Annotated in this window: 54 protein-coding genes; 28 read left to right on the top strand and 26 right to left on the bottom strand. The window is 31.9% G+C overall.

Translation table 11 applies throughout. The features are described 5' to 3' along the window. Positions 1–104: 104 nt before the first annotated feature. Both ACODH8_RS12850 and ACODH8_RS12845 read right to left on the bottom strand, forming a co-directional pair. Positions 105–2126 carry a pectate lyase-like adhesive domain-containing protein gene (locus ACODH8_RS12850; RefSeq protein ID WP_420517757.1) on the bottom strand — a complete coding sequence of 674 codons (2022 nt, stop codon included), beginning with the start codon at positions 2124–2126 and terminating at the stop codon, positions 105–107. A gap of 376 nt (positions 2127–2502) precedes the next feature. Then, entirely contained in the window at positions 2503–3498 is a 996-nt protein-coding gene (locus ACODH8_RS12845; protein WP_332466670.1) for a YhdH/YhfP family quinone oxidoreductase, read from the bottom strand. A 193-nt stretch (positions 3499–3691) separates the two neighbouring features. Between ACODH8_RS12845 and ACODH8_RS12840 the strand changes: the two genes are divergently transcribed. The 5 genes from ACODH8_RS12840 to ACODH8_RS12820 are packed head-to-tail and all read left to right on the top strand — an operon-like array spanning position 3692 to position 8064. Then, on the top strand, positions 3692–4234 hold the full coding sequence (locus ACODH8_RS12840; RefSeq protein ID WP_332466671.1) for an XRE family transcriptional regulator: 543 nt from the start codon (positions 3692–3694) through the stop codon (positions 4232–4234). Positions 4235–4248: 14 nt separating this feature from the next. After that, on the top strand, positions 4249–5337 hold the full coding sequence (locus tag ACODH8_RS12835; RefSeq protein ID WP_332466672.1) for an ABC transporter ATP-binding protein: 1089 nt from the start codon (positions 4249–4251) through the stop codon (positions 5335–5337). 12 nt (positions 5338–5349) lie between these two features. After that, positions 5350–6159 (top strand): ABC transporter permease, encoded by an 810-nt coding sequence (locus ACODH8_RS12830; RefSeq protein WP_332466673.1) that lies wholly within the window; start codon positions 5350–5352, stop codon positions 6157–6159. Next, a complete protein-coding gene (locus tag ACODH8_RS12825; protein ID WP_332466674.1) occupies positions 6156–6977 on the top strand; it encodes an ABC transporter permease in 822 nt (273 codons plus the stop codon). The genes ACODH8_RS12830 and ACODH8_RS12825 overlap by 4 nt, the downstream gene beginning before the upstream one ends. 13 nt (positions 6978–6990) lie before the next feature. Next, entirely contained in the window at positions 6991–8064 is a 1074-nt protein-coding gene (locus tag ACODH8_RS12820; RefSeq protein WP_332466675.1) for an ABC transporter substrate-binding protein, read from the top strand. 22 nt (positions 8065–8086) lie between these two features. On the opposite strand, the gene ACODH8_RS12815 is transcribed toward ACODH8_RS12820, so the two are convergent. Beyond that, complete coding sequence (locus tag ACODH8_RS12815; RefSeq protein WP_332466676.1) at positions 8087–9178, bottom strand: DUF916 and DUF3324 domain-containing protein; 1092 nt, start codon at positions 9176–9178, stop codon at positions 8087–8089. A gap of 219 nt (positions 9179–9397) precedes the next feature. Here ACODH8_RS12815 and ispE point away from each other — a divergent pair, with 219 nt between their 5' ends. The 6 genes from ispE to ACODH8_RS12785 all read left to right on the top strand — a co-directional run bounded on the left by ispE (position 9398) and on the right by ACODH8_RS12785 (position 15349). After that, on the top strand, positions 9398–10255 hold the full coding sequence (gene ispE / locus ACODH8_RS12810; protein ID WP_332466677.1) for a 4-(cytidine 5'-diphospho)-2-C-methyl-D-erythritol kinase: 858 nt from the start codon (positions 9398–9400) through the stop codon (positions 10253–10255). 128 nt (positions 10256–10383) lie between these two features. Beyond that, complete coding sequence (locus tag ACODH8_RS12805) at positions 10384–11064, top strand: metal ABC transporter ATP-binding protein (RefSeq protein ID WP_332466678.1); 681 nt, start codon at positions 10384–10386, stop codon at positions 11062–11064. Continuing rightward, positions 11037–11858 (top strand): metal ABC transporter permease, encoded by an 822-nt coding sequence (locus ACODH8_RS12800; RefSeq protein WP_332466679.1) that lies wholly within the window; start codon positions 11037–11039, stop codon positions 11856–11858. The genes ACODH8_RS12805 and ACODH8_RS12800 overlap by 28 nt, the downstream gene beginning before the upstream one ends. A 123-nt stretch (positions 11859–11981) precedes the next feature. Next, positions 11982–12809 carry a pur operon repressor gene (gene purR, locus ACODH8_RS12795; protein WP_332466680.1) on the top strand — a complete coding sequence of 276 codons (828 nt, stop codon included), beginning with the start codon at positions 11982–11984 and terminating at the stop codon, positions 12807–12809. Positions 12810–12912: 103 nt separating this feature from the next. Then, positions 12913–14286, top strand: a complete 1374-nt coding sequence (gene glmU, locus ACODH8_RS12790) for a bifunctional UDP-N-acetylglucosamine diphosphorylase/glucosamine-1-phosphate N-acetyltransferase GlmU (protein WP_332466681.1) — start codon at positions 12913–12915, stop codon at positions 14284–14286. A 94-nt stretch (positions 14287–14380) separates the two neighbouring features. Then, complete coding sequence (locus ACODH8_RS12785) at positions 14381–15349, top strand: ribose-phosphate diphosphokinase (protein WP_332466682.1); 969 nt, start codon at positions 14381–14383, stop codon at positions 15347–15349. 16 nt (positions 15350–15365) lie between these two features. Here the strand turns inward: ACODH8_RS12785 and mscL are convergent, their stop codons facing one another. Then, positions 15366–15806: a large conductance mechanosensitive channel protein MscL gene (mscL, locus tag ACODH8_RS12780; RefSeq protein ID WP_332466683.1), complete on the bottom strand. Its 441-nt coding sequence runs from the start codon at positions 15804–15806 to the stop codon at positions 15366–15368. A gap of 269 nt (positions 15807–16075) precedes the next feature. Between mscL and yfmF the strand changes: the two genes are divergently transcribed. The 6 genes from yfmF (at position 16076) to ACODH8_RS12750 (ending at position 21507) form a co-directional block, all read left to right on the top strand. Then, positions 16076–17344: an EF-P 5-aminopentanol modification-associated protein YfmF gene (yfmF, locus tag ACODH8_RS12775; RefSeq protein ID WP_332466684.1), complete on the top strand. Its 1269-nt coding sequence runs from the start codon at positions 16076–16078 to the stop codon at positions 17342–17344. Continuing rightward, on the top strand, positions 17344–18639 hold the full coding sequence (yfmH, locus tag ACODH8_RS12770; protein WP_420517758.1) for an EF-P 5-aminopentanol modification-associated protein YfmH: 1296 nt from the start codon (positions 17344–17346) through the stop codon (positions 18637–18639). The genes yfmF and yfmH overlap by 1 nt, the downstream gene beginning before the upstream one ends. A 2-nt stretch (positions 18640–18641) precedes the next feature. Then, the gene (gene ymfI, locus ACODH8_RS12765; RefSeq protein ID WP_332466686.1) at positions 18642–19367 is read left to right on the top strand and encodes an elongation factor P 5-aminopentanone reductase; all 726 of its coding nucleotides are present in this window, start codon (positions 18642–18644) and stop codon (positions 19365–19367) included. A gap of 17 nt (positions 19368–19384) precedes the next feature. Beyond that, positions 19385–20305, top strand: coding sequence for a helix-turn-helix domain-containing protein (locus ACODH8_RS12760; RefSeq protein WP_332466687.1), 921 nt, complete (start codon positions 19385–19387; stop codon positions 20303–20305). 1 nt (position 20306) lies between these two features. Then, on the top strand, positions 20307–20885 hold the full coding sequence (gene pgsA, locus ACODH8_RS12755) for a CDP-diacylglycerol--glycerol-3-phosphate 3-phosphatidyltransferase (RefSeq protein ID WP_332466688.1): 579 nt from the start codon (positions 20307–20309) through the stop codon (positions 20883–20885). Between the two features lie 88 nt (positions 20886–20973). Further along, positions 20974–21507 (top strand): HdeD family acid-resistance protein, encoded by a 534-nt coding sequence (locus ACODH8_RS12750; protein WP_332466689.1) that lies wholly within the window; start codon positions 20974–20976, stop codon positions 21505–21507. A 42-nt stretch (positions 21508–21549) separates the two neighbouring features. Here the strand turns inward: ACODH8_RS12750 and ACODH8_RS12745 are convergent, their stop codons facing one another. Beyond that, positions 21550–22623 (bottom strand): AI-2E family transporter, encoded by a 1074-nt coding sequence (locus tag ACODH8_RS12745; protein WP_332466690.1) that lies wholly within the window; start codon positions 22621–22623, stop codon positions 21550–21552. 84 nt (positions 22624–22707) lie between these two features. Continuing rightward, positions 22708–23238, bottom strand: a complete 531-nt coding sequence (locus ACODH8_RS12740; protein ID WP_332466691.1) for a hypothetical protein — start codon at positions 23236–23238, stop codon at positions 22708–22710. Positions 23239–23344: 106 nt separating this feature from the next. Here ACODH8_RS12740 and ACODH8_RS12735 point away from each other — a divergent pair, with 106 nt between their 5' ends. Together ACODH8_RS12735 and ACODH8_RS12730 are read left to right on the top strand one after the other, a co-directional pair. Further along, positions 23345–23881, top strand: coding sequence for a dihydrofolate reductase family protein (locus tag ACODH8_RS12735; RefSeq protein WP_332466692.1), 537 nt, complete (start codon positions 23345–23347; stop codon positions 23879–23881). Positions 23882–24162: 281 nt separating this feature from the next. Next, positions 24163–25659, top strand: coding sequence for an ATP-binding cassette domain-containing protein (locus ACODH8_RS12730; RefSeq protein ID WP_332466693.1), 1497 nt, complete (start codon positions 24163–24165; stop codon positions 25657–25659). 45 nt (positions 25660–25704) lie between these two features. Here the strand turns inward: ACODH8_RS12730 and ACODH8_RS12725 are convergent, their stop codons facing one another. The 3 genes from ACODH8_RS12725 to ACODH8_RS12715 form a co-directional block, all read right to left on the bottom strand. Continuing rightward, a complete protein-coding gene (locus tag ACODH8_RS12725; protein ID WP_332466694.1) occupies positions 25705–26658 on the bottom strand; it encodes a LacI family DNA-binding transcriptional regulator in 954 nt (317 codons plus the stop codon). 21 nt (positions 26659–26679) lie between these two features. Then, positions 26680–27480 carry an HAD family hydrolase gene (locus ACODH8_RS12720; RefSeq protein WP_332466695.1) on the bottom strand — a complete coding sequence of 267 codons (801 nt, stop codon included), beginning with the start codon at positions 27478–27480 and terminating at the stop codon, positions 26680–26682. A gap of 62 nt (positions 27481–27542) precedes the next feature. After that, a complete protein-coding gene (locus ACODH8_RS12715; RefSeq protein ID WP_332466696.1) occupies positions 27543–27848 on the bottom strand; it encodes a hypothetical protein in 306 nt (101 codons plus the stop codon). Between the two features lie 106 nt (positions 27849–27954). Between ACODH8_RS12715 and ACODH8_RS12710 the strand changes: the two genes are divergently transcribed. The 3 genes from ACODH8_RS12710 to ACODH8_RS12700 all read left to right on the top strand — a co-directional run bounded on the left by ACODH8_RS12710 (position 27955) and on the right by ACODH8_RS12700 (position 31091). Next, positions 27955–29601 (top strand): MutS-related protein, encoded by a 1647-nt coding sequence (locus tag ACODH8_RS12710; protein ID WP_332466697.1) that lies wholly within the window; start codon positions 27955–27957, stop codon positions 29599–29601. A gap of 80 nt (positions 29602–29681) precedes the next feature. Further along, positions 29682–30233, top strand: coding sequence for a signal peptidase I (gene lepB, locus ACODH8_RS12705; protein WP_332466698.1), 552 nt, complete (start codon positions 29682–29684; stop codon positions 30231–30233). Positions 30234–30335: 102 nt separating this feature from the next. Continuing rightward, positions 30336–31091 (top strand): GNAT family N-acetyltransferase, encoded by a 756-nt coding sequence (locus ACODH8_RS12700; protein WP_332466699.1) that lies wholly within the window; start codon positions 30336–30338, stop codon positions 31089–31091. Positions 31092–31162: 71 nt separating this feature from the next. On the opposite strand, the gene ACODH8_RS12695 is transcribed toward ACODH8_RS12700, so the two are convergent. Together ACODH8_RS12695 and ACODH8_RS12690 are read right to left on the bottom strand one after the other, a co-directional pair. Continuing rightward, positions 31163–31342: a helix-turn-helix domain-containing protein gene (locus ACODH8_RS12695; RefSeq protein ID WP_420503964.1), complete on the bottom strand. Its 180-nt coding sequence runs from the start codon at positions 31340–31342 to the stop codon at positions 31163–31165. Between the two features lie 42 nt (positions 31343–31384). Continuing rightward, entirely contained in the window at positions 31385–31948 is a 564-nt protein-coding gene (locus tag ACODH8_RS12690) for a hypothetical protein (protein WP_332466701.1), read from the bottom strand. Between the two features lie 141 nt (positions 31949–32089). Here ACODH8_RS12690 and ACODH8_RS12685 point away from each other — a divergent pair, with 141 nt between their 5' ends. After that, on the top strand, positions 32090–32620 hold the full coding sequence (locus ACODH8_RS12685; protein ID WP_332466702.1) for a GNAT family N-acetyltransferase: 531 nt from the start codon (positions 32090–32092) through the stop codon (positions 32618–32620). A 44-nt stretch (positions 32621–32664) separates the two neighbouring features. Here ACODH8_RS12685 and ACODH8_RS12680 read toward each other — a convergent pair whose 3' ends face one another. The 3 genes from ACODH8_RS12680 to ACODH8_RS12670 all read right to left on the bottom strand — a co-directional run bounded on the left by ACODH8_RS12680 (position 32665) and on the right by ACODH8_RS12670 (position 35333). Continuing rightward, a complete protein-coding gene (locus tag ACODH8_RS12680; RefSeq protein WP_332466703.1) occupies positions 32665–33537 on the bottom strand; it encodes a GNAT family N-acetyltransferase in 873 nt (290 codons plus the stop codon). 362 nt (positions 33538–33899) lie between these two features. After that, on the bottom strand, positions 33900–34592 hold the full coding sequence (locus ACODH8_RS12675) for a hypothetical protein (protein WP_332466704.1): 693 nt from the start codon (positions 34590–34592) through the stop codon (positions 33900–33902). A gap of 12 nt (positions 34593–34604) precedes the next feature. Further along, positions 34605–35333, bottom strand: a complete 729-nt coding sequence (locus tag ACODH8_RS12670; protein ID WP_332466705.1) for a MerR family transcriptional regulator — start codon at positions 35331–35333, stop codon at positions 34605–34607. Positions 35334–35555: 222 nt separating this feature from the next. On the opposite strand from ACODH8_RS12670, the gene ACODH8_RS12665 reads away from it, so the two are divergent. Continuing rightward, positions 35556–35921: a hypothetical protein gene (locus ACODH8_RS12665; RefSeq protein ID WP_420517756.1), complete on the top strand. Its 366-nt coding sequence runs from the start codon at positions 35556–35558 to the stop codon at positions 35919–35921. Positions 35922–35979: 58 nt separating this feature from the next. Here ACODH8_RS12665 and ACODH8_RS12660 read toward each other — a convergent pair whose 3' ends face one another. The 7 genes from ACODH8_RS12660 to ACODH8_RS12630 form a co-directional block, all read right to left on the bottom strand. After that, positions 35980–37266: a serine hydrolase gene (locus tag ACODH8_RS12660; RefSeq protein ID WP_332466707.1), complete on the bottom strand. Its 1287-nt coding sequence runs from the start codon at positions 37264–37266 to the stop codon at positions 35980–35982. A 200-nt stretch (positions 37267–37466) separates the two neighbouring features. Then, on the bottom strand, positions 37467–38273 hold the full coding sequence (locus ACODH8_RS12655; protein WP_332466708.1) for a phosphatase PAP2 family protein: 807 nt from the start codon (positions 38271–38273) through the stop codon (positions 37467–37469). 4 nt (positions 38274–38277) lie between these two features. Then, positions 38278–39387 carry an alpha/beta hydrolase gene (locus ACODH8_RS12650; protein ID WP_332466709.1) on the bottom strand — a complete coding sequence of 370 codons (1110 nt, stop codon included), beginning with the start codon at positions 39385–39387 and terminating at the stop codon, positions 38278–38280. 55 nt (positions 39388–39442) lie between these two features. After that, on the bottom strand, positions 39443–41191 hold the full coding sequence (locus ACODH8_RS12645) for a glycoside hydrolase family 3 protein (protein ID WP_332466710.1): 1749 nt from the start codon (positions 41189–41191) through the stop codon (positions 39443–39445). Positions 41192–41193: 2 nt separating this feature from the next. Next, on the bottom strand, positions 41194–41700 hold the full coding sequence (locus tag ACODH8_RS12640) for a hypothetical protein (protein ID WP_332466711.1): 507 nt from the start codon (positions 41698–41700) through the stop codon (positions 41194–41196). A gap of 44 nt (positions 41701–41744) precedes the next feature. Beyond that, positions 41745–42650: an AraC family transcriptional regulator gene (locus ACODH8_RS12635; protein ID WP_332466712.1), complete on the bottom strand. Its 906-nt coding sequence runs from the start codon at positions 42648–42650 to the stop codon at positions 41745–41747. A gap of 199 nt (positions 42651–42849) precedes the next feature. Next, entirely contained in the window at positions 42850–43830 is a 981-nt protein-coding gene (locus ACODH8_RS12630; protein WP_332466713.1) for a polyprenyl synthetase family protein, read from the bottom strand. A gap of 134 nt (positions 43831–43964) precedes the next feature. On the opposite strand from ACODH8_RS12630, the gene ACODH8_RS12625 reads away from it, so the two are divergent. The 4 genes from ACODH8_RS12625 to ACODH8_RS12610 all read left to right on the top strand — a co-directional run bounded on the left by ACODH8_RS12625 (position 43965) and on the right by ACODH8_RS12610 (position 46971). Then, complete coding sequence (locus ACODH8_RS12625; protein ID WP_332466714.1) at positions 43965–44873, top strand: prenyltransferase; 909 nt, start codon at positions 43965–43967, stop codon at positions 44871–44873. 90 nt (positions 44874–44963) lie between these two features. Then, the gene (locus ACODH8_RS12620; protein ID WP_332466715.1) at positions 44964–45614 is read left to right on the top strand and encodes a hypothetical protein; all 651 of its coding nucleotides are present in this window, start codon (positions 44964–44966) and stop codon (positions 45612–45614) included. A gap of 19 nt (positions 45615–45633) precedes the next feature. Next, the gene (locus tag ACODH8_RS12615; protein WP_420517755.1) at positions 45634–46119 is read left to right on the top strand and encodes a tetratricopeptide repeat protein; all 486 of its coding nucleotides are present in this window, start codon (positions 45634–45636) and stop codon (positions 46117–46119) included. A 279-nt stretch (positions 46120–46398) separates the two neighbouring features. Beyond that, positions 46399–46971 carry a hypothetical protein gene (locus ACODH8_RS12610; RefSeq protein WP_332466717.1) on the top strand — a complete coding sequence of 191 codons (573 nt, stop codon included), beginning with the start codon at positions 46399–46401 and terminating at the stop codon, positions 46969–46971. Positions 46972–47014: 43 nt separating this feature from the next. On the opposite strand, the gene ACODH8_RS12605 is transcribed toward ACODH8_RS12610, so the two are convergent. From ACODH8_RS12605 to add, 5 genes are all read right to left on the bottom strand, one after another. Further along, entirely contained in the window at positions 47015–47461 is a 447-nt protein-coding gene (locus ACODH8_RS12605; RefSeq protein ID WP_332466718.1) for a hypothetical protein, read from the bottom strand. 1 nt (position 47462) lies between these two features. Beyond that, positions 47463–47759, bottom strand: a complete 297-nt coding sequence (locus tag ACODH8_RS12600; protein WP_332466719.1) for a bacteriocin immunity protein — start codon at positions 47757–47759, stop codon at positions 47463–47465. Positions 47760–48351: 592 nt separating this feature from the next. Further along, positions 48352–49758 (bottom strand): hypothetical protein, encoded by a 1407-nt coding sequence (locus ACODH8_RS12595; protein WP_332466720.1) that lies wholly within the window; start codon positions 49756–49758, stop codon positions 48352–48354. Beyond that, positions 49742–50275: a sigma-70 family RNA polymerase sigma factor gene (locus tag ACODH8_RS12590; protein ID WP_332466721.1), complete on the bottom strand. Its 534-nt coding sequence runs from the start codon at positions 50273–50275 to the stop codon at positions 49742–49744. The genes ACODH8_RS12595 and ACODH8_RS12590 overlap by 17 nt, the downstream gene beginning before the upstream one ends. 207 nt (positions 50276–50482) lie before the next feature. Next, positions 50483–51499, bottom strand: a complete 1017-nt coding sequence (gene add / locus ACODH8_RS12585; RefSeq protein WP_332466722.1) for an adenosine deaminase — start codon at positions 51497–51499, stop codon at positions 50483–50485. Positions 51500–51943: the final 444 nt, after the last annotated feature.

Here is a 51943-nt window from a genome sequence, read left to right as displayed (position 1 = left end):
AGTCACTTTAACCATAGCAGAAAGGGGTTCTTTTTTCATCACTTAACGGGTGAAGATGAAAAAGTAATTGTAAGCTGCCGTGAGGCAGTTTCACATGGTTTTAATTAAAAGTATGAATTATTCAGGTCATATGTATCCCCATTAACTTTTGTAACTTTCACTTTAACTGTTGCTTCATCTGTCCAGGCATCTCTTTGATCCACAACACCTTCTGGGACAGATACATGTCCAAAAATATATCTATCAGCATTAGTTGGAATTCTTAATTCATCTACAATTGGTTTTGCATTATTTCCACTTATCCGTGATAAATCTCTAATTCTTGTAGGAGCTTTTGTTAAAAAGCTTTTAACATCTGGATCAGTAGTAAATGTTTGCCCAAGTTTATCTGGTAATAACTTCACAGTGAATGTATCTCCTAAAGTTCCCATATATCCACCACTTGCTCCAAAGTTAACCAAAGTCCAGGCTTTATCTGGATTACCATCTATTCGACTTGCTGTATTCCAAATACTCGTATCTGAATTAATTGAATGTAAAGTTGAATTAGCTGTCCCCATCACAGCACGTTTATTAGTTTGAGTAAAATCATAATAAAGCATGTTATCAAATTCTAAAATTGAACCTGCCGCTAAACCAAACGCTGCTCCCGTCCCACCAGCAGTTACTTGAAACTCAGTTCCTGGTCCTGCTACAATATGTGCTCTACTTCCTGACATACCACCTGAACGCTTAGATTTCATAACCACCCTAGAATTTTCATCAAGTAAATTGAACTGAGCATCATTTCCATCAAAATCAATAATTGTTTCATTTGAATCTGACTCTATATAATATTGAGAACCTTCTGTCACATTAATTTTATTTCCAGTTTGATACATTCTTACCGCACCCGCTCTATTGGCAGTTGCTGGATTACCATTAGCATCAATGTCTTTTTTGATAATATTCAATTGTGATTGACCTTTAATATTAAAGGTCATGTCACCTTCCCAACGAAAACGCATAGCTGCCCCTAAGGTATATCCATTATCAGAATCTTGTTCGACTTCCAATTTAGATTGATTATCGACATCAAAAATCCCAAACTGACTTTGCATTAATATTCCTACAGACCATCTTGAATGAACATTTAAGTATGACTTATTATCTACTTTAAAATGAGCATTAGTTCCTTTTACAGCCACTACTCCACCCATATCTGTTCTTCTTTTAGTTTCACCGTAGATGTAGGCTTCACTTGCCATTGAGTCATCACTTGGATTGTCAGGATTTCCTTCAACGTATAATTTAAAATAATTACCTTCTGAAGCAATAATCGGCACGGTAATATTATTTCCAATAAAAGTAGAACCTTTTTGGACATAGAAACCAGGCCCCTCTTCTAAATTCGTCGCATTATTATATTTTGTATAAAAGAATAAATCTCTCGTATCTACTGTTAATTTAGTTTGATTGGTTACTCTAACAGCATACGCTTCAATCAATCGACTCATGTCTGTTCCAATAGATGCCATCCCCGCTGTACTAGTAGCACTTGATGTTCCGTAGTCATTATCAAAAATAGTCTCCAAACCATCAAATATAACTTCTATCGTCGGCCCGTATACAAAGCGTTTTGTATTTCCTTTATTATAAGAAAATCCAGAAATTTTTATTTTCCAATTAAAAGCAGCATCATCAGATTTAATCATAGATGCATTGGGTGCGTTAGCATTAGAGACAGATTCACTACCTTTAAATTCAATGTCTTCTAATTCTAAAATTGATTTTTCAGTTGGATTGGTTGCTAATGTAATTCCTGGTGCTACACGAGCTGCTGTATTACCAAAATCAATATATGGTTTGCTTCCATCTTTAGTTATCCCTTTAATCTTTAAGCTTCTATCCAAAGTCCCTGCAGTTGCACTTGCTACAGATGCTGATGGTGATGGATTTGCAAATGATTCAATGACATTGATTTGTGTAATATCGGGATTGGCTATAGCCTCAGTAAATTCTGACCAATTTGAAACATCTACTTCGGAAGCTTGAACAATTCGCTCTGTACATACAAATGTTATTACTAACATCACTAAAGTTAGAACGCTTTTATAATTTATTCTATACTTTGTTTTATATCGCACTTTTCTCCTCCCCCTAATTAAGTTGTTTAATAAACTTTTTAATTTTTTTAGTTTTTAATATAGTAGAAATACACATTAATAATTATTTATTTGATAGTTTCCATATTAATAACTTTTTCTTAACAACTTTGTGACTACATAAAAAGTATAGAACAGTATTAATTGTCTTTTTTTTATTCTTTTTTTAATTTTTTAAAATTTTTAAAAAATGAACATGTTTTTTTAACTCACCTTTTAAAGATACAGTGTTGATATCAACACTTTGAAGCTTCCAAACGTTCTTTAATGTCCCCTTTAAAAAACAAACAAATAAACCACCTATAAATAAAAAAGCTTCAGGTTTTAACCTGAAGCTCGCTCTAGTTCTATTTAATTTTTAAAGTTTAATCAACGTTCTACCTGAATGAGTTCCTTCTAATATAGAAGAAACAACTTCATTGATGTCATCTAGTGATACTTCAACGGCACCAATTTTTTCTAATAAACTCTTATCTAACTCTTCTCCCACTCGATTCCAAATGGCTTCTTTTCTTTCATTAGGCAATTGAACTGAATCAACTCCTAATAGTTTGATCCCTCTTAAAATAAATGGTAACACTGTTGTAGATAGCTTAATTCCACTAGCATTTCCACATAAAGTGATTGCTCCGCCGTAATTAATTTGAGGTAAAATAGCTGATACAACGTCCCCACCAACTGTATCTAAAACAAAATCATACTCTTGCTTTTGTAATGGTTTGATTTTTTCTGGCATAAATTCATCTAAACTAATCACTTTCGTAGCGCCTAAACTTAATAGGAACTCCTCATTCTTTTTACGTGATAAAGCAGTAATATTTTTATAGCCTAAACTTTTCAGCATAGCAATTCCAATACTTCCAACTCCACCTGTTGCTCCAGTTACAAGAATTCGTGCTTCTTTATCTGATAAACCATTTCTTTCTAACTCATTAATTGATTCAATAGCAGTTACACCAGCTGTTCCAATAATAGCTGCTTCTTTTGGTGTTACGGTTTTAGGTAAAAGAATTGGCCAATCATTAGGAACTCTTACGATTTCACTAAACCCACCAGTATGACTAACACCTAGTCCTTTTCCAGTGATCACAACTGTGTCTCCCACTTTTAAATGAGTTGCTGTTGTCTCCACTACCTCACCAATCGCATCAATTCCTGGAATCATCGGATAACTTCTGATAACGCCACCATTTTTTATTGTTGCTAAGGCATCCTTGTAGTTAACACCTGAATAATTCGTTCTAATTATCGTTTCTCCATCTGATAAATCTGCTAATTGCCACATTTTTACACTTGCTTTAATTTCTTCATTTACTTCTTCTACAACCAAAGCTTTAAAATTTTCGACTGTCATGAAATGCCCTCTTTTCTTTTAATTTTATCATCTATTTAAGTATACCTTATTTTCCATTATTTCTTTGATTAAAATCATTGAATTCTCTTAATCTTTCTTGTATAATTCCGTTGTTAGTAAACTTCTTGTTTAGTATTTTTAAACTTTTGTGCTTTGAAGTTTAGTAAATGTAAACTATGAAACGAGGATATCTATGAATATTGGAAGTAAAATCAAAAATTTGCGTGTTCAAAAGAATCTTACCCAAGAAGAACTTGGAGAACGAACTGACTTAAGTAAAGGATACATCTCTCAACTTGAAAGAAATTTAAGTTCCCCCTCAATGGAAACTTTCTTTTCTATTTTAGAAGTGTTAGGTGTCACACCGAAAGCTTTTTTCGATGAAAAGGAACAAGTTCAACAAGTTGTCTACACCAGTGAGGAACATACTATTTATTATGAAGAAGAAAAAGGATACGAGATCAATTGGTTAGTACCAGATTCTAATGAAAAAGAAATGGAACCAATTATTCTTTCTTTAGATAAAAATGGAGAGTATAAAGAATTTGAACCTTCTATGTCTGATACATTTGGCTTTGTGCTAGAGGGAAGGATATGTGTTGAAATAGGGGCAGATAAGTACTACGCTAATAGTGGAGAAACTATTTACTATCAAGCTTTGAAGAAACATCAAATAAAAAATGACTACGAAGGAACAAGTCGTTTAATTTTAGTAGCAACAAATTCATATTTATAAAAGGGGTGGCTTTAGTGAGTAATACAATTATTCGTTTTGATAATGTGGTAAAAGAATTTGACGACACTGTCGTTTTAAAAGAGGTAAGTTTTGAAATTGAACAAGGTAAATTTTACACCTTGTTAGGACCTTCTGGTTGTGGAAAAACGACCATATTAAGATTAATTGCAGGTTTTTCAGAACCAACATCTGGAGATATTTATTTTGATGGCAAAAAGATTAACCAAGTTCCGGCAAACAAAAGAAAAGTAAACACTGTTTTTCAGGACTATGCTCTCTTCCCTCATATGAATGTCTTTAATAACGTTGCTTTTGGTTTGAAAATCAAAAAAATGAATAAAGACGAAATTGAACGTAAGGTAAAAGATGCTTTACGTATGGTTCAGCTATCAGGTTTTGAAGAAAGACAAATCGGTGAAATGTCTGGTGGACAAAGACAACGCGTTGCAATTGCTCGCGCCTTAGTTAATGAACCGGATATCTTATTACTTGATGAGCCTTTATCTGCTTTAGACTTAAAATTAAGAACTGCTATGCAATCAGAATTACGTGAATTACAAAAACGTCTTGGTATTACTTTTATTTTTGTAACTCACGATCAAGAAGAAGCTTTAGCAATGAGTGACGAAATTTTCGTCTTAAATCAAGGTAATATCGAACAAAGTGGAACACCTCGAGATATTTATGATGAGCCAATCAACCGTTTTGTAGCTGATTTTATTGGGGAAAGTAATATTGTTGATGGTGTCATGTTAGAAGATAACTTAGTTGAATTTGTTGGTAAATCATTTGAGTGTGTTGATGGTGGTATGCGTAAAAATGAACCTATCGAAATTATGATTCGTCCTGAAGATTTAAGTATTGTTCCTGTTTCAAAAGGTAAGCTTATTGCAACTGTGGATTCTTTATTATTTAGAGGAGTTCATTATGAAATCTTTTGTATTGATAAAGAAGGTAACGAATGGACTGTTCACTCAACTCGTCGCGCTGAAGAGGGCCAAGAAGTTGGTATTTACTTTGAACCTGAAGATATTCATGTTATGCGTTTTGGTGAATCCGAAGAAGACTTCGATGCTCGTCTTGAAAGCTATGACGAAGAGTAAGGGGGCTTAGATATGACTGTAAATAAAAGATTATATACTATACCTTACATTTTTTGGTTATTGCTTTTTGTTATCGCACCAGTGTTATTAATTGTTTATCAATCATTCTTTGATACAAATGGGGCTTTCACACTAGCTAACTATCAACAATACTTAACATCTGGTACTTATTTAAAGATGACATTCAACTCAGTTTTCTATGCTTTCTTAATTACTTTTTTTACGTTGTTAATTAGTTATCCAACGGCTTATCTATTAACAAAAACAAAACATAAACAGTTATGGTTAATGCTTATTATTTTACCAACTTGGATTAACCTACTATTAAAAGCTTATGCATTCATTGGCATATTTAGTGTTAATGGTACCATTAATCATTTTTTAGAAATGATTGGTATTGGTAATCAACAAATTCTCTTTACAGATTTTAGTTTTATTTTTGTTGCAACTTATATTGAGATACCATTTATGATTATGCCGATTTTCAATGCACTTGAAGAAATCAATCCATCTCTTATTTCAGCAAGTCGTGATTTAGGGGCAAATGGGGTTGAGACTTTTAGACGTGTTATTTTCCCGTTGTCTTTAAATGGGGTTAAAAGTGGCGTTCAAGCGGTATTTATTCCTTCTTTAAGTTTATTCATGTTAACGCGTTTAATTGGAGGAAACCGTGTTATTACACTAGGTACAGCCATTGAACAACACTTCTTAGTCACTCAAAATTGGGGAATGGGTTCTACTATTGGCGTTATCTTAATTATTACTATGTTCTTTATTATGTACTTAACCAGAGAAAAGAAAAAAGGAGGTAAAACCAAATGACAACTAAAAAATTCAAATGGTCAAACCTTTACCTAATTTTTATTTTCATCTTACTTTATGTGCCAATTTTCTATTTGATTTTCTATTCATTCAATGCTGGTGGTAATATGACTAGCTTCACAGGTTTTACGTTAGAACATTATCAAACTGTTTTTGAAGATGCTCGTCTAATTGGAATTGTGATTAATACTTTCCTATTGGCATTCTTATCAGCTTTAATTGCCACAATTATTGGTACTTTCGGAGCGATGGGGATTCATTTTACTAAGCAACGTGGTATTCGAAATACTGTATTAAGTCTAAACAATGTCCTGATGGTTTCACCTGACGTTATCATCGGAGCTAGCTTTTTAATTCTGTTTACCTTTTTAGGAACATGGTTTGGGTTTAAATTAGGTTTTATCTCTGTTCTTTTATCACATATTGCCTTTAGTATCCCGATTGTTGTGTTAATGGTTTTACCTAAAATTCAAGAGATGAATCATTCTTTAATTGATGCAGCTAGAGACCTTGGTGCAAGTAACTTACAAGTGTTAAGACAAGTTATCTTGCCTTACATCACACCTGGAATTATTGCAGGGTATTTCATGGCTTTTACTTATTCACTTGATGATTTTGCTGTGACTTTCTTTGTAACGGGTAACGGCTTTAGTACACTATCAGTGGAAATCTATTCACGTGCAAGACAAGGAATTAGTTTAGAAATCAATGCTTTAAGTACCCTACTATTCCTATTTTCTATGGTTCTTGTGATTGGTTATTACTTTATCAGCAAAGATTCAACTAATAAAAAACACCGTAAAAAAGTGACACAATAGAAAGGAGATTATGATGAAAAAATTAAATTCTTTAATCATTGGCATCATCGCTCTTATTCTAGGTTTAACGGTTGTTGCTTTCAATCTTGAAAAAAGCTCTGGAAAAGCAGGCGCTAAAGTCATAACTATTTATAATTGGGGGGATTACATTGACCCAGCCCTCCTTAAAAAATTTGAAAAAGAGTATGGTTACAAAGTTATTTATGAAACATTCGATTCCAATGAAGCTATGATTACTAAAATCGAACAAGGTGGAACGGCGTATGATATCGCTATTCCCAGTGAGTATATGATTCAAAAAATGATGAAACAAGACCTACTATTAAAACTAGACCATAATAAAATAAAGGGATTAGAAAACATTGATTCTCAATTTTTAGACATTGACTTTGATCCAGGTAATCAATATTCCATTCCATATTTTTGGGGTACTTTAGGTATTATCTATAATGATAAGTTTGTAGATGAAAAAAACATGCAACATTGGGACGATTTATGGGCTCCTGAGTTAAAAAATAATGTTATGTTAATTGATGGCGCTCGTGAAGTTATTGGATTAACTTTAAACAGTGACGGTCATTCCTTAAACAGTAAAAATGATGATGAACTAGCTGCTGTTTCTAAAAAATTAACTGGTTTAACAAAAAATGTCAAAGCCATTGTGGCTGATGAAATCAAAATGTATATGATTAATGAGGAAAGTGCTGCTGCAGTGACTTTTTCTGGAGAAGCAAGTGAGATGTTAGATAATAACGAACATCTTCATTACGTCATTCCTGAAGAAGGTTCGAATCTTTGGTTTGATAATATCGTTATTCCTAAAACAGCTAAAAATATTGATGGAGCTTATGATTTTATCAACTTTATGTTAGAACCTGAAAATGCTGCTGCTAACGCTGAATATATTGGGTACTCAACACCAAATAAAAAAGCTAAAGCTATTCTGCCAAAAGAAATCACCGAAGATGAGCAGTTTTATCCAAATGAGGAAACGATGGCTAACTTAGAAGTTTATGAAGACTTAGGTTCAAAATATTTAGAAGTCTATAATGACCGCTTTTTAGAATTTAAAATGTATCGCAAATAAAAAGAACAGAGTGATTTTTTAATCACTTTGTTCTTTTCTTTTTAGATGATCTTTTTCTGCCCTTTTTATGAGACTTGCCTTTTTTACGCTTGCTCGTTTTCTTTTTCTTTTTTCGTTGACTCACTAAACTAGCAACTAAAGCCAGTAACAATAATAAGCCTCCCAAACCAATTACATAAAGATAGGTTTTATCTTCTTCTTCCAAACCAACAGCCGTTTTATTAAATTTTTTTGCTTCTTTTTTATCAATTTTAAAGTCTTTTGCTAGCTCCCATTTCTGACCGCTTCTTTTAGATTCAGCCACTAATTTATATGTATACTCACCTTCGTTGAATTTTTGGTTTTTTAAGCTAGTTTCAAGTTCAAAACTAGAATTAGGTGCCATACGATAGTTATCAACTTTACTTTGATACAACGTTTCAGTATTACCTTTTTTGGTTACTTTTGCTTCATAACTAATTTCTTCAATAAACTGCGCTTCCTTATTTTGAATGTTGGCTTTTATCATATTTTTTCCATTTACTTGACTAGGAAATACTTCTAATAACTCTAATTCCCCTAAAACCTCTTTATCTGATTCAGTAACATTTAAAGCAACCGTATAAACAACACTGTTGTCTTTTTCTTCTTTCTCATTTGCTTTTCCTAAAACTTCAGTTGATCTTACAGCACCTGCTACCACACCGTCAAACCCTTCATCAGGTGTTTTGATATTAATTTTAACGACTTCTTTAGCATTTCCTTTAACAACTACTTTATCTTGCACTGTCGCTATGTCTGTTAGAGCTAGCTTTAATGTTTCATTGCGTTCGTTTTTAGAGTCTAAATTTTCATACGCTATTAATCCAAAATTATCTGTCTTAGCATTCGTTAATTCAAGTTGTATCTCTTTATCTTCCTTAGATGAGTTAGTTAATTCCAATTCAACGGTCTGTTCTTCTTTCGGCTTCATTTTTAAATCGTAATGCATGACATCTTTATTTTTTTGATTTTTTGGTAGTATTGCCCTAACTGTAACACTCGACTTTTCTTCGGAGAAAACTGTCACTGGAAAAATTAAACACATAACACTTATAGCTATCAAAATTCCTAATATGGATTTCTTTTTTTTCATAAAATTATCCTCCCTCTATCTATAAAAACGTCTTCATTTCAAATTGTTTCTTTTATTATAGCTTATTTCTTAGTTATACTCGCTCTTTTCCTAACAAATTTTATACGACAATAAAAATAAGAATGAGCAATCTTATAAAAATACACATTCAACAATTTAAAAACTCTATTTTTTCATGTATAATCAAAGAAATAACACTTTAGCAAGGAGACGACGCCCATGGAAATCATCGAACGAGCCCCTGCGAAAATCAATTTAGGTCTAGATGTATTATATAAAAGAGAAGATGGCTACCATGAGCTTGAAATGATAATGGCCAGTATTGACTTAGCTGATCGCTTAAGTTTCAAAAAAATACCAGACAATAAAATTGTAATCGAAACAAATAGTGGTTTTTTACCGACTGACCGTAAAAATAATATTTTTCAAGCTGTTGAAGCTATGCAAAAAAAGTATGATTTTAACGAAGGTGTTCATGTGACACTTCAAAAGAATATTCCAGTTGCTGCAGGTCTTGGTGGCGGTAGTAGTGATGCTGCAGCTACATTTAGAGGGATTAATCGCTTATTTAATTTAAATGCTAGCATCGAAGATATGACAAAATTAGCTATTCCAATAGGAACCGATATTCCATTTTGTCTAAAAGGTGAAACAGCACTTGTAACTGGTCTTGGTGAAATTGTAATGCCTCTGAATAGACCCATGCCACAATGTTGGGTTGTTTTAGTCAAGCCAAAGATTAGTGTCTCTACACCTCGTGTTTTTTCAAAAATTGATGTTGAGACTTTACCACATCCCGATATATCTTCTTTAAAAAAGAGTATAGAACAAAATGATTACGCTGAAATGACTAAATACTTAGGTAACTCGCTAGAAGCGTACACCACTACAAAATTTCCGATTGTACAAATGATTAAGGACAAAATGATTGATTTTGGAGCTGATGCTGCTGTTATGAGTGGTAGTGGTCCAACTGTCCTTGCTCTTTGTGAGAAACACTCAAGAGCACTTCATATTGCGAACTCACTAAAAGGTTTTTGCCAAGAAGTCTATGTTGTTAGAACTTTAAATCGTTAAAAAAGAACTTCCCACAAAATCGGAAGTTCTTTTTCTTGCCTTCTTTTATATATCATGTTATTCTTCTACTTGTCCAAAACGTAACGATTACATTTTATATAAAAATAACTCAAGAAAGGATTCTTAAAATGAATTACATAAATGTTAAAAACTTGAGTTTCTATTACGGAGAAGAACCAGTCCTTCAAGATATATCCTATCATGTTGATCCTGGTGAATTCGTTATATTAACTGGAGAAAACGGTGCGGCTAAATCCACCCTTATCCGAAATACTTTAGGTTTATTAAAACCTGCTAAAGGCGAAGTAACTATTGCAACGCACAATACAGATGGTTCACCTTTAAAAATTGGCTATAGCCCTCAACAAATCGCTTCATTCAATGCTGGCTTTCCAAGTACTGTCTTAGAGTTAGTTCAGTCTGGCCGATTTACTAATGGCAAGTGGTTTAAACGCTTATCAAAAACAGATCATGAACACGTTGAAAAAGCGCTGAAATCCGTTAGTATGTGGGAAATGCGACACAAACGAGTAGGTGAATTGTCAGGTGGGCAAAAACAACGTATTTGTCTTGCTAGAATTTTTGCTTCTGATCCTGATTTATTCATCTTAGATGAACCCACTACTGGAATGGATGAAAAATCTCGTCGTGATTTTTATAAATTATTACGTCATGCTTCTCACGTTCATAACAAAGCTATTTTAATGATTACTCACGATCACGAAGATATTAAAGAATATATGGATCGTCATATTCAACTTGTTAGAAAGGAGGACACTGAATGGAGATGTTTTCATATGAATTCATGATAAGAGCTTTAATAGCTGCTTCTTTTATGGCTGTTATAGCACCTCTTCTTGGCGTTTTCTTAGTCTTAAGAAGACAATCTTTATTAGCAGATACTTTATCTCATGTTTCTTTAGCCGGTATTGCGCTAGGATTTTTTATTAATATGAATCCAACTATAACAACTCTGGTGGTTGTTATTATATCTGCTGTTGCTCTTGAGTACATCAGAAAGCTTTACAGCTCATATTCTGAAGTCTCTACAGCCGTTTTAATGTCTGGTGGACTAGCTGTTGCCCTTGTTTTAATGAATCTTAACAAAGGCGAAAACAGTATGAATATTCAGCAATATTTATTTGGTTCTATTATTACAATCAATTGGGCACAAGTAAAAGTCTTAGGGGTATTAATGGTAGCTATCGTTATTTTATTTGCCTTTTTAAGAAGACCTATGTATGTGTTAACCTTTGACGAAGATACTGCTCATGTTGATGGGCTGCCTGTTAATCTATTATCGACTTTATTTAATGTTATGACTGGTGTTGCCATTACACTTATGATTCCTATTGCTGGTGCTCTACTTGTTTCAGCGATTATGATTTTACCAGGAACCATTTCTATGAAAATCGGGCGTACCTTTAATCAAGTTATTTTTATTAGTATTATAGTTGGCTTTATTGGAATGATTTCTGGATTAATAGGTTCTTATCAATTAGACACCCCACCTGGAGCAACTATTACACTTATATTTATTTTCTTATTTATAATAGTTAATTTAATTGAATCTGTTAAAAAAAGAAGAAAAAGAAAGGGATAAACTTTCTTTTTCTTCTTTTATTTGCGAACATTTTTATTTTTTTTTCAAAAATACTTTGTTTTTAACCTAAAACATACTATAATAGTCTGTATTACTTTAATTATTAAAAAGGAGTTATAACGTATGAAGATAAAAAGAAGTGAACGTTTAATTGATATGACTGCTTATATTTTAAATAACCCCCACAAGCTCACTCCTTTAACTTATTTTGTGAATCGCTATGAATCAGCTAAATCATCTATTAGTGAAGACTTAACTATTATTAAAAAAACTTTTAAAGATCGAGGTTTCGGAACTCTTGAAACCATGGCTGGTGCTGCTGGTGGCGTAATTTTCACACCTGAAATTCCATTTGAATCAGCAAGATTAATGGTTAACGAGTTATGTGAGCGTTTATCTGAACAGGATCGTTTATTACCTGGTGGCTATGTTTACCTATCAGATTTATTAGGTGACCCTCAGCTATTAAAACAAATTGGTCAAATTATTTCTTCCCAATATGTGGGAAAAGAAATTGATGCTGTCATGACAGTTGCCACAAAAGGTGTGCCAATTGCTCAAGCTGTCTCTTACTACCTTAACGTACCATTTGTAATTGTTCGTCGCGACTCAAAAATTACAGAAGGTTCAACAGTTAGTGTTAATTACGTGTCAGGAAGTTCTGAACGAATTGAAAAAATGGAATTATCTAAACGTAGCTTAAAACGTGGTTCTCGTGTTTTAGTTGTGGATGATTTCATGAAAGGTGGCGGAACAGTTAATGGTATGAAAGCTTTGATTGAAGAATTTGAGGCTGAATTAGTCGGCGTAACTGTTTTTGCTGAATCAACTTTTAGTGGTCGTCGCATGATTGACGATTATACATCTTTACTTTGTGTTAAAGATGTTGATACGAGAACAAAAAATATCACTGTAGTTCCTGGAAACTATTTTGAACCCGAACAACCATAAATTGGTATAGTCTTATAAACAATGGAAAGAGCTTGATACAATAGCTCTTTTTTTGTTACAATGAATCGAAACCTCAGACACCTTTAAGGAGTGGAAATAGATAATGAAAAATCGTTACGCAATTATTTTAGCCGCAGGTAAAGGCTCACGTATGAAATCATCTTTATATAAAGTACTTCATCCAGTAGCAGGAAAACCTATGGTGGAACATGTCATCGAACAAGTTGAAGCAATCAATGTTAATGACATTGTGACAATTGTTGGCTTTGGTGCAGAAATGGTCAAAGAACAATTAGGTGAGCGTTCAAAGTATGCCCTTCAAACAGAACAACTTGGTACAGGACACGCTGTTTTAGCAACTTCTGATTTATTACAAGATAAAACAGGTACTACTTTAGTTATTTGTGGAGATACTCCCCTTCTAACTGCTGACACCCTTTCTGAACTAATGAATCATCACGAAGAAACAGGAGCTAAAGCAACTATTTTATCAGCTATTGCTCATGACGCTTCTGGTTACGGCCGAATCGTTAGAAATGAATCTGGCTTAGTTGAAAAAATTGTTGAACACAAAGATGCTTCTGAAACAGAACTTACAATCAAAGAATTTAACACTGGTACTTATTGTTTTGATAATAAATTTTTATTTGAATCATTAAAACAAGTGGGGAATGATAATGCACAAGGTGAATACTATTTACCTGATGTTATCAGTATTTTAAAACAACAAGGTGAAATTGTAACTGCTTATGTAATGGATTCAGAAGAAGAATCAATGGGAATTAATGACCGTGTTGCTTTAGCTAAAGCTAGCCAACTAATGACTGCACGTATTAACGAACAACACATGCGCAATGGGGTAACTTTTGTTGATCCTAGCACAACTTACATCGAAAGTGATGTTGTCATTGGACAAGATACAACTATTGAACCTGGAGTTGTTTTACGTGGAAAAACAACTATTGGCGATAATTGTTTTATTAGTGCTAATTCTGACATTAGAGACAGTCAAATTGGTAACAATGTTATTATCAAGTCTTCTACTTTAAATCAGGCTATCGTAAAAGATGGAGCAGATGTTGGACCTTACGCTCATTTAAGACCAAATGCTGAAATTTTAGAAAATGCTCATATTGGTAACTTTGTTGAAATTAAAAAAGCCATCATTGGAGAAGGTTCAAAAGTTGGACATTTAACTTATGTGGGAGATGCAACGTTAGGAAAAGATATTAATGTTGGTTGTGGTACTGTTTTTGTTAATTATGATGGAAAAAATAAATTCCATACAATTATTGAAGATCATGCCTTTATCGGCAGCGGTACCAATTTAGTGGGACCTGTAACTATCGGGCGTAACTCAGCTGTTGCTGCCGGCTCTACCATTACGAAAGATGTCCCTGAAGATGCCTTAGGGATTGCTCGCGGGCGACAATCAAATTTAGAGGGTTATGCTAAAAAAATGCCATATAACGAATAAAATAAGCTCAAATCACTTGATTTATTCGGTAAAAATGACTAGTATTTAGTTGGAAGTATAATCACAAGTTCAAAACTAGAAAGCGGAGGTCCTCATGTCTAATCATTACTTTGATCCAAGACTAAAAATCTTTTCATTAAACTCAAACAAACCACTTGCACAAAAAATTGCAGATGCTGTTGGAGTAGAATTAGGAAAGTCTGAAGTAAAACAATTCAGCGACGGTGAAATCCAAATCAATATCGAGCAAAGTATTCGTGGTGGTCACGTTTACTTGATCCAATCAACAAGTAACCCTGTTAACGACCACTTAATGGAATTATTAATTATGATTGACGCGTTAAAACGTGCTAGTGCGAAAACAATTAACGTTGTTATCCCTTATTACGGATACGCTCGTCAAGATCGTAAAGCTCGTTCACGTGAGCCGATTACATCAAAATTAGTAGCAGATATGCTTGAAAAAGCTGGCGCTACTCGTATTTTAGCTCTTGATCTTCATGCAGCTCAAATTCAAGGATTCTTTGATATTCCTGTTGACCATTTAATGGCTGCACCTTTATTAGCTGATTACTTTATGGATCATGGCTACGAAGGAGACGATGTTGTTGTTGTTTCTCCAGATCACGGTGGTGTAACACGTGCTCGTAAATTAGCTGAAATCTTAAAATCACCGATTGCTATTATTGACAAACGCCGTCCAAAAGCAAACGTTGCTGAAGTAATGAACATTATTGGGGAAGTTAAAGGTAAAAAATGTGTCTTAATCGATGACATGATTGATACTGCTGGTACGATTACATTAGCAGCTGAAGCTCTTAAAGAAAAAGGAGCTACAGAAGTTGTTGCTTGTTGTACTCACCCAGTTTTATCAGGACCTGCAATTGAGCGTATTGATAACTCTTCAATTGAAAAATTAATCATCACAGACTCTATCCTTTTACCTGAAGATAAACATTCAGACAAAATCGAGATTGTTAGTGTTGGCGAATTAATGGGAGATGCTATTAAACGTATCCACGAAAACAAACCAGTTAGTCCTCTTTTTGAGTCTAAAAAATAATAAAAAAACCATCTGATTACTCGTCAGATGGTTTTTTATTTTGCTCAACTAATAATTGGCGAATATCTTTTAGAATCTCTTCTTGTGTTTCTGGTAACTCAATGACTGGTTCTTCTTCTACTTCTTCCCCTTTTTTAGGAACAATTCTATTAGCGTTATTAACAGCTTTAATAATCATAAATAAAACAAATGCGGTAATCAAGAAAGTAATAACTGCTGAAATAACTAAACCATAATTAAAAACGACTCCATTAAGACTAAAAGACAAATTCTTTGTCACATCATCTACATCTGTTGAGCCAGGGAAAATAAAACTAATAACTAAACCAATTAACGGTGTAATCAAATTGGTTGTAAGTGATGTCACAATTGCTGTAAAAGCCCCTCCGATAATAACCCCGACTGCTAGATCAAGAACGTTACCTCGCATAATAAAATCCTTAAATTCTTTTAACATAAAATCAACCCCTTTTTAATAATACTTTTATTATACATAACTATTTAAAAAAGTTCCTATTTAGACTCTCTTTATACCTTTAAACATCCTTTAATTGAATAATTTTTAAAAATTTCCTTCTCTATTCATTAATTCTTTCTTAAACTTGATTTTTTTATCTGAAATTCTAGCGTTTTCCTATCAAATCGACTCAATTTTTGGTACTCTAAGGGGTGTATCTTATTTAAAAATAAAAGATACCTATCTGATCAACAAAGGAGATTAGATTTATGAAATATGAATTAAATCAAAATGTAAACTTACATGTTATTCCAACTAATAAATATAAAACGGTCCGAATTTTAGTTCGTTTTTCTGCACCGTTATCAACTGAAACTAATAGCAAACGAGCTCTTTTAGCTAGTCTAATGGAAACTAATACTTTAAATTACCCTGACCAAACAAGTTTAAGTAAAAAACTCTCTGACCTTTATGGGGCCAGTTTTGGTATAGGTGTTAGCCGAAATGGAAATGAACATTACTTTACTCTAGGGATGAATATTATTAATGACCAACTGGTTCCAAATGGTATTTCTGTTTTAGATGAAGCTGTTTCATTTTTAAAAGATGTCATTTTTGAACCTCACATTATTGACGGAGTCTTTGAAAAAGAGACATTTGAAAGGGAAAAAGAAAATTTAATTGAGTACATTCACTCAATTTTTGATGACAAACAAACACATGCTTCACTTTCACTACAGAACCTATTTTTCTCTCGCTCAAATAGCCAAAAAACACCAAGTTTTGGTACGGTTGAAGCGATTGAGAGAGAATCTGCACTCTCTATTGCCAACTACTATGGACAAATGATTGCCCAAGATAAAATTGATATTATGGTAATTGGTGATGTGGCAGAAGGCTATGTTGCTAGATGTTTTAATGATTTTGGTTTTAAGGATCGTTCTTACCAACAAGAATCTTTGTTTTACACACAACCATTACAAAATGTTATCCAACAAAAAACAGAACAATTACCAGTTGTTCAATCTAAATTAAACTTAGCCTATCATTGTGATATTTATTATTACGATGAGCTTTATTTTGCCCTAATGATTTTTAATGGCTTATTCGGTGGCTTTCCTCACTCTAAGCTCTTTTTAAATGTTAGAGAAAAGCATAGCCTAGCTTATTACGCTAGTAGCTCTATCGAACCTTTCAGAGGTTTATTGACTGTGCAAACAGGAATTGATGGCAAAAATAGAGAAAAAGTCTTACGTCTTGTTAATGAACAATTAAAAGAACTAGCAACAGGAAAAGTTGCTGAAGAAGACTTAGAACAAACAAAAATTATGTTAATCAATCAATTTTTATTAAGTTTAGATAATCAGCGTTCAGTTTTAGAACAAACATTCCTTAAAATAAAAGCCCCTCAAGCTGATATTTCTCAAGAAGAATGGATTAATCGCATTAACGCTGTCACAATTGATGATATTAAATCTGTTGCTAAACGCGTTAAATTACAAGCTGTCTACTTTATGGAAGGAGAAAAAGAGCAATGATGAAAAAAATTTTTTACCCTTCGATTAATGAGACAATTTATACTGGGGTTTTAGATAATGGACTAGAGATTACACTCTTACCTAAACCGGATTTTCATAAAACTTATGGCCTGTTTACAACTAATTACGGCTCTATTGATAATGAATTTATTCCCTTAGGACAAGATGAATTTACACAAGTTCCTGATGGTATCGCTCATTTTCTAGAGCATAAACTCTTTGAAAAAGAGGATGAAGATGTTTTCCAACGTTTTGGTAAACAAGGAGCTTCTAGTAACGCTTTTACTAGTTTTACGCGTACAAGTTACCTCTTCTCTTCAACAGACAATACCTTAAAAAATATTGAAACTTTAATTGATTTTGTTCAAGATCCCTATTTTACAGAGGAATCTGTTAATAAAGAAAAAGGAATTATTGCTCAAGAAATTAGAATGTATCAAGATGACCCAAATTGGCGTCTGTTTTTTGGTATTTTAAATAATTTATATCCTAAGCACCCTCTCCACATTGATATTGCTGGTACCGAAGAAAGTATTGATAAAATTACGGCCGAAGATCTATATCTTTGCTACAACACTTTCTATCACCCAAGTAATATGAACTTATTTATTGTGGGAAAAATGGAACCTGAAACATTAATGACTTTTATTAAAAATAACCAAGATAGCAAAAAGTTTGTCCAAAGTCAGCCGATTGAGCGTAGGTTCCCTGTTGAATCAACTAAAGATATTATCAAAGAAAGTAGTATCGAGCTATCTATTAATCGACCGAAAGCTATTATTGGCCTTAAAGGCTTAGATACGATTCCAGAAGACGGCTTCGAGTGTTTGAAATATCAAACAAGTATTCAGCTATTATTACAACTTCTTTTCGGGGATACCTCTGAAAGTTATTTAGAGATGTATAATGACGGTTTAATCGATGATTCATTTTCATATGACTTCACCCTAGACCGAAGTTTCCATTTTGCTGATTTCAGTTCAGATACTAACGAACCTGAAAGATTTGCTAATCAAATGATTAACTTAATCTTAAAATCAAAAGATAGTCCTGAACTAACTGAAAAGAACTTAAATTTAGCTAAACGAAAAATGATGGGTAAACATTTACAATCACTTGATTCGTTGGAGTATATTGCTAATCAATTCAGTAGTATGAAATTTGGGGATACAACACTCTTTGACTTGGCTGAAGTCATTGATAGTATTGAATTAAAAGACTTACTTGCTGTTCATGAGGCTTTCATTCGACCAGAAGGACTTAGTCGCTTTTTTATCTACCCTAAAAAACGATGACTATGAAATTTATTCTGATAACAGGTGCTAGTGGCGATATTGGTACAGCTTGTGCGATTAAATTAGCAGAAGCTGGCTACTCTTTGTATTGTCACTATTATCAAAACGAAAGTAAAATAACTTCACTAGTCAATCAATTAATAAATGATTTTCCAAATCAAGAATTTTTAGCCATACAAGCTGATTTATCTCAAGAAGAAGGGGTTGATACTGTCTTCACCTCTCTTTTTCAACTAGATGGCATTATTTTTGCTCATGGAGATACTCTATATGATTTGTTTACTGACCACTCTTCTCAAGAACTAGATAATATGTGGCATACACATTTAAAATCACCTATGAGAATTTGTCAAAAGTGCCAATCGAAACTTAGTCACTGTCAAAGTGGCCGAATCATTTTTATCAGCTCAATCTATGGATTAGTCGGAAGCTCTATGGAAGTGTTATATAGTACTTTAAAAGGAGGGCAAATTGCATTTGCTAATGCCTTATCTAAAGAAGTTGCTTCTTTAGGAATTACTGTAAACACCATTGCTCCAGGAGCTGTTAATACACGTATGAATCAAGATTGGACTGAACCTGAAAAAAACGAACTACTTGAAAGCATCCCTTTAAATAGAATGGCTGACCCAGCAGAAATAGCTAGTTTGGCATGCTTTTTACTAAGCAGTGAAGCAAGCTACATAACTGGCGTTACTTTACCTGTAACAGGTGGATGGAAAATTTAGAAAGAAGGAGCAATACATTGGAAACCATTGGGGAAAAACTGAAAAATGCCCGTATTGAACGAGGATTAACAATTGGTGATTTACAAAAAATAACCAAAATACAACGACGTTACTTAGAAGCCATTGAAGAAAATGACTTTGATGCTATGCCTAGTGACTATTACAAAAGAACTTTTATTAGACAATTTGCTGAAGCGGTCGGATTAAACCCTAGACCCTTATTAAGACGCCTTGATGGTAAGCCTGAAGAAGAAGATTTATCTAGTACAACGGCTCTTAGTATTCCTGTTAAAGGCTCTCGTAAATCAAAGTACAATGAAACAAACACTAAAAAATCGATGATTGCTGCATACGTTCCTGTTGTCTTATTAGTTTTATTAGTTGGAGCAATTATTGGAACTATTATTTGGGCTATTATGTTGGATGCCGAAAAAGGCCCTATCGTTCCTACTCCGAATAAAACAACTGTCATAGGCTCTCAAGAAAGTCAAACAAAAACCTCTGACACAAATGTCAAAGAAACGGAATCAACTGATAAAGAAGAAGACAAGAAAAAAGAAAAAACAAAAGATAATATTACTCTAGTATCTGATGATGGTGAGTTTGTTAGTTTTAAAGTAGCTGATTGGGAAAAACCAATGAAGATTGCCTTCAAAGGCTTAGACAACGCTGCCTGGATTGGCTTACAAACAACTGACACCCAAGAATTATTTTACCAATACACGATTCAACCTCAAGAAGAATTAGAAACATTCATTCCTGATGAATTAGAGAGTTTTAGTATTGTTGTTGGCGCTTCTAAAAATGTTACCATCTCAATTAACGGAGAAGAAATTAAATTTAACGAAAAAACTCCCGTTGAAGGCAAAAAAATGATAACATTAGAAAAAGGAACTGTTGATACTAAAACAATCGAAGAGAAAGAGGAAGAAAATTAAAATGAATTTACCAAATCAATTAACCGTGTTACGTATTTTTATGATTCCTATCTTCATGATTGTTGCCCTAGTACCTTTAAACTGGGGAACAATTGATGTTGTAGGAACTAGCTTAGAGGTTAGTCAATTAGTCGCTGCTATTATTTTTGCTATTGCTAGTATTACTGACTGGTTAGATGGAAAAATTGCTAGAAAACATAATCTTGTTACTAATTTCGGGAAATTTGCCGATCCTTTAGCGGATAAAATGCTTGTTATGACTGCCTTTATTGTGCTTGTTGAGCAAGGAAAAGCTGCTGCTTGGATTGTTGCCATTATCGTTTGTCGTGAACTTGCTGTAACTGGTTTACGTTTATTATTAGTGGAAGATGGAGAAGTAATGGCTGCTGCTTGGCCTGGTAAAATAAAAACAGCCACACAAATGGTTGCTATTATTTTATTACTAATCAACAATATTCCTTTTGCAGGAATGAATTTCCCATTAGATCAAATCATGTTATACACATGCTTAATCTTCACTATTTACTCTGGTGTTGATTATTTTGCAAAAAATAAACATGTTTTTAAAGGTTCTATGTAAAAATCAAGAGTTCGCTCTTGATTTTTTCTTTATTTAAGATTAAATTTAGATAAAGATACATACTTTATTTTCGGAAGGAATGATTTATATGACATCTGTTTTTAAATCTATACAAAAGTATGCCGTACTCAGAAGTATCGCATTTATTTTACTTGGTGTTTACGTAATGCTAAAACCATCAGAAGCAACTGATCTTGTTTTATACGCTATTATTGCTTATAACGTTTTAATGGGGATTATCAATTTAATTAGTGGTATCAGACATAAAGTCAATGGCTACAACCCAACTATTGGAATTGCTGTTTTTTATTTTATCGCAGCGTTACTGATATTCCTTTTAACAAAACCTTTATTCCATATGATTGTTATCCTAGTGGGGATTGCTTTCATTATTAACGGTTCAATGCGTATTATTCAATCATTTGATTTAAAACAATATGTAAATGTTAATTGGTTACCATTGTTAATCTACGGTGTCTTTTTAATTGGTACGGGTATTTTCTTAGTACTAAATTCTTCTTCAACGACGCTGTTCTTCTTTAGAACGTTTGGTATTTTATTAGCTATTTCTGGTATTTCAGAACTTATTTCTTACATTCGATTAAAAAATATTCATGAATAAAAAAATAACCTATTGTATCGAGTAGATACAATAGGTTATTTTTTATTCTTCTTTTTTCTCTTTAGGACCAACAATACCTGGTATTGCCGGTATACTAGGCTTTTTATGCTCTACTCTGACTTCTAATAAATCTAGTAGGAATACGAATACTGGAATCCCAATAACAAGTCCCCAAATACCAAAGAATTTCTCTGAGAACATCAAGATAATGAATACATAAAATACAGGTAAATCTGTTTTACTGCTCATTAACTTAGGATTTAAGGCATATGACTCAATAGCATGAATCACAGTAATCATAATTAAAACGTACACAACATCTTGTACGCCACCTATTGTATAAGCAATTAGACTAAGCGGGACACAAGATATAATTACGCCTGCTACTGGAATTAAACTTAAAATAAATATCATTAAAGCTAAACTTAATAATTGTTCTTGTGGAAACTTCATTAGAAACAGTCCAATAGTTGTTAAACTTGTATTGACTAAAGCGATAATAAACTGTGCTTCAATAACAACTCCAAACGTATTAACAAATTTTTTCCCTAAGTAACCTACATCTCTACTATAAATGCCAATTTTACTATTATAAAATGCTCTCGCAAAATTTGTTACCCACTCTTGCTCGATAATAAAGAAAAAACTTAACAAGAATGATAAGAAGAATGTCAGCCCCATAGAACCAATACTTGTAATAGTGCTAAATAATACTTTAGCTCCTGTTGTTAGTTGTTGTTTGACATCATTGAAATTAATATTAGTCATTAACCATTCAAACAAACTATTATCTGTATTTAATTTCTGATAAAAGGCAAATACTTCCTCAATCATTTTGATAGTTTGAATAAACATTTTCGGTACATATACTGTGATTGCAAAATACAAGAAGATTAAAATAATTAAATACACTGCTAGGGTGACGATTTTTTTAGGTATTTTGGTTACTTTATTAATCCCCTCTACCCCTCTAATAATTAAATAAGTCATTATAAAGGTTAATAAAATTAAACTCAGTATATTTCGAATTAAATAAAGAATAAGACATACTGAAATTAATACTAGTGTTCGACGAATAGCATCATTCGCTTTTAATTTACCCCACAACTCTATCATAACGCCACACAACCTCTCAAATTCCGCTTACAAAAACGGGATGATAATCATATTCTACGATAAAAATTAATTAAAAGATAGTTTTTACCAAAAATCCTCCCCTAAACTTCCAGAGACCAATTGTTCATAATAATCATCTAACTTTTCTGGTGTTATTGATGTATTTTGTCTTTTGTTCCAATTATCAATAGTCATAATTGTTTCAACTAAAAAATCTGCTAACAATGTTTTAGGCAACTTGTTATTTGCTGTCACTTCTAGTTCATTTAATATATCTGCTGTCATTTGTTTAACCAAAAATGCTGTTGCTGCTTCATTGAATACTTCATCATTTAACTGCTTAGAAAATAACTCTCTACCTTTAGAGTACTCATAAAACTCTGTTGCAGTTTGAAAAGGTATTGTCATTCTTGATTTCTTTTCTGTGTCAAAATAGTCTTTCCAAAGAATTCCTAATCCATATTCTAGCAAGTCGTATTTATCTTTAAAATGGCGATAAAAAGTTGAACGATGAAATTCTCCTTTTTTACAAATATCTTTTATCCGAATATCTTTAAAAAAGCTATTTGTTTCATTTAATAATTCATACAAAGCACTCCATATATCAGGTTTCATTTATTTTTATCCCTACCTTTCCCAAATGAGACATTTTGAATTTTTGTCTCTTAACAAGAGTATTTCTTTATTATACACTGATTATATAAACAAGGAGGACTAACTTATGACTCGTAAAATTATTTTATTTATCGCTACAAGTTTGGACGGCTTTATTGCCGACACACAAGGAAATATTGATTGGCTTTATGAGAATTCAATAGATTCAGATAAAGACACAGCTTATGACGATTTTTACACTTCTGTTGATACCGTTATCATGGGTCGCACCACGTATGATCAAGTAACTACTAGCCTATCTCCAGATTATTACCCTTATGCTGATAGTCAAAGCTACATTATGACAACACAAGGAAACAAAACAATTGAAAATATTACTTTTACAAATGAAAATTTGATAGAGTTGGTGACTACTCTTAAAAAACAAGACGGAAAAAATGTGTTCATTGTTGGTGGTGCTAGTATTGTTAAACCTCTTATGGAAAACAACTTAATTGATGGATATCAGTTAGCTATCATCCCTACAGTTCTTGGGTCTGGAATCCCTCTTTTCACAACAAAAAAACAACTTAAACTAAAAGCAACATCAGCTAAAGTTGTTAATAATATTGTTTATCATACTTATGAAAAAATTGACAATTAAAATTGATAGGTTTATACTTCATTTATTAAACTAACTGTAAAGGGGGACACCGAATTGAACACTGCTTTATTTAATAGACTAATTCTAATAAATAAACGGTGAGTTCGTGTACCCTATTTTTGTATAAATTTCGTTTTATTTTTTGATAAAACGACGTTATTTCGCACTCCTGTATCTTTATAGGAGTGCTTTTTTTGTTGCTAAAAATCGAAAGGAGGTTGGCTTAATTGTTAGAAGAAGACGTTGAACCTACCTAAAAATTTATGAAAAGGTGATATAAAATGATGAAATTAACAAATATTTCTTTAATGGAAGAAAAAACAGGCCGTTATTTAGTTGAGAATCTATCTCTGACTATCAATGACACCACTAAATTAGCGATTATTGGTGAGGAAGGTAACGGTAAATCAAGTCTGTTACAAGTCATTCGAAATAAGCAAGAATTGATTCCCTATCTGCATGTTTCTGGGGATATCAAGAGCTCCTATCAATCTATTGGTTATCTCAATCAATCTCTCGTTGAAGAGCAAGAAGATTTAATCGTTGCAGATTTATTTGAAAACGTTGAATGGGATGAGATACTAACTAACGCTATGGCTGCCTTTCAAATAGATAATTTATATAGTGAACAACTTTATAAGGAGCTTTCAGGTGGCGAACAATTAAAATATCAAATTTTAGCGACTCTTGCTAAAAATCCAGACCTGTTATTATTAGATGAGCCGACTAATAATTTAGATATTGCCGGTATTCAGTGGTTAGAGGATTTTTTATTAAACTTATCTATTCCTGTTATCTTTGTTTCTCATGATGAAGCTTTTATTCAAAAAATAGCCAACACACTTTTACATTTAGAATTAACTAAAAGAAACCAAGTACCACTTCATACTATCTCATTTGATGACTTTTTTACCTACCGAGAAAAGAGAATCAAAGGTATCAACACGCATAATCAATTAGTCAAAAATGAAAATAGAGCACTGAAAAAACAAGAGGATAAACTTCAACAAGTTTGGAATAAAGCAGAACATCAGCACACACAAGTTGCCCGAGCTGATCCTAGATTACAAAAGAAAATAAAAGCTCTGAAACAACAAAAAGAAAAATTAGTGCAACAAAAAGAACAAGTGATGGATTTAAGAACAATTGATGAAGAACCAACTTTTTTCTTTGCACCTGTTAATTCACCTAAGAAAAGACAATTAATTGTTGATTTGGAACTAGATGAATTACGCAATGATAAAGGACTATTAGCTGAAAATATTCATCTACCACTTTTTACAGAAGATAAAATTATTATTACTGGTGAAAATGGTATTGGAAAATCTACACTTTTAACTAAACTATATCCTATGCTAAATGATAAAGTTAATTATCACGTTGGTTATATGCCACAAAAATACGAAGAAGTTATGGACACCACATTGGATGTTATCACTTTACTTAACACAACTAAAGACAATCAAGAGCAACGCATTAGAACCTTGTTAGCTAACCTTAACTTTACTCGTGAAGAAATGATTCATCCTATGAATGAACTAAGTGGCGGACAACAGGCAAAAGTTTTACTGGTTAAATTGATGTTAGAAGAAAATGATATTTTAGTCTTAGATGAGCCAACACGTAATCTTAGCCCTTTAACGAACCAAGTCTTCTACGACGCTCTAAGTCACTACCAAGGGACTATTATCGCTATTTCTCATGATCGTAAATTCATTGATTCTCTCACTAACAAACAAGTTTATGAATTAACTAAAAATGGCTTATTTGAAAAATAATAAAAAATGAGAGGTCGACTAGTCTGTCGATCTCTCATTCTATGTTTAACTTACTTGCTCCCTTAAAATAAATCGCGATGGGACACTTACTTGTTCAATACCATTTTCTTTTAAAACTAATTCAAATGCTTTTTTACCAATTTCTAAAAACTGATAATCAATTGTAGATATTGACATTAACTGACTACTTAATTGATTTTCTTGGCCTACTAAGTAAGGCATTTTTAACTGATAATCTAAATAGAATTGTCTAGCTCCTGCAACAATATCGTCTCCATTTGAAAAAATGACTTCAATTGCTACACCCTCTTCATGCCATTCCTTAGCTTTTTGATAACCATCTTTATAAGTTGCGACACCTGTTTTCACTCTATTACTTTCTGGTTCTTGATTAAAAATAGTTCGATAGGCACCTAGTGTTTCTTTACTTGTCGCGCTAATCTTTTCTTCTCGACTTAGAAAAAAACCTATCTGTTTATACTTATTGTCTCTCAACCACTTCAATGAACTGTTTAACGCGATACTTCTTTCTGAGTATACTGCTGAAATATTTACGCCATAAGGTTTTTCGCAACAGACAATCGGACCATATTTTTGATACTTAGCAAGCGTTTCTAAAGGTAAACCATGAGAGGTAAAAATTAAGCCATCAAAAGCACGACTTCTTAATTGCTCCAAATAACCTCTCTCTCTTTTCTCTTCGTATGCAGAGGGTAAGATGACAAGATGATAATCGGTTAAAAATGACGCATTGATTGCTCCTGTTAAAATATCTGTAAAAAACGGGTGCTTCGTATGCGGTAATACAATTCCTATGTTAAGAGTTTTTCCTCGACTTAAATCTCGAGCAATATCACTGGGAACATAGTCTAATTCTTTAATCGCTCTTCTGATTGCCTCTTCTGCTTCTTTTGACACATGATTTTTTTGATTAAGAACACGGGAAACAGTAGAAGCTGAGTAACCACTCATTCGAGCGATATCATGTATTGTTGGCATCTTTTTCACCTCCATCTTTCCTTAAAAAAAAGTGTTCATTCCATAACTAACACCATTTTCAGTATTCCTTTTAGTGACGTACTTACCATGAGCTTTGACTTCATCGGATGCATTTTCCATTACCACTGGATGCCCTACTTTTTTTAGCATCGGGATATCATTGTGACCATCTCCAAAAGCAGCAACTTCTTCTTTTTTCAACTGATAATGATCTAAAATAAAATCTATGCCTCTTGACTTCTGAGCCTCACAGTCGGTAATTTCCAATGTAAACTTGCTAGATTGGACAATTGATAACTCTTTAATCTCTAAAGAATTAAGAAATTCTGCTACTCTAATCATTTCAATTTCATCAAAAATCCAAAGCATGATTTTAAAAATTTTGACTGGTTTTCTTTTAAAAAATTCATTTCTATCTACTAATTGAGGCGTTTGACTTCCAATACTTGCTTCTATTTTTATTCCTTCATCTAAGGAACATGTGTACCAATTCGCATCATCATAAAAACTAAACCCTAAATGAGGGTAATAAGTTTGAATTAACATAATCATTTTTTCAGCCAAATCCCACTGAAGATAGTGTTCTGATACAATCTCGTGACCATCTTTTTTGGGTAAATAAATGAGGCCACCATTAAATGCGACTTGAGGTGACTCTAATCCTAATTTTGATACAATAGGAGCCATGTCTTTTGGTGTTCTTGCAGAAACTAAAGTAAAAGGAATACCTTTATCTTTTATAGTTTGCTCTGTTTCTTGTGTAATTTGACCAGATTCATTTAATAATGTGCCATCTAAATCTGAAAATATATGTTTAATCATTTAAAAATCGCTCCTAGTATTTTTCTTAACTATAGCGACTAAAACCGGTTTTAGGTCAAGAATTATTTATCTGCTACGTACTTCTGCAATACTTCTCTTTCATCTGAACTTAATAAGCTAAAATCTGTCATTAATTCTGCGAGTCTTTCTTCTGTAATCCCTGTCAATTCTGTACCAGAAGTTGAGTATCTTTCTTCTGCTGCAATGAGTAATAAAATATCATCTAATTCATCCAGTGTTAAACTATCTGCTACACTTGCTTCCAAATTAACAATTTCTATAACACTCTCACGACTTAACATTTTTCCTAATCCTGCTGCGATTTGTTTAATTTGCCTTAGTATCCAATCTTTTTCTTCATAACTCATTCAAATCAACTCCTTTTATATAAGTATAGAACAATCCTCTTATTCTGACAAACAGACTCTATTTGTCTATGATACAATTAAAAAAAAGACTTAGGAGGAGGATTTTATGAGTGAACAATTAATGATGAGTTTATTCATTTTAGGTATCATTCTATTTATTATCGTAACTGACTACATAAATAGGTTAAAATTAAAACAACAAATTAAAGCCGATTGGGGAAATCTTCCTCGGTCTCTACCAAAAGATTCAGAAGATAGTTTGTTCAAAGCCTATCAGCTGAATCAAAAAAAGAAACAAATAGTTATCGATCAAACAACATGGAATGATTTGGATTTATTTTTATGCTTTAAGCGTATGAACCTAACTTATTCTAGTATTGGTTCCGAAGCTCTTTACAACACTTTACGACAATATAACTTAAATAATGATGACCTAGATAAATTGGAATCTCTCATTTCATTTTTTGAGACCCATCCTAAAGAAAGAGAGCAAACCTCTTTTTTATTTGCTAGAATTGGGAAAAAAGATTTTAACTATGCTCAAATTTATTTAAGTGAACAAACAACAAAACCTTTAGATAATCATTTTTTATATATTTTTTTAGGTGTCCTACCTATTATTAGTTTTTTTAGTGCTTTCTTTATTGGAGCTCCTGGCTTGATTGTTGCTATTATAGGTCTGTGCATTAATACCATCCTTTACTTAGTAAAAAAAGGACAACTTGAAATTGAACTGAACGCTATGAATTATCTTGTTCAAAGCCTTTCTTTAAGTAATCTATTAAGCAAAAAAGAAACACCTTTAAAAAATGATTTTTATGCACACGTGAAGCATTTTAAATCCGCTTTAATATTAGGTTTTGCTTTTCGCGTCAAAAGCGGGAGTGAATCTGAACTCTTTATTGAGATGTTAAGTGCTGCCTTTTTACTTCCTTTTATTTCCTTTGGGATTTTATCAAAAAGAATTACATCCTATAATAAAGAAGCAAATATTCTTTGGGATTTAATGGGACAACTAGAAGTTGCCATTGCGGTTCTAAATTTTAGAACCGTTTATCAAGACAATTGGTGCCATCCTAATTTTTCTGACTCTGGCATAACAGCGACTGCTGTCATTCATCCTTTACTTAATGAGCCTGTTCCAAATCCTATTAATTGGCATAAAAGTACTTTAATTACTGGTTCAAACGCCTCTGGAAAATCTACCTATGTTAGGTCTGTAGCAATTAATGCTCTTTTTGCTCAAACAATTAATACAACGTTAGCAACTTCTTTCGATCTTAGACGAGGACAGATTATCTCCTCTATGGGTGTTCAAGATAGCGTTATTGATGGGGATAGTTATTTTATCGCAGAATTAAAATCCTTATATCGTTTAATTGAAATCGTTCAAAAAGATATTTTTTGTTACTCTTTCATTGATGAGATTTTAAAAGGAACTAATACGATTGAACGAATTGCAGCTTCTTCTAGCGTTATTCGTTGGTTAACAAAACAAAATCAATTAGCTTTTATTGCCACTCATGATATTGAACTTCCACAAATTCTTCAAAAAGAGTGTGATAATATCCACTTTGCAGAATTTGTTACGAAAGAAGATGGTGTCACATTTGATTATTTATTAAAATCAGGTGTGGCAACTTCACGAAATGCGATTAATTTAATAGATAGCATGGGCTTTCCTGATTCCATTATTCAAGAAGCATTTAGTGAAGCTACCTTTTTTGATCAAAATAAAAAATGGAATATTTAGTGACTATTTTATGAAAATTAGCACCCTTTTCGCTAATTTTCATCTTTTTATGCTACTATATGTGACAGAAGGTGATAAAAATGAAAGCAATATTTAAAGATTTAGTTTGGTTTGCAACTGTTTTAATTTTACTAGTGGGTGTGAGAATTTTCGTTGCTTCACCTATTAAAGTTCAAGGTGAATCCATGATGCCAACCCTAGTAGATGGAGAAAAAGCGATTGCTTATAAATTAGGCGATGTTAAGCGTTTCGATGTTGTGCCTTTAGTAGCACCCGATGATCCGTCGCTTAATTATGTTAAACGCGTAATCGGATTACCTGGTGACACAGTTAGTTACAAATCTGATCAGCTTTATATTAACGGTGAACCTTTACCAGAAGAGTATTTAACAGAATATAAAAATGAATGGCATGCAGCAGGAAACAACGCTCCCTTAACACCTGATTTTACATTGGGTGAGTTAACAGGTCATGAAACGGTTCCTGAAAACACTTATTTTGTATTAGGTGATAATCGCCAAGTTTCTAAAGACAGTCGGTATCCAGAAGTTGGTTTTATTCCAAAAGATAATATTATTGGAAAAGCGAAAGTAACCATTTGGCCACCTAGTGAGTGGGGAATAATAGAATAAAAAATAGATGTCGCTGAATCTAGCGGCATCTATTTTTTTGTTTCTAATACTGTTTAGTAAATAAACAATGTTATACTTAATACAATGTGAAAGGAGATTATTATGACAAACAAGATGACATTTGATTCTTTATTTTCCTTAGGTCATATCATTAAAGAGGATGACTTGTTTCAACACAATCATTTTTCAGATTTTCTAGACTTATACGACGCAAATTTTATCCAATTTAAAAAGATGCCTTCCTTAGCTGAATTTATAGCTATTGAAAACTATTTAACAGTGTTTCATCAAAATAACGGACAAGAACATTTAAAATTTAGATTCCCTGAAAACTGCTCTTTCTCTGAAGAGTTGAAAGATTATATTGGCAATAATAATTATACCTCTGATATATTAGAACTTTTCATTCTTGAAAAGGATAACTTTCCGAAATTACCTCCTAATCATTTAATTGAAGTAAAAGTTGTTTCTTCAGATACTCTTGATGACTTGCTTAAATTGAGATACGACGTCAACAAAGAATATGGTACTGATTATGCTAAACGAAAAAATAACTTGATTGTTGAGCAATTAAAAGATGAGAAATTAACTTTTTTAATTGCTTACTATGAGAATCAGCCTGCTGGTTGTCTCAATCTAATAGAAACAAGTAGCACTCTAGAAATTGATGATTTATTTGTTGACCCAACCTTTAGAAATAAAAAAATAGCTAGCTATTTACAACAAAAAACTATTCAATTATCTAACGAAAAATCTATTATTCTACTTGCTGATGCTAATGACACACCTAGAAATATGTACCTTAAACAGGGTTATCAGTTACAAGGAGAACGATACGATATTTTTAAAATGTTATAAAAAACCATTAGATACTCAATTACTTTTGTCAGTAATTCTGTATTTAATGGTTTTTTTGATAAATAAATTGATTAATCCTCTTCATACTCTAAAATATCTCCTGGCTGACACTCTAAAACCTTACAAATTGCTTCTAAAGTAGAAAAGCGAATAGCTGCTGCTTTGCCTGTTTTTAGTTTAGATAAATTAACATTTGTTATGCCAACTTCATCTGCCAATTCCTTTAAAGATATTTTTCGATCTGCCATCATTCTGTCCAATCGAACGACGATTGCCACATCATTTCCTCCTTGTTATACCACATCATTTGTGAATTTTTGTAAGGTGTTTCCATATCTAATAACTTCTGCGATATAAATCAAAATTAAACCAATCAGTGATTGAGACGTAAAAGTTAATAAGGTAAATGTATAACCACCTGTCATCATAATACTTGCTGACACGTAATAAACTAATGGAGATAAAATATCTGACACAATTAATACCAAACCAACTTTTCTTAATATATTGTAAAATCTTTTTGAGAATGGCTGATTACTTATTTTTAATATGGAAAACAGAATACCACCTTGCCAAAAAGCATAGGCTTGAGCACTTCTTAAAACAATTCCTGAGAGACATAAAGCTAAATATTTAGTTTGCTCATCCAAATTGCCTTTGTTAAAAGAAAAAATTTCTAAACCTTCCACTCTTGTTCCAGTCATTTCAAGTAGACTAGTAGATATATTCATTTTCCCAAGCATACTCAAAATACTTCCTACTAACAATGCCACTAACCCCAGCCCTAAACAAATACTTGTGACTTTAAACAAACTTTCTAAAAACCGAGATAATTTTCTAAAATTTTTAATTGACATTTTTATCAACTCCTTGACTATATCATACGCCTACTTTAATCATAAAACAACAATTAATTATCGAATAACGATAATTAATTATCTTTAATCACTCCTAAAAAATATATGTTATACTATTAAAAATAATAAGGAGGACTTCACATGGATGACTTAATATTAATAAAACCTACTATAGAATTAGAACAAGCACTTTTAATTTATCAATCTGAATTTTTTGACTCTCCAAATGGGATTGCTGGCTCTAGTTCCCTTGCTGATTTCAAAGATATCTCTGAATGGATACATCATTTATTTTTATATGAAAATAAAGAAACAATGCCAAATAAATCTTTTGTTCCAGGCCATCAATATGTGTTGCTACGAACAACCGATAATAAAATAGTCGGTTTAAGCCATCTTAGAACGGAATTAAACGATTACTTATTTAACTATGCTGGGCATATTGGCTATTCAATCGCTCCTTCTGAAAGACAAAAAGGGTATGGTAAATTTATTTTAAAACAAACTCTTCCTCTTACTAAAGAGTTTGAAATAGATAAAGTTCTTGTGACATGTGACGATGACAACATTGGCTCAGCCAAAATCATTGAAGCTAATTTTGGGATTTTAGAAAATAAACAAATTGACCCAACTACTAACAAATTAGTTCGTCGATATTGGATAACCCCATAACAACAAAAAGTAGAGGCCAATAAAAAATGACCTCTACTTTTTTGTTATGCATGATTAAAGAAGGGTAATTTAACACTTTCTAATACTTCAGAATCAATCCCTAAAGTAAATAACGCATCCTCATCACAAGGTGCTACCTCATAAAACAATCCTTCCTTTTCTTTCAAATCAAAATGGTAACAAATATCAGTAATGTTTTCTAAAGGTAAATAATCTAAAATAGCTTTTATAGAAATCGATTTGTTAGTCAGTACATCAAACAAATCTAATCTGTTTTCTTCTATTTCAAAACACAAATAGACATTTAATTCTTTAATATAATAAAATTCATCTGAAAAAACTGTTCCATAATAAAATAATTTTAAATTCGTATCATCCAATAAATATGATTGTAAGTAAGATTTATCAGCACTTTTAATAATCGCTTTGACTTTATCTTGAACCTCAGAGAAAGTTACTTTAGTCAGTCCTAACTTTTGAGTTCTCTTTTTAGTTAGTTTTTGTTTTATTAATAATTCATCTACTCGTTTAAAACCAAATTTAGGATAAAAATCCAATACTGTTTCATTAGCAAATAAATAGATAAAATCAACCTTATTTTGATAGTCAATTAAAATTCTTTCTACAAGTTGTCTGGATAGTCCTTTTCCTTGATAGTCAGGCGCAGTCATAACTGTTCCTATCTGAATCGTTTGATACGTTTTTTCGTTAATTACCAGCTCACTTTTGGTAATAGATGCATTTGCAAGCACTTTTTCATCATCTAATAAGGCATAAGCAATATAGTTATCTCCCCAAAAACCTGCTTGATACCACTCTTCAAAATTAATACCAAAGGTTAATTCTGCTAACTCATTAAAACTTTTTCGCCATATTTTATTTTCTTTAATATTATTGGTTAATTGATAGTCTTTCATTAAATTTCCTCCTTGATAAATATATATTTTTTTATGACATTAATTGATTCTTTAGATGCATCACCTCCTAAAACAGAAAAAACAAGGTTAGATTGCTCTAACCTTGCTAAATAAAAACAGACCCTAAAAAAGGATCTGCGATATTTATTGGATTTATCTGCTCTCTTTATCGCTAAAAGCGTCACTAAATAGCCTTCAGTTAGTTAACTGAAAAAAATTAGATTCACTTTTCTATTAAATTGGTTAAGTTATTAACCAGCGATAATAAGTTTAAGCATGGATAAATTCTCCGTTCTGTTTGGAAGTCAGCCCTATTCTAGCATAGCAACAACTAATATACTAGAGAGTGATACTGGCTTATCTTATTCCAATATTAAATCCATTGTAAATAAGTTATAACTTACTTGATTATTTTTTGTTTTCTTCATCGGATAAACCACGTCTTGATAATAAAACTCATAGTCTTTTTCTTGATTTAAAAATATGTCTGTATGCCATTTTTGAAAGGATTCTTCTAAATCTTTTAAGAAAAAATCTTTTGTTTCTCGGTAACTATTTAAAGAGACATGAGCTACAAAAAAATCGGCTTCATATCTTGTATGGAAGCTACTTCTTATTTCTTCTGAAGTTGGCAAAATACTTTCAAAAAATAATTCTTTTTCTTTGTATTTTCCAATCGAAACAAGATAATCTCGTTCTTCCTCATTAAGCAAATGGCTCACCAACTCACTAAATAAACTATCTTTTGGCTTAGTACTCATATCTATATCTAGTGTGACTTCAATCAAGGTATCTACTAAAAAAGATATCCCTTGATCAACGGCCTCATCTGCTATTTTTTTAGTTATTTCTTTGATTGTTTTTTTCTTTAACGGATAACTAGCAGATATAGATTCGAGATTAGATAATTCTTTTAGTTCCTTAGCAATAAAAAATTCTCTTACTAAAGTCATCACATTATCAGTATGTAATCCTTTCTCCTTAAGACCTGTGGGGATTTGAATATAATCCTCACCCACTCGTTTTAAAATATTATATTCCCCTGTGTATTCCATATACTTTCTCTCCTATAAAGCAATTTCAAATGTAAAAAAAGATTTATCTCTATAGCCAAGGGAGCGATAAATATTCTCATAACATATGATTTCTTTTTCAGAGCTTACCTCAAATAAAGGGTCTGCCAATAAGCTTTCTATTTCATTTTCAAGCTGGTTCTCTGTTGCTATCTCCACATCTTTACAGGCATAGGTACCATGCTTTAACACCTTGTCATGATCTGATTTAGTTCCTAAAACATATATTTTTTCTTGTCCTATGGGAGAAACAAGAAAATAAAATAATTCTAAATGTGAAAAACCTAATTCTTTAGCAGTTAATAAATCAATGCTATTTTCTGTTAATAAATTGGTTGGTACTTCTTTCAAGTACCGTATCTTTTTATCTTCAAAAAACATCTCTGTTGATTCTTTTTTATCATTCGCCAACAAGATATGATCTACGGTTTCTTCAATTTTTTTTAATTCAAGAATTTGATTAGCTATTTCTTGTTTAGCTTCTTTTAGGGAAGTTAAAATCCCATCTTTTTTCAATGTTTCTTTTATTTCCTCAATTGAAAGCCCTATTTTCCTCAAAAAAACTATCTGATATAACTTATACACATCTTTTTCTGTAAATTGTTGATAACCATTTTCTTCATTAACAATTGGAGTTAACAACTCTTCGTTAATATAATGCCTAATGGTTCCCTTAGGTATATCAAATAACTTTGCTAATTGACCTGTTGATAACAATTCCATCTCAATCAACTCCTTATTATCTCACTATAAACCATGTAGTAACTACACAGTCAATTGGAAGTATATTATTAATTAAGTATAGAATAAACTCTAATTAACTACTAATTTTTTAAAATAAGATAACAAAATCAGACTACAGACGGAGGTATAGAATGAGGAAACATGTGACACTATAATTAAGATAATTGTCGGTCAGTCATTAATTATAAGGAGGTATTTATTATGAAAGTTGTTAGTCGTAGAAAAAAAATCTATTTTTTCCTAGTTGTTGTTTTAGTGGTCAATTTAGTTATTTTGTCATCTAGCATTCCTTCTCTTCCTTGGTATTTTAGCAATAACTTATCCACAACTGGATTGTTTGTCACTACACCATTATTAGCTTTACTCACTCTCTTTTTAATCAGAAGAGATTTAACTAATTCTGATAATCAGTTAAAGCTTGCGATTCCTACGACAGCTTTAATCATAAATATCTTCAACTTATTATTGGCTACATCTGATTTAAAAACAGATATCAGTTTATTAGGAACTGCTATCCTTATTATTGTCACTATTTCTGTTAGTTACCCTCGAACACTCAGTTATTAAATAATTAACCATAATGAAAAAGAATGAGACTTGCTTATAAAAAGCAAATCTCATTCTTTTAATTTGTCGTAGATTGAAAATTAACTACCTGTTGATATAATTTTTTAGTTAAATCGACATTTCTTTTATCTTTCGTATAAACATCACTCAAAAAGATAACTCCTTCACTAGCATCTTTATTAACAACTAATGTCGGTTCATTACCTCTAAACACACCGTGTCCATAATAATTAGTATCTTGATCATATAAACCAGCCTTATATGTATATGAAACAGAAGCTGGATTTCTAGTAAATACTTTTTTTATAATATCTTTTGGTACTAGTTTTTCATCAAATAGCCCTTGTAAAAGAATAACTAAATCACCTGTTGAAATATACATATTCCCTGTTCCTAATTCATTAATCAAACTAGATTCTGAATAGAATAACGGTGTTGGATCCACATTACCATAATCATCCATTTTATATGATGGAATCATTGTTAATGGCGGATTATAAACATCATAAAAACCTGTATGTTCTAGTTCAAGTGGTGTTTTTATCGTTTTTTCAAAGTACTCTTCATAACTAACACCTGATAGTTTCTCAATAATAGCTCCTAACAAGAAGAAGTTAACATCAGAGTACTTCCATTTTTCTAATGGCTCATAGGTTACATTATTTACGACATATTCAATACTTTGTTCTTTAGACATTGTTCCTGATAATTTTTCGCTTAAAAATAATCCAGAAGTCATTGATAACATTTGATCAATCGTTATATTTTCACTATTTGGAATATTTGGATAATAAGTCGATAACTTAGTATCTAGATCGATTTTTCCATCTTCTATTAAATTCATTAACATAATACTAGTTATTAATTTTTGAACTGACGCTATCATATAAGTACTTTCCAATGAATTAGAACTATATTCCAATGCTTTTCCATAGTTATTATGAAGAACGACTTTATTGTCTTTTATAGCAAGAATTGTTCCTGAAACACCGTACTGACTAATCGTTCCTTCTAATTCTTGTTGCAGTCCTTGGTATTTAGCATCCACTTTTGTAAATTCCATGGGGTTGGTTCTATATTTTATAGAGGAATCTTCTTCACTTGTTGATGTAGTTGTTTCTTCTTTACTAGAACTTTGAGTCGTGATTGTTGGTTCTGGTTTTAAAGGTTGGTTATTTTTACCAAATTGGGCAATCATAGGCAGTTCAAATTGCTTTTGTAATAAAGGATACCAATAGTAGATATTAAAACTGATACCACCACCAATTAGGATACCAATAAAAAACATCAACGCCGTTTTTCTTTTTTGGCTACGTAATTTTTTTCTAAAATAATTAACTGTCACTTTCGAGGGTTCTATGTGAGTCCACCTTCTTTTCCTAAAATTCTAAATAATTTTACCATAGAAATTTGAATAAAGTTAGTTTTTTCTCCTTCTTTATTTAGTTCTCATTTAAATAAACACACTATATATTCCAGCAATAAATATAGCTTCTTACTTCTTAGTATATAAAAAAGAGAGTAGCTTTACTCAGCTACTCTCTTTCACAATGATATTAATTCATTTTTTAAGTACACAGATTGTAAATAATAGAATAAACCTAACGTGATACTACTACCAATTAAAACATCTGTTGAAAAATGAGCCCCCATAATAATTCGGCTCAACATGACACAAACTATCCACCCATAGGCAGCTACAACAAGTAGTCGTCTATATGGTTTTAACTTTTCAATCCACAAAGGAAGTAACGTGATCCAAATCACTGTAGCGCTATTGGCTGAATGACCTGATGGAAACGACATAAACTCATTATCTGATGTAAAAGTTTGCATCAAATACCATGGTGTGAACTGGTCACTTGGATCCGCCATTGAACGATATCGTTGTCTTCCCCACACCATTTTTAATACAGTGATAATGAGAATTGGTAACAGTGATAAACAAATACCAATTTTGGCTATTTTACGGACTAATTGTTCTTGTTCAGGCTTCACCAAACTTGCTAAGAAATAAAATATTCCGATATAAACAATCATTAATATTATCATCATAATAGTTGATAAATCTAAATACATTTTATTTAACATAGCTGCCATTAAACCATTAAATACACCCAAAATTGCAAATAATATTTTCATCGGTACTTTTCTAGTTTGTTGCGTTCTGAAAAGAACACTAGCACTAAATAAACCAATAAAAGATAATACCAACTCACCAAATGACTCAAAGAACCATCCAAATGTGCTTTCAGGATTATATAAAGCTTCTGAAATTTGTAAATCAAAGACAGTCAATACAACTAACAATATGGTAAATACACCTAAAAATAGTTTGACTTCCTTTCTCATCTTTCTACACTCTGTTCTTTCTCATAAATTCGCCAATATCTGCTACACAATCTTCAGCTTGAGGATAATTTCCAATATGATCTAGGTAAGCATGTCCTAATCCATTGTAGTGTGTAAAGGTTGTCTCCACACCTAAATCATTTAATTTTTTCGCATAAGCTAAACTTTCAATTGTTAAAAAATCATGCTCACCTGAAGAAATAAACGTAACTGGTGAATCTTTTGATACATCCATATAAGGCGTTAAATATTTAGTCATTGGGTCTGCTTTGTCTCCCAATAAATCCGTTAACGAAGTCGTAGCTGAGCTGAACATTTCAAACCCTGGACGAATGTATTTGTCATGTGGTGGATAAATAGCAATATCATCCATTGTAAATTCAGTGTATTTGTCTTTAATCCCACCCATATTAACTGTTGGATAGAATAATAATTGACCACGAACTAAGTTTAGTTGATCTTCTAATGAGCGATTACTACAATACAGAGTCAGGTTTCCACCAGCACTATCTCCACCAACAAAAATATTTTTAGCGTCGCCTCCAAAACTCTCAGCTTCTTTTGCTATCCATTTTAAAACCGTATAGCAATCCTCATGCCCCGTTGGATACGGATTTTCTGGTGCTAAGCGATAATCTACTCCAACTGCAATCATATTAGTTGTTGTCACAAAAAGTTGCAAAGCATCTGCTACAACATCTGTACTACCTGCAAAGAACCCTCCTCCGTGAATGAAATAAAGAATAGGTGCATTAGGCATAGTTACATCTGATTTAAAAATACTCACTGGAATATCAAAGCCATCAGCTGCTTTCACTGTTCTATTGTCTCTTGTAAACCCTTTTGTAACAATCGGGGTACTATCAACGTTGTTAAAAATTTTTCTTAACCGTTGTACTGATTTAGGACTTGCATCCATTTTCATCATGCTTTTTGGCATAAACTTCATCAATAAAGCCATTTTTTTACTTGATTTGAGTAATCTTGGGTCAACAGCACCCTTATCATCACAATCAGGAATTGGTTTTACGATAATCTCAACGTCACGTCGCATTTCTGTGTATTGCTTATCTTTAATCGCTTTTACTAATTTTTCATCATACTGTCTACTCATCTTTACTCGCTCTTTTCTGATTTTAGTTTATAATTTTATAACAATTCTGCAGGAATTAAAATGTTAACTCTTCACGACCGCAGAATGGGTCAACTGGAGAAACGCCTTTAAAGTCACTACGTCCTAACATTTTATCTACAGTTGCTTTTATCACTGTTTCACTTGATGTGTAACTATTAATAACTGTTGAAACCATTGGCACATCTAGTAAGTGATACGGATTTCCGAAGCTGACAAATGCTGTTGGAACATCTTTTACAAACCACGGAATATCATTACCTAAGGCATCAAATGCTAGACGAATCGTTACTTCATTACTTGAAGCCCCAATATTTCCTACAATTAAAGCAGCATCAAATTGCTTACTAAACTCTGAAGTTGGTTGTTGCATATCTGCTAGGGAAGCCATCATCTCTTCACTAATGTCCCCTGCCATCATTTTAGCTGCATCAATATTTCCTAAACGATTTCTTAAAGTCACTTCAAATCCTTCTTTTTCTAAAGCTTCTTTAAGCGACTTAGTAAAGTCACTTTCAGCAACAATACTTCTCTCAATCACATTTAAGTATAATCTCTTATGCGTGGTTGGATTTAGAGGCAACATATTTTGGGTATCTTTCACTAAAGTAACAGCAGCATCGGCACATTCACTTGTCCAAGCTTTATGTTCTTCATTAGCTAAAGCTTTTGGTAATGATTCCACTGATGGAACTAATGTGTTATTGGCTTGTTTTTCTGGTAAGTTTAACGAAGCTTTTGTTGCTAAGATACGTGTAACAGCTTCATTTAAACGCTCTTCTGTAATAACACCTTCTTGATAACCTTTTAGCATATACTCAAAGTCTTCAGCTACACTCTTATTAAATAAGAACATGTCACATCCATTAGCAATTGCTGCTGGTACGGCATCTTTACGACTCATAAAACTTGTAAAACCAACCATTAACGTTGCATCTGTCACAATTAAGCCATTAAAGTCTAATTCTTCTCTTAATAAATTATTTAATAAAACTGGTGATAAACTACCTGGTGTGTATTGTTCTTCTCTTGTTGCATCTGGTTTGAGAGCTTTCACCATCTCTGGTTGTGCAATGTGGCCTACCATAACTGTTTGAGCATCTTCTTTAATTAGCTCTTGATACACACGACCATAAGTTTCACGCCACTCAGAAGCAGATAGACTATTGATACTTGTTAATAGATGTTGGTCTCTCTCATCCACGCCATCTCCTGGGAAATGCTTGATACTAACTGCTAGTCCTTCTTCAGCAGCACCTCTTAAATACCCTTTACTCATATTAATTACCTTATCTACATCGCTACCAAATGTTCTTAGGTTTGTAATGGGGTTTCTAAAGTTCATATCAATATCTACAATTGGTGCAAAAGACCAGTTAATCCCAACTGCTGCTCCTTGAGCACAACTTACTTTTCCTAATCGATAACCAAATTCTGCGTCATTTGTTGCAGCAACTCCCATTGGCATACCAAAATTAATCCCTTCAGCTACTGCTCCTTGACCGCCTGACTCAAGGTTAGCTGCGATTAACAGTGGAATTTTAGAATTATCTTGTAAATAACGATGGGTTGTCATTAACGATTCACCACTTGTTGGTCTAAACATAATGCCGCCAATTTGAATGTTTTTTGTTAAGTAGTCTAACGCTGCTTTTTCATCAGACATGCCAATCGTACAGAATAGCTGTCCTATTTTTTCTTCAAGTGTCATATTATTTAGTGTATTTGTCACCCAATCAATCCCTGTTTGATCTAAGTTAAATGGTGCTTTTTTTAAATTTATCATCGTTAATTACTCTCCTTCATTAAAATAGTTTGTTTATCTTGGTAATCATCCATTGTTAATTCAATAACGATATAACCTACAATCCCAGACATGATAATAGCTGTTATTACTTTAACGCTAAAACCAATATAGTGATTAATAGTGTTAACACCAAGACTTTGTGGTAATACAATAAAAAATAAATAGGAAAAAACAACAGTAAATATTGTTAATATAGCGCTTCGTAAACCATTGTGATGGGGAAATAGTCGATTAAAAATACTTTTTTGGCGATGAGACACATCCACACTCGATTTATTAATTGATTTTGGAATATTTATAAATCCAGCCGCAGGACAAGCAATCGCTAGAATAATTAGACCAATCATTAAGTCTGTAGAAATCGTCTCAAATGTCACAGCACCTGTGTGCTTACGAAAGTTAACAATATAGAATAGGCCATTAATGATAATATTAATAATAATAAAATCGGTCATTAATTTTTTAAATTTAAATTTACTCGTTGTCATCTTACATTCACCTTTCTGCTTTCACTTTAAAAGCAGCATTGACCTTACATTAACTGGTCGTTATGATCCATTATCCGAATATTATATTTTTTTCGATACTGAATCGGTGTATCATGATAAACCTGTTTAAAATGACGTATCAATGCTTTAGAGCTTGGAAATCCATGTCTTTGACTAATTAATTCAAGAGTATTATTGCCTTTAATAATTTCTGGAAACGCTCGGTAAAGGCGATAATCAGTTAAATAAGTTAAAAAAGTACGTCCAAAATTATCTTTAAATAAGCGAGAAAAATGTTCTCTTGAGAAATTAAAATGAGATGAAACATCTTCTAGACTCAATTTTTCATTGTAATGAGCATGAATATAATCAAGAATCTCCTGATTTAGCTGATTCGAAATAGCTATATTAATTTCTTCCTCACTATCTACTAAATGATGCGTACACAGAATATGGAATAGTGCTAACAGTTCTGATTGAATTCTTAAATAAGAAAATGGTTCCTTTGATTGATGATCAGCTAAAATCGATAAAAATATCTTTTCTAATTTAGGATAAGTTGTTTTAGTTTTTTCTAAATCAAAAACTAAACTATCAATACCTGGTAAATAATTTTTGACGAAATCATAGGAAATAATAAAACAGATAATATCAAAACCAGGGCTGAACTCGCCCTTCAATTCATGGATTTCTCCTGAATTGACAATAAAAAAGGTTCCATCTTGATAATTTTTAGTTTCTTGATTTTTCCTCAATGACAAATTACCTTTCACTACAAAAGTTACTTCTAACTCTTTATGCCAATGCATGGGAACAAAACTAACAGAAGATTCAGCCGTTATCATTTCTTTAATTTGTGAATAAATTAATGGGTTATTTTCTGAAAAATGTAACACTCTCATAGGTAAATCACGATCCATTTGTACAAATTCAAACGTTGTTTTTTCCATCTCTTATAACACTCGCTTCCTAATTTTTCTTCTTTATTCTATCTTACCCCTTTCTTGTTTATATATCTTGCTTTTATTATAAAATTAAACCGCTTACAAATGGTGTTGATAATTATCTCGATAATGGTCAAATATTGATATAAAGAAAAACAGACCCATTTCAATGAATGAGTCTGTTTCATTAAGCTATTAAAGATAATTAATTATTTCGATTTAATAAGGTTGATGTGACATCAAATAGAATATCTCTTTCCTGGCTAGCAGGAAGTTTTTTGATTCCTGATAAAGCACGATCCGTAAATCGTTCTGCGATAGCTTCTGCTTTTTCAATTCCTCTATATTGTGTAATCAGCTGTTGTACTTCTTTAATATCATCATTTGTCAGTTCTGTTTTCTTCTCTAAATAAGGAAGAAATTCATTTTGGTTACCTTCCATTGCCAAAATAAGTGGTAAGGTATAGTAACCATTTTTCATATCTTCAAAAACAGGTTTTTGCATGTCCGATTCTGTTGCTTTATAGTCAAGAACATCATCCATGATTTGAAAAGCCATTCCAATATTGTAACCAATTCTTTTAGCTGCTAATTGCGTTGTTTTAGAACAACCAGCAAAATGCGCACCTTCATAACAAGAAAACTCAAATAACTGAGCCGTTTTTCCTTTTATATGTTGGAAATATTGTTTCATCGTAATGTTCGTATTGTATCTTAAATTCATTTGGTCTAATTCACCAACTAAAATACGTTTCATACTATTAGCATTCATCTCAATCGTTCTAAAACTTTTTGTAGAAGTTGCTAATAAATGGAAATACACAGTAAATAAAAAATCTCCTGTATAAACAGCAATATCTTGACCATACATAGCTTGGATTGATGGCATACCTCTTCTCATAGGAGAATCATCAATGATGTCATCATGAATCAATGTAGCTACATGTAATATTTCCAAAGAAGCTGCCATACGGTGAGCTCTTTTTGTTTCAATCTCTTCACCTAATCTTGAGAACAACAAAAAATAAGCAGGACGTAATAATTTACCGCCAGCTTCAAAGAACAACTGCAATGCTTGAGTGATATCTTTATTTCTAATTTTCACGGATTTTTCCATGACTTTTTTTGTTTCTAATAATTCTTTTTGGATAGTGGGATATTTTTCCCAAAGTGGATGTAATGCCATTATTGGCCTCCTAGACAAATAATCATAGCTTCAATTTAGCTTATTAAGCGTGGACTGTCAATTTTAAATCATTGAAAATTCCTACTATAACAGTATAATAAACACTGAAAGAAAAGTGAAGGGAAGAATAGTAAGTGACTTTTAAAATTTTTGCTGAATTAGTTGAGTTAAAAGCTAAAACAGCCAGTATATTCCCATTTCTTATGGGATTTCTTTACTCATGGTATCATTACAACCAAATTTATTGGGGAAATATGCTCATCTTTTTTATTTCAATGGTTCTTTTTAACATGGCTGTTGATATTATGGATAACTACATGGATTATCATAATGCCACAGATGTTCATGATTACAAACATGAAACAAATATTATCGGCAGAGAAAATTTATCCTTATCTCTAGTTCGAAATATGATGTGGGCTTTTATTATTATTTCTGCTCTTATGGGAATTTACCTTGCTTCTCAAACCAGCTGGGTTATTCTTTGGTTAGGAATGTTTAGCTACGCTATGGGGATTTTTTACTCAGCAGGCCCTAAACCTTTATCAAGTCTTCCAGTTGGAGAAGTAACATCTGGTGTCACGATGGGGGTTATTATTCCTTTAATTTGTGTTTATTTAAATATTTATGACATTGTTCCTTTTGACTGGCATTTAATTGGTAGTGTCACAATGATGTCTCTACCTGCTGCTTTTTCGATTGCCAACTTAATGTTAGCTAATAATACCTGTGACGTTGAGGAAGATATTTTAAACAATCGTCATACCTTAGTTTCTTATATTGGTAAAAAAAGAGCTGTTAAACTATTTCAATTTTTAGTTATCGCTACTTTTGTAGCTGCAACAGTTAGTGTCATTTTAAAAATTGTGCCACTAACACTCCTATTATTATGGTTAATTTTTCCAAAAATCTGGCAAAACACAAAAGCTTATAGTAAAGAACAAATTAAACTTAAAACATTTCCACTAGCTATTAAAAATTTAGCCATGGTTGTTTCTGTTCAAGTGGTTTTATTCTTTATTGGTGTATTATTCCATTTATAATTTTTAAGTCTATTTTCTGATTAGAAAATAGACTTTTTTTATACAATTTAGGTATAATAAGAGTTAACATCATAAAGGAGGTTGATTCTTATGACAAGTACTTACTGGCATCAATCTGAAACTCTTATTAATGATATTTTACCAATTATTTTTTTAATTTCAGGTTTCTTACTGTTTATTTTAGTAGGTGTCTGGTTATCACATTCAAATAAAAAAGTTGGGATAGGTATTCTGACTATTATTGGTTTAAATCTGTTTATTTTTTCTGCTACAATGATTTATTCTAAAGATTTCAGAAAATTAACCTCACATATTACTAGTAAAAACAGAGATTACGAGGTAACTACTTTAAATAAAACTAATTTCTCTAATCAAGGTATGAGTGGCTATTCAATAGAAGATGTTGAGACAACCTCTAAACTCCCCTTCTATACAAAAGAAAATTCCATTGATACTAGTAATTGGCAGTATCTAGGGAAGGATGAACATCTCTATTTTCTTGAAAAGGAAAGTATTATTTATAATGTTCCCATCAACAAAGAAATAGTCATTTTTAAACCTAATCTAGAGAAAGAAGTTATTATTAATGAGTCTTATGCTACAATTAATGATAAATCTTTTGTAACGCTAGGATTCAAGCAACAAGTTGGTCCTGCCATTACTCACATTGAAATTACAGACAAATTAAAAGATCAAACCTTTAACAATCACAATCTAACAGTAAAATTAATTCAATACTAATGAAAGAGGTAAGTTTATTTTGAAAAATAAAATCGCTGAAGCAATTGTTTTAAGAAAAAAAGATAAATTAATCGAATCTAATCAATTATTACTTCAATTGTATAAAGATTATCCTGAAGACTCTTATCTAAATTATCAAATTGCTTGGAGTTTCGATACTTTAGGTGAGGAAAGCGCTGCTGTTCCTTATTACGAAAAAGCAATTGCTGGAAATTTAACATCAAAAGATTTACAAAATGCTTATTTAGGTTTAGGTAGCACACTAAGAACATTAGGTCGTTATAAAGATTCTGAGATTATTTTAAGAAAAGGCATGAGTCTTTTCCCAGAAAATAATGGATTAAAATCATTTTATGCGATGACCTTATATAATCTTAATCAACATCAACAAGCAATGGAGGTTTTATTAACTCTCTTAGCTACGACAAGTAGTGACCGTCATATTAATGACTATAAAAAAGCTATTCTTTTTTATGCTGATAAATTAGATGATGTTTGGTCTTAATAATTCCTTATAAAAAACTTCTTAATTTAATACAATTTCGCCATACTTTTTACATAACTAGTTGTTATTATCTATGTATACCAACAAAACAACCCTAACAAAAAACTTTTTCATTTTATTTACTCCTCCAAAGTAGATAGAACAACTCCTTTTTAACGACTAGCTGATGACTAGTCGTTTTTTTTTATGACGAAAATGTAAGAGCTATCAATTATTAGCGTAAGCTGTGAATGCTATACTAAGTATATAAATCAAATACAGTTAAAAAGGAAGATAGATATGTTAACTATTACTCAAAAATTCATGTTACTTGGTATGAAACAAAACAAATATTTCGGAACAAATAGCCACATTAGGCTTGCTCTTGTAACAGCTAGCCTAATGGACTTAGAATTAAATAAAATTATAGAAATCAAAGATAATAAGGTTTCAGTTATTCATGAATTACCATCAGGATTAGATTACTTAATGACTCTATATCAATTTATTGCTAAGAAAGATAGTATGAAACTAACTCATATTTCTCAAGCTTTTACTTTTAAAAACAAAGATTTCAAACAATTAAAAAAAGACGTTGAGAACTCTTTAACTGATAAATGCTCACTAAAAGAATCCGTCATTGAAGAAATGAGAGATGAATTTTTATCAGATTCAATACGTGATGAAACGATTATCTTAGCTGTGTTATTGCATAAAACAAGACAACTTAAAATGTATTTTTCAAAACATGAAGTGTCATCCATCAAAGACACCATTAAACAACTAAAAAAAGAAAACAGTAATAAAATACTCACTCAAATGATAAACAACATCGATGCTTTAAATGTTGTGATTGTTTCTAGTGTGATGTAAAAAAAGGTGCCATGGTAGGCATCTTTTTTATTATGATAATTATTTAAATCAATCCTTTAAATTTTGTATCTAAAAGAGACTCAAAGTGAGTAACTGAAAAATCTATCTCGCCTATTACTTCACTTTCAATATAAAAATAATATTTATTGCCGTATTCAAAACTGAGACAATATTCTTTAAAAGGAGTTAACTTTTCAATTTCAAACTGTCGAAGTTCTTTAAAAGGGATAAAAGCTATTTGGTTTGCTTGATCCTTTGCTAAATAATCATATAGCACTAACTCTTTATCAGTCACAATTAATAAATACGGTTTTCTACTAAAGTAAGTCCACATTGACGCTCTGCTACCTCTTAATTGTAATGTTGGACGCCAGCTCTTCTCAGCCATAAAGTAATTAGAATCTGGCTTTACACCAATACTTCTCAAAAATACTTCAATACCATAAATCGATTCCATATCCCTTATATCTGCTTGATTTCTGTCAAACATGTTACGAACCATATCTAATGTTAGCTAAAGAAATCAGTTCTTTTAGTAATCTTGTTTGATTATCAGATAGTACAATTCCATCTTCTCTCATTGCTTTAGATATTGCTAAATTCATTTGGCTCATCACTAGTGGTCTAGAAATACCATTTTGTGATATATCAGCCTTATAGTTTAGTAACACGTTCTGTAATAACTGACTATTTGGTGTACTTTCTAACTCCTTTAACAGTTCAGTGATAAGCTCAATGGAAACAATCTTTCGTTCTTTCCCACCTGTAAACCATTTTAATTCTCCCATAACACTTACTCCTTTTTATAACTATATATTTAGTTTCTTATTTTTCTTTAAGTAACCTAAAATAAATAGTGTCACTTTAATCCTTTTTATTATTTATCTAATAAACGTTGTTAATTAGCCTAATTACTCAGAAAATTTCATTTCTTTTGTGCTGATTCTAGTCTGTACACTAATACCTATGTTCTTGTCTATAAGTATCTGGACAGGATACACACTAAGTGACTAGACTGAATCTACTATATCGATTTCTTGGAATCTCTATATACTTATTTTTTTATTCTATATTATTTTTAAATACAATTAAAAATAATTGGTAGGATCGAGCAGCTCAAATAAAAAATAAGACCATGTATCTTTAATATTAGATTCAAACTTCTCTTTTCGCACAAGATATTTGTATGAAGCGACTATTGTCGCTGTTACTAAACCTAAAATAAAATATGTTGGAATTAATAATAAAATAATTTTTAACAAAGTTGGTAATATCCATTCTCCTTAAATAACTTTTTTTATTATCATATCATGAAAAGGCATTTCATAATAACATCAGTTAAATTAAATAAAGCTCTCAGAAATTCTGAGAGCTTTATCCTTATTGTCTAATATCAATCCACTTCGCTTCTGAGTCACTTAAGTCTTCAGGGTTAGAATAATTAAAAACTGGTAGTAACATTTTATCTAATTGATCATCATCTATAAAATAACCAAAATGAATCACTCGTTTTTCTTTTCCTTTAATAGTTGGCATTCTATAATACCCTGTCCCTTCACCATGAGAATCAAGATAATCGACTTCCCCTGAGTAAGATTCAAAATCGACACCTTCTCCTACTATCCTATTTGGTACAAAATAATTTCCTTCTGTTTTTACCAATTGAGGACTATTTTGCATAGATAAATCGACAAGGTCTGAGTTTCCTTTGTTATCAATAGTTGCTGTCACATAAACAAATTTAGGAGTTACTCTTTTTTCTCCCACTATTTCATCAACAGTTGTCCCACCATTTCCATCTCTAATGATTTGTTGTGTATAAGATTGTAAAACTAAATCTTCTGATAAAAGCTGTTTTTCTTTCATCCTTTCAATAGGGTACTCATGGAAATTAGTTGCATCAAATTCTTTAATATTATTCAATACTTCCACTTTATCAACCGTAAAATCAAATGCTAACTCATCTAACGGATTAGCTTCAACGCTTTCTCCAATTTTATAGATATTAGGACTATCTATCGCCAGTTTAGTATTTGCTAAGCCATCGTCTACTGGCTCATTTTCTAACTCTTTTTTATACGTTTCATAATCAATTGAGAAAGTCGCTTTCTCTTTATCTGTTTCTTTTAATGAGATATTCGACATCACTTTTTCTAAATCATTATTAGGAACATCATTTCCTACATAAGCTTCAACAACATAACCTTCTTTTTCAAAGAACAGGTAAACAATACGAGCAAAGCCCCCTTCTTGGTTCACGTTAAACCCTTCTTTATGAATCAAATACCCTTTATTATCACCATAAGTCACTTCTTGATAATCTTTAGTATTTAGTTCTGTAAAATCTGCTTGATCTTTTACTTTCCATAAAACAAATGAAAAGCCACCCATGTTCGGAGTATCACGATAGCTATATTTACCACTCTCCTCGTCTCCTATCACATTATCTGGCAAATAACCTAAGTTTAATTTGTAAAAGACAGAGTCATTGGTAGAGCTACCCTTAACTGACATAGTTAATTTGTATTCTTTTTGAGTCACATACCATTGATAGATTTCATTAGCAGTAACTATGGTTGTTGGGATAACAATCATAAAAATAGCTGCTGCAACCAGTATTCTTTTAGTCGTCCATTTCGATTTTTTGTCTTCATCAAGCGATGATAGAAATTTTTCTTTACGATTTGTATATGTTTGAGAAAATTCGTGGTTCTCGCGTTCCGTATTAAATTCTTCATTAGCAATTTGCTCTGCTATTTTTTGCTCAATCTCATTTTGCTTCTTCATGATTTTTTCCTCCTAAAATAGATTTTAGTTTCAATCGCGCTCGTTCATATTGTTTTCGTACAGTATCTTCCCTAGAAAACAATATGTCTGCCGTTTCTTTAAAAGATAACCCATAAAAAACTCGATACATAAAAACTTGGCGATAAGGTTCTTTTAATTCATCAACCAATTCTTCCACCAACTCTTCTGTCATTAATTGTTCATCCATATTAGAATCAAATAAATGAGTGTTTTCAGTATCTTGGTAATCTTTCAAATATTTTATTTGAGTTGTATTTCGTCGGTATAAATCAATGGCTTTATTTTTAGTTATCCTTAAAATATATTGTGTTAAATGACTCTCATCAAAGTCTCGCCAGATTTTTTTATCTTCATACAATTGTTCAAAAATATCCTGTGTGATGTCTTCTGCTTGTTCCTTTTGTTGAAGAACTCTGTAAGCACAGTAATAAATTCGCTGTTCATAAGTGTCATACAGTTTTTCAAACAATACACGCTCTTCAGTTTTCTTTTTCATCAACTCACCTCTTTTTCTCTTGTTACTCTATATAACGTTTCATAATTCATAAACGTGACACTTTTTTATTTATTTTATCAAATAAACTAAAAAAGCCCTCAGATTTTCTGAGAGCTTAATCGATTTACCATAATTATTAGTTACCTTTTTAACTAAAAAGGTTGTAACATAAGAATTTCTCACGTCACAACCTACTTATATCATTTATTAGTTATTTGTTACATACTCATCAATCATCGTTAAATAGTTAGCTTTTTCTTCATCTGAAATCCAAGCAATTTCAAATGAATTTTTAGCTAGTTGAACGATTTGTTCTTTTGTCATGTCGTATTTAGTTGCTAAAGCAAATAAATCATCTGATACATAACTTTGGAAATAAGCTGGATCATCTGAGTTAACTGTCACTTTAACACCTTGTTCTAGTAACTCGATAATTTCTTTTCCTTTCATATCATCTACAACAAATCCATTAGATACTGGACAGCTTGTTAATCCAATGTTGTGCTCATTCACATAATCAACTAATTTTTGATCTTCTACAATATTAGTTCCGTGATCAATACGATCAACCTTAATATCTTCAATAACTTGTCTAATGTGCTCAATTGAGTTTTCTTGATCAATATCACAATGCATCGTTAATTTTAATCCAGCTTCACGTGCTTTAGCAAATACAGAAGCAAATTTACTTGGTGGATTACCTTTTTCATCTGAATCTAATCCTACAGCGATAAATTTATCTTTGTATGGTAAAGCTTGTGCTAATGTTTCTTCTGCTGATTCAGCACTCATATCACGTAAGAAACACATAATTAAATCGGCACTAATACCATATTTGTCACTTTCTGATACAGCTCGGTAGTAACCATTTATTACTGTTTCAAAAGAAACGCCTCTTGTTGTGTGAGCTTGAGGGTCAAAAAATAATTCAGCTCTTTTAATTCCTTGTTTTTGAGCATTTTTTAAATACGCCGTTGCCAAAGCATAAAAATCTTCTTCATCTTGTAACACATTCATAGCTGGGTAATAAATATTTAAAAATGATGGTAGTGAATCAAATTGATACGACGCTTGGACTTCTTCAATTGTTGTTTGACCAATATCTACCTTATTTTTTTGTGCTAATGCTAATTTTAAATCTGGTTCTAATGTTCCTTCTAAGTGTAAATGTAGCTCGGCTTTTGGTAATCCCTTAATAAAATCTAAAGTAACCTCTGTTGTCATAATGATTTCCCTTTTATTTGTTTATTCAACAACAATATACCATCTTTTTAAGTTTAAACAAGCTTTTAACACTTTAAAAGCGAATTATAAAGTTTTTTTATATTTAAATATTCGTTATTAGTAACGAACATTCGCTTTTAACTACAAAAAGGAGAATCCTATCTTAATAATTCCTTAATTAAAAATTCTTATTTTTATACAATTTCATCATAGTTTTAACATATCTAAAAGCTATTATATACATATACCAACAAAACAACCCTAACAAACTTTTCATTTTATTTACTCCTCCAAAGTAGATAAAACAACTCCTTTTTGAGGCTGTGACATAAGTCTCTGAATAAAACAAAAAAGCAATCAAATTTATGAGTAAAATTCATTTATTTGATTGCTTTTTTTAGTTAAAATAAAAACGTACAGGTGGCCCCCTGTACGTTAAGTCAT

Origin of the sequence: Vagococcus fluvialis, from assembly GCF_048815235.1 — a bacterium.
GTDB lineage: Bacteria > Bacillota > Bacilli > Lactobacillales > Vagococcaceae > Vagococcus.
Note: the sequence above shows the minus strand (reverse complement) of the source record. Positions and strands in the feature narration are given on the sequence as shown.

Excerpts from the sequence above, each read along its gene's own strand:
- ACODH8_RS12745 (WP_332466690.1), bottom strand. The coding sequence starts at position 22,623 with ATGATAGAGTTGTGGGGTAAATTAAAAGCGAATGATGCTATTCGTCGA.
- ACODH8_RS12620 (WP_332466715.1), top strand. The coding sequence starts at position 44,964 with ATGACAAGTACTTACTGGCATCAATCTGAAACTCTTATTAATGATATT.
- ACODH8_RS12715 (WP_332466696.1), bottom strand. The coding sequence starts at position 27,848 with ATGAGTTATGAAGAAAAAGATTGGATACTAAGGCAAATTAAACAAATC.
- ACODH8_RS12635 (WP_332466712.1), bottom strand. The coding sequence starts at position 42,650 with ATGGAAAAAACAACGTTTGAATTTGTACAAATGGATCGTGATTTACCT.
- ACODH8_RS12640 (WP_332466711.1), bottom strand. The coding sequence starts at position 41,700 with ATGACAACGAGTAAATTTAAATTTAAAAAATTAATGACCGATTTTATT.
- ACODH8_RS12730 (WP_332466693.1), top strand. The coding sequence starts at position 24,163 with ATGATGAAATTAACAAATATTTCTTTAATGGAAGAAAAAACAGGCCGT.
- purR (WP_332466680.1), top strand. The coding sequence starts at position 11,982 with ATGAAGATAAAAAGAAGTGAACGTTTAATTGATATGACTGCTTATATT.
- ACODH8_RS12685 (WP_332466702.1), top strand. The coding sequence starts at position 32,090 with ATGGATGACTTAATATTAATAAAACCTACTATAGAATTAGAACAAGCA.
- ACODH8_RS12630 (WP_332466713.1), bottom strand. The coding sequence starts at position 43,830 with ATGGCATTACATCCACTTTGGGAAAAATATCCCACTATCCAAAAAGAA.
- pgsA (WP_332466688.1), top strand. The coding sequence starts at position 20,307 with ATGAATTTACCAAATCAATTAACCGTGTTACGTATTTTTATGATTCCT.
- ACODH8_RS12680 (WP_332466703.1), bottom strand. The coding sequence starts at position 33,537 with ATGAAAGACTATCAATTAACCAATAATATTAAAGAAAATAAAATATGG.
- ACODH8_RS12830 (WP_332466673.1), top strand. The coding sequence starts at position 5,350 with ATGACTGTAAATAAAAGATTATATACTATACCTTACATTTTTTGGTTA.
- ACODH8_RS12785 (WP_332466682.1), top strand. The coding sequence starts at position 14,381 with ATGTCTAATCATTACTTTGATCCAAGACTAAAAATCTTTTCATTAAAC.
- ACODH8_RS12735 (WP_332466692.1), top strand. The coding sequence starts at position 23,345 with ATGACTCGTAAAATTATTTTATTTATCGCTACAAGTTTGGACGGCTTT.
- ispE (WP_332466677.1), top strand. The coding sequence starts at position 9,398 with ATGGAAATCATCGAACGAGCCCCTGCGAAAATCAATTTAGGTCTAGAT.
- yfmF (WP_332466684.1), top strand. The coding sequence starts at position 16,076 with ATGAAATATGAATTAAATCAAAATGTAAACTTACATGTTATTCCAACT.
- ACODH8_RS12605 (WP_332466718.1), bottom strand. The coding sequence starts at position 47,461 with ATGTTTGACAGAAATCAAGCAGATATAAGGGATATGGAATCGATTTAT.
- ACODH8_RS12670 (WP_332466705.1), bottom strand. The coding sequence starts at position 35,333 with ATGGAATTGTTATCAACAGGTCAATTAGCAAAGTTATTTGATATACCT.
- ACODH8_RS12675 (WP_332466704.1), bottom strand. The coding sequence starts at position 34,592 with ATGGAATACACAGGGGAATATAATATTTTAAAACGAGTGGGTGAGGAT.
- ACODH8_RS12650 (WP_332466709.1), bottom strand. The coding sequence starts at position 39,387 with ATGAGTAGACAGTATGATGAAAAATTAGTAAAAGCGATTAAAGATAAG.
- ymfI (WP_332466686.1), top strand. The coding sequence starts at position 18,642 with ATGAAATTTATTCTGATAACAGGTGCTAGTGGCGATATTGGTACAGCT.
- ACODH8_RS12845 (WP_332466670.1), bottom strand. The coding sequence starts at position 3,498 with ATGACAGTCGAAAATTTTAAAGCTTTGGTTGTAGAAGAAGTAAATGAA.
- ACODH8_RS12610 (WP_332466717.1), top strand. The coding sequence starts at position 46,399 with ATGTTAACTATTACTCAAAAATTCATGTTACTTGGTATGAAACAAAAC.
- ACODH8_RS12720 (WP_332466695.1), bottom strand. The coding sequence starts at position 27,480 with ATGATTAAACATATATTTTCAGATTTAGATGGCACATTATTAAATGAA.
- ACODH8_RS12600 (WP_332466719.1), bottom strand. The coding sequence starts at position 47,759 with ATGGGAGAATTAAAATGGTTTACAGGTGGGAAAGAACGAAAGATTGTT.
- ACODH8_RS12725 (WP_332466694.1), bottom strand. The coding sequence starts at position 26,658 with ATGCCAACAATACATGATATCGCTCGAATGAGTGGTTACTCAGCTTCT.
- ACODH8_RS12700 (WP_332466699.1), top strand. The coding sequence starts at position 30,336 with ATGACAAACAAGATGACATTTGATTCTTTATTTTCCTTAGGTCATATC.
- ACODH8_RS12655 (WP_332466708.1), bottom strand. The coding sequence starts at position 38,273 with ATGAGAAAGGAAGTCAAACTATTTTTAGGTGTATTTACCATATTGTTA.
- ACODH8_RS12645 (WP_332466710.1), bottom strand. The coding sequence starts at position 41,191 with ATGATAAATTTAAAAAAAGCACCATTTAACTTAGATCAAACAGGGATT.
- ACODH8_RS12825 (WP_332466674.1), top strand. The coding sequence starts at position 6,156 with ATGACAACTAAAAAATTCAAATGGTCAAACCTTTACCTAATTTTTATT.
- ACODH8_RS12805 (WP_332466678.1), top strand. The coding sequence starts at position 10,384 with ATGAATTACATAAATGTTAAAAACTTGAGTTTCTATTACGGAGAAGAA.
- ACODH8_RS12695 (WP_420503964.1), bottom strand. The coding sequence starts at position 31,342 with ATGATGGCAGATCGAAAAATATCTTTAAAGGAATTGGCAGATGAAGTT.
- ACODH8_RS12590 (WP_332466721.1), bottom strand. The coding sequence starts at position 50,275 with ATGAAAAAGAAAACTGAAGAGCGTGTATTGTTTGAAAAACTGTATGAC.
- ACODH8_RS12800 (WP_332466679.1), top strand. The coding sequence starts at position 11,037 with ATGGAGATGTTTTCATATGAATTCATGATAAGAGCTTTAATAGCTGCT.
- add (WP_332466722.1), bottom strand. The coding sequence starts at position 51,499 with ATGACAACAGAGGTTACTTTAGATTTTATTAAGGGATTACCAAAAGCC.
- ACODH8_RS12740 (WP_332466691.1), bottom strand. The coding sequence starts at position 23,238 with ATGAAACCTGATATATGGAGTGCTTTGTATGAATTATTAAATGAAACA.
- ACODH8_RS12595 (WP_332466720.1), bottom strand. The coding sequence starts at position 49,758 with ATGAAGAAGCAAAATGAGATTGAGCAAAAAATAGCAGAGCAAATTGCT.
- ACODH8_RS12815 (WP_332466676.1), bottom strand. The coding sequence starts at position 9,178 with ATGAAAAAAAAGAAATCCATATTAGGAATTTTGATAGCTATAAGTGTT.
- ACODH8_RS12690 (WP_332466701.1), bottom strand. The coding sequence starts at position 31,948 with ATGTCAATTAAAAATTTTAGAAAATTATCTCGGTTTTTAGAAAGTTTG.
- ACODH8_RS12840 (WP_332466671.1), top strand. The coding sequence starts at position 3,692 with ATGAATATTGGAAGTAAAATCAAAAATTTGCGTGTTCAAAAGAATCTT.
- ACODH8_RS12710 (WP_332466697.1), top strand. The coding sequence starts at position 27,955 with ATGAGTGAACAATTAATGATGAGTTTATTCATTTTAGGTATCATTCTA.
- glmU (WP_332466681.1), top strand. The coding sequence starts at position 12,913 with ATGAAAAATCGTTACGCAATTATTTTAGCCGCAGGTAAAGGCTCACGT.
- ACODH8_RS12820 (WP_332466675.1), top strand. The coding sequence starts at position 6,991 with ATGAAAAAATTAAATTCTTTAATCATTGGCATCATCGCTCTTATTCTA.
- mscL (WP_332466683.1), bottom strand. The coding sequence starts at position 15,806 with ATGTTAAAAGAATTTAAGGATTTTATTATGCGAGGTAACGTTCTTGAT.
- ACODH8_RS12750 (WP_332466689.1), top strand. The coding sequence starts at position 20,974 with ATGACATCTGTTTTTAAATCTATACAAAAGTATGCCGTACTCAGAAGT.
- yfmH (WP_420517758.1), top strand. The coding sequence starts at position 17,344 with ATGAAAAAAATTTTTTACCCTTCGATTAATGAGACAATTTATACTGGG.
- ACODH8_RS12665 (WP_420517756.1), top strand. The coding sequence starts at position 35,556 with ATGAAAGTTGTTAGTCGTAGAAAAAAAATCTATTTTTTCCTAGTTGTT.
- lepB (WP_332466698.1), top strand. The coding sequence starts at position 29,682 with ATGAAAGCAATATTTAAAGATTTAGTTTGGTTTGCAACTGTTTTAATT.